The 56,713-nt window shown below is 62.5% G+C and carries 54 protein-coding genes and 2 pseudogenes (2 of these 56 running past the window's edge); 37 read left to right on the forward strand and 19 right to left on the reverse strand.

Annotated elements, in window-relative coordinates; all coding sequences use genetic code 11:
- The 5 genes in view from G4G27_RS02130 to G4G27_RS02150 are tightly spaced (at most 30 nt apart) and all read right to left on the reverse strand, a layout consistent with a single transcriptional unit that may run on beyond the window.
- Nucleotides 1-179: the 5' portion of a tetratricopeptide repeat protein gene (locus tag G4G27_RS02130; protein WP_183111677.1), read on the reverse strand. 967 nt of this gene lie to the left of the window's left edge; only the first 179 of its 1,146 coding nucleotides appear in the window; the start codon lies at nt 177-179; its stop codon lies off the left edge, out of view.
- A gap of 30 nt (nt 180-209) precedes the next feature.
- Nucleotides 210-2,240, reverse strand: coding sequence for a flagellar biosynthesis protein FlhA (locus G4G27_RS02135; RefSeq protein WP_183111679.1), 2,031 nt, complete (start codon nt 2,238-2,240; stop codon nt 210-212).
- Nucleotides 2,237-3,325 (reverse strand): EscU/YscU/HrcU family type III secretion system export apparatus switch protein, encoded by a 1,089-nt coding sequence (locus G4G27_RS02140; RefSeq protein ID WP_183111681.1) that lies wholly within the window; start codon nt 3,323-3,325, stop codon nt 2,237-2,239. The genes G4G27_RS02135 and G4G27_RS02140 overlap by 4 nt, the downstream gene beginning before the upstream one ends.
- A 2-nt stretch (nt 3,326-3,327) precedes the next feature.
- Nucleotides 3,328-4,083 carry a flagellar biosynthetic protein FliR gene (locus tag G4G27_RS02145; RefSeq protein ID WP_183111683.1) on the reverse strand — a complete coding sequence of 252 codons (756 nt, stop codon included), beginning with the start codon at nt 4,081-4,083 and terminating at the stop codon, nt 3,328-3,330.
- Nucleotides 4,084-4,091: 8 nt separating this feature from the next.
- Nucleotides 4,092-4,361, reverse strand: coding sequence for a flagellar biosynthetic protein FliQ (locus G4G27_RS02150; protein WP_183111685.1), 270 nt, complete (start codon nt 4,359-4,361; stop codon nt 4,092-4,094).
- Nucleotides 4,362-5,352: 991 nt separating this feature from the next.
- On the opposite strand from G4G27_RS02150, the gene G4G27_RS02155 reads away from it, so the two are divergent.
- The 4 genes and pseudogenes from G4G27_RS02155 (at nt 5,353) to G4G27_RS24100 (ending at nt 7,241) form a co-directional block, all read left to right on the forward strand.
- The gene (locus tag G4G27_RS02155) at nt 5,353-5,520 is read left to right on the forward strand and encodes a hypothetical protein (protein WP_183111687.1); all 168 of its coding nucleotides are present in this window, start codon (nt 5,353-5,355) and stop codon (nt 5,518-5,520) included.
- A gap of 2 nt (nt 5,521-5,522) precedes the next feature.
- Nucleotides 5,523-5,951 (forward strand): DUF2958 domain-containing protein, encoded by a 429-nt coding sequence (locus tag G4G27_RS02160; RefSeq protein ID WP_183111689.1) that lies wholly within the window; start codon nt 5,523-5,525, stop codon nt 5,949-5,951.
- 90 nt (nt 5,952-6,041) lie between these two features.
- Nucleotides 6,042-6,797: pseudogene (locus G4G27_RS24095) on the forward strand (ParB/RepB/Spo0J family partition protein); the annotation flags it as partial.
- A complete protein-coding gene (locus G4G27_RS24100; RefSeq protein WP_244624749.1) occupies nt 6,795-7,241 on the forward strand; it encodes a HEPN domain-containing protein in 447 nt (148 codons plus the stop codon). The pseudogene G4G27_RS24095 and the gene G4G27_RS24100, both read left to right, overlap by 3 nt.
- Nucleotides 7,242-7,301: 60 nt before the next feature.
- Here G4G27_RS24100 and G4G27_RS02170 read toward each other — a convergent pair whose 3' ends face one another.
- The gene (locus tag G4G27_RS02170; protein WP_183111693.1) at nt 7,302-7,775 is read right to left on the reverse strand and encodes a MucR family transcriptional regulator; all 474 of its coding nucleotides are present in this window, start codon (nt 7,773-7,775) and stop codon (nt 7,302-7,304) included.
- A 419-nt stretch (nt 7,776-8,194) separates the two neighbouring features.
- Between G4G27_RS02170 and G4G27_RS02175 the strand changes: the two genes are divergently transcribed.
- The 7 genes from G4G27_RS02175 to G4G27_RS02205 all read left to right on the forward strand — a co-directional run bounded on the left by G4G27_RS02175 (nt 8,195) and on the right by G4G27_RS02205 (nt 15,664).
- Nucleotides 8,195-8,515: a DUF736 family protein gene (locus G4G27_RS02175; protein WP_183111695.1), complete on the forward strand. Its 321-nt coding sequence runs from the start codon at nt 8,195-8,197 to the stop codon at nt 8,513-8,515.
- A gap of 474 nt (nt 8,516-8,989) precedes the next feature.
- Nucleotides 8,990-9,241 carry a hypothetical protein gene (locus tag G4G27_RS02180; RefSeq protein WP_244624516.1) on the forward strand — a complete coding sequence of 84 codons (252 nt, stop codon included), beginning with the start codon at nt 8,990-8,992 and terminating at the stop codon, nt 9,239-9,241.
- A gap of 325 nt (nt 9,242-9,566) precedes the next feature.
- The gene (gene rlxS, locus G4G27_RS02185; RefSeq protein ID WP_183111697.1) at nt 9,567-11,513 is read left to right on the forward strand and encodes a relaxase/mobilization nuclease RlxS; all 1,947 of its coding nucleotides are present in this window, start codon (nt 9,567-9,569) and stop codon (nt 11,511-11,513) included.
- Between the two features lie 109 nt (nt 11,514-11,622).
- Nucleotides 11,623-12,033, forward strand: a complete 411-nt coding sequence (locus G4G27_RS02190) for a ribbon-helix-helix domain-containing protein (protein ID WP_183111699.1) — start codon at nt 11,623-11,625, stop codon at nt 12,031-12,033.
- Complete coding sequence (locus tag G4G27_RS02195) at nt 12,030-12,221, forward strand: helix-turn-helix domain-containing protein (protein ID WP_183111701.1); 192 nt, start codon at nt 12,030-12,032, stop codon at nt 12,219-12,221. Before G4G27_RS02190 ends, G4G27_RS02195 begins: the two co-directional genes overlap by 4 nt.
- A 540-nt stretch (nt 12,222-12,761) precedes the next feature.
- Nucleotides 12,762-14,717: a hypothetical protein gene (locus G4G27_RS02200; protein ID WP_183111703.1), complete on the forward strand. Its 1,956-nt coding sequence runs from the start codon at nt 12,762-12,764 to the stop codon at nt 14,715-14,717.
- A 23-nt stretch (nt 14,718-14,740) separates the two neighbouring features.
- On the forward strand, nt 14,741-15,664 hold the full coding sequence (locus G4G27_RS02205) for a PfkB family carbohydrate kinase (RefSeq protein WP_183111705.1): 924 nt from the start codon (nt 14,741-14,743) through the stop codon (nt 15,662-15,664).
- Between the two features lie 10 nt (nt 15,665-15,674).
- Here G4G27_RS02205 and G4G27_RS02210 read toward each other — a convergent pair whose 3' ends face one another.
- Nucleotides 15,675-16,169 (reverse strand): NADAR family protein, encoded by a 495-nt coding sequence (locus tag G4G27_RS02210; RefSeq protein WP_183111707.1) that lies wholly within the window; start codon nt 16,167-16,169, stop codon nt 15,675-15,677.
- A gap of 50 nt (nt 16,170-16,219) precedes the next feature.
- Between G4G27_RS02210 and G4G27_RS02215 the strand changes: the two genes are divergently transcribed.
- The 4 genes from G4G27_RS02215 to G4G27_RS02230 all read left to right on the forward strand — a co-directional run bounded on the left by G4G27_RS02215 (nt 16,220) and on the right by G4G27_RS02230 (nt 20,993).
- Nucleotides 16,220-16,609, forward strand: a complete 390-nt coding sequence (locus tag G4G27_RS02215; protein ID WP_183111709.1) for a helix-turn-helix transcriptional regulator — start codon at nt 16,220-16,222, stop codon at nt 16,607-16,609.
- Between the two features lie 95 nt (nt 16,610-16,704).
- Entirely contained in the window at nt 16,705-17,952 is a 1,248-nt protein-coding gene (locus G4G27_RS02220; RefSeq protein WP_183111711.1) for a hypothetical protein, read from the forward strand.
- Between the two features lie 58 nt (nt 17,953-18,010).
- Nucleotides 18,011-19,864 carry a hypothetical protein gene (locus G4G27_RS02225; RefSeq protein ID WP_183111712.1) on the forward strand — a complete coding sequence of 618 codons (1,854 nt, stop codon included), beginning with the start codon at nt 18,011-18,013 and terminating at the stop codon, nt 19,862-19,864.
- The gene (locus G4G27_RS02230; protein WP_183111714.1) at nt 19,857-20,993 is read left to right on the forward strand and encodes a hypothetical protein; all 1,137 of its coding nucleotides are present in this window, start codon (nt 19,857-19,859) and stop codon (nt 20,991-20,993) included. Before G4G27_RS02225 ends, G4G27_RS02230 begins: the two co-directional genes overlap by 8 nt.
- Before the next feature lie 233 nt (nt 20,994-21,226).
- Here G4G27_RS02230 and G4G27_RS02235 read toward each other — a convergent pair.
- Nucleotides 21,227-22,072: pseudogene (locus tag G4G27_RS02235) on the reverse strand (IS3 family transposase); the annotation flags it as partial.
- Between the two features lie 158 nt (nt 22,073-22,230).
- The gene (locus G4G27_RS02240) at nt 22,231-23,400 is read right to left on the reverse strand and encodes a site-specific integrase (protein ID WP_183111716.1); all 1,170 of its coding nucleotides are present in this window, start codon (nt 23,398-23,400) and stop codon (nt 22,231-22,233) included.
- A 348-nt stretch (nt 23,401-23,748) separates the two neighbouring features.
- Here G4G27_RS02240 and G4G27_RS02245 point away from each other — a divergent pair, with 348 nt between their 5' ends.
- From G4G27_RS02245 to cobA, 9 genes are all read left to right on the forward strand, one after another.
- The gene (locus G4G27_RS02245; RefSeq protein ID WP_183111718.1) at nt 23,749-24,225 is read left to right on the forward strand and encodes a hypothetical protein; all 477 of its coding nucleotides are present in this window, start codon (nt 23,749-23,751) and stop codon (nt 24,223-24,225) included.
- Between the two features lie 51 nt (nt 24,226-24,276).
- Nucleotides 24,277-24,855 (forward strand): ANTAR domain-containing protein, encoded by a 579-nt coding sequence (locus G4G27_RS02250; protein WP_183111720.1) that lies wholly within the window; start codon nt 24,277-24,279, stop codon nt 24,853-24,855.
- Nucleotides 24,852-26,069: an ABC transporter substrate-binding protein gene (locus tag G4G27_RS02255; RefSeq protein WP_183111722.1), complete on the forward strand. Its 1,218-nt coding sequence runs from the start codon at nt 24,852-24,854 to the stop codon at nt 26,067-26,069. The genes G4G27_RS02250 and G4G27_RS02255 overlap by 4 nt, the downstream gene beginning before the upstream one ends.
- Nucleotides 26,070-26,319: 250 nt before the next feature.
- Nucleotides 26,320-27,564, forward strand: a complete 1,245-nt coding sequence (locus G4G27_RS02260; protein ID WP_183113562.1) for a nitrate/nitrite transporter — start codon at nt 26,320-26,322, stop codon at nt 27,562-27,564.
- The gene (locus tag G4G27_RS02265; protein WP_183111724.1) at nt 27,564-28,781 is read left to right on the forward strand and encodes an alginate export family protein; all 1,218 of its coding nucleotides are present in this window, start codon (nt 27,564-27,566) and stop codon (nt 28,779-28,781) included. Before G4G27_RS02260 ends, G4G27_RS02265 begins: the two co-directional genes overlap by 1 nt.
- Nucleotides 28,778-31,234, forward strand: a complete 2,457-nt coding sequence (nirB, locus tag G4G27_RS02270; protein WP_244624517.1) for a nitrite reductase large subunit NirB — start codon at nt 28,778-28,780, stop codon at nt 31,232-31,234. The genes G4G27_RS02265 and nirB overlap by 4 nt, the downstream gene beginning before the upstream one ends.
- Nucleotides 31,231-31,575: a nitrite reductase small subunit NirD gene (gene nirD / locus G4G27_RS02275; RefSeq protein WP_183111728.1), complete on the forward strand. Its 345-nt coding sequence runs from the start codon at nt 31,231-31,233 to the stop codon at nt 31,573-31,575. The genes nirB and nirD overlap by 4 nt, the downstream gene beginning before the upstream one ends.
- Nucleotides 31,572-34,181, forward strand: coding sequence for a nitrate reductase (locus G4G27_RS02280; RefSeq protein ID WP_183111729.1), 2,610 nt, complete (start codon nt 31,572-31,574; stop codon nt 34,179-34,181). Before nirD ends, G4G27_RS02280 begins: the two co-directional genes overlap by 4 nt.
- A complete protein-coding gene (gene cobA, locus G4G27_RS02285) occupies nt 34,174-34,950 on the forward strand; it encodes a uroporphyrinogen-III C-methyltransferase (protein ID WP_183111731.1) in 777 nt (258 codons plus the stop codon). The genes G4G27_RS02280 and cobA overlap by 8 nt, the downstream gene beginning before the upstream one ends.
- Before the next feature lie 386 nt (nt 34,951-35,336).
- Here cobA and G4G27_RS02290 read toward each other — a convergent pair whose 3' ends face one another.
- Both G4G27_RS02290 and G4G27_RS02295 read right to left on the reverse strand, forming a co-directional pair.
- Nucleotides 35,337-36,632 (reverse strand): glycoside hydrolase family 130 protein, encoded by a 1,296-nt coding sequence (locus G4G27_RS02290; RefSeq protein ID WP_183111733.1) that lies wholly within the window; start codon nt 36,630-36,632, stop codon nt 35,337-35,339.
- Nucleotides 36,633-36,805: 173 nt separating this feature from the next.
- Nucleotides 36,806-37,777 (reverse strand): helix-turn-helix domain-containing protein, encoded by a 972-nt coding sequence (locus G4G27_RS02295; protein ID WP_183111735.1) that lies wholly within the window; start codon nt 37,775-37,777, stop codon nt 36,806-36,808.
- Between the two features lie 445 nt (nt 37,778-38,222).
- On the opposite strand from G4G27_RS02295, the gene G4G27_RS02300 reads away from it, so the two are divergent.
- The 6 genes from G4G27_RS02300 (at nt 38,223) to G4G27_RS02325 (ending at nt 43,874) form a co-directional block, all read left to right on the forward strand.
- Nucleotides 38,223-38,687 (forward strand): hypothetical protein, encoded by a 465-nt coding sequence (locus tag G4G27_RS02300; RefSeq protein WP_183111737.1) that lies wholly within the window; start codon nt 38,223-38,225, stop codon nt 38,685-38,687.
- A 55-nt stretch (nt 38,688-38,742) separates the two neighbouring features.
- Nucleotides 38,743-39,207: a hypothetical protein gene (locus G4G27_RS02305; RefSeq protein ID WP_183111739.1), complete on the forward strand. Its 465-nt coding sequence runs from the start codon at nt 38,743-38,745 to the stop codon at nt 39,205-39,207.
- Nucleotides 39,208-39,235: 28 nt separating this feature from the next.
- Nucleotides 39,236-39,973: a fimbria/pilus periplasmic chaperone gene (locus tag G4G27_RS02310; protein ID WP_183111740.1), complete on the forward strand. Its 738-nt coding sequence runs from the start codon at nt 39,236-39,238 to the stop codon at nt 39,971-39,973.
- Nucleotides 39,974-40,009: 36 nt separating this feature from the next.
- Entirely contained in the window at nt 40,010-42,502 is a 2,493-nt protein-coding gene (locus G4G27_RS02315) for a fimbria/pilus outer membrane usher protein (RefSeq protein ID WP_183111742.1), read from the forward strand.
- Nucleotides 42,499-43,395 (forward strand): hypothetical protein, encoded by an 897-nt coding sequence (locus G4G27_RS02320; RefSeq protein WP_183111744.1) that lies wholly within the window; start codon nt 42,499-42,501, stop codon nt 43,393-43,395. The genes G4G27_RS02315 and G4G27_RS02320 overlap by 4 nt, the downstream gene beginning before the upstream one ends.
- A 77-nt stretch (nt 43,396-43,472) precedes the next feature.
- Entirely contained in the window at nt 43,473-43,874 is a 402-nt protein-coding gene (locus G4G27_RS02325; RefSeq protein WP_183111746.1) for a hypothetical protein, read from the forward strand.
- A gap of 60 nt (nt 43,875-43,934) precedes the next feature.
- Here G4G27_RS02325 and G4G27_RS02330 read toward each other — a convergent pair whose 3' ends face one another.
- Entirely contained in the window at nt 43,935-45,263 is a 1,329-nt protein-coding gene (locus G4G27_RS02330; protein WP_183111748.1) for a HAMP domain-containing sensor histidine kinase, read from the reverse strand.
- 5 nt (nt 45,264-45,268) lie between these two features.
- A complete protein-coding gene (locus tag G4G27_RS02335; protein ID WP_183111750.1) occupies nt 45,269-45,943 on the reverse strand; it encodes a response regulator transcription factor in 675 nt (224 codons plus the stop codon).
- A gap of 312 nt (nt 45,944-46,255) precedes the next feature.
- Between G4G27_RS02335 and G4G27_RS02340 the strand changes: the two genes are divergently transcribed.
- On the forward strand, nt 46,256-48,682 hold the full coding sequence (locus G4G27_RS02340) for a TonB-dependent receptor (RefSeq protein ID WP_183111752.1): 2,427 nt from the start codon (nt 46,256-46,258) through the stop codon (nt 48,680-48,682).
- Between the two features lie 134 nt (nt 48,683-48,816).
- On the opposite strand, the gene G4G27_RS02345 is transcribed toward G4G27_RS02340, so the two are convergent.
- Genes G4G27_RS02345 through G4G27_RS02355 form a run of 3 tightly spaced genes read right to left on the reverse strand, consistent with a single transcriptional unit; the run spans nt 48,817 to nt 51,223 of the window.
- Nucleotides 48,817-49,515 (reverse strand): hypothetical protein, encoded by a 699-nt coding sequence (locus tag G4G27_RS02345; protein WP_183111754.1) that lies wholly within the window; start codon nt 49,513-49,515, stop codon nt 48,817-48,819.
- A 31-nt stretch (nt 49,516-49,546) separates the two neighbouring features.
- Complete coding sequence (locus G4G27_RS02350; protein ID WP_183111756.1) at nt 49,547-49,885, reverse strand: hypothetical protein; 339 nt, start codon at nt 49,883-49,885, stop codon at nt 49,547-49,549.
- Between the two features lie 48 nt (nt 49,886-49,933).
- Nucleotides 49,934-51,223: an MFS transporter gene (locus G4G27_RS02355; RefSeq protein ID WP_183111758.1), complete on the reverse strand. Its 1,290-nt coding sequence runs from the start codon at nt 51,221-51,223 to the stop codon at nt 49,934-49,936.
- A 160-nt stretch (nt 51,224-51,383) separates the two neighbouring features.
- On the opposite strand from G4G27_RS02355, the gene pgsA reads away from it, so the two are divergent.
- From pgsA to G4G27_RS02370, 3 genes are read left to right on the forward strand one after another with little or no spacing between them, the layout of a single operon-like run.
- Nucleotides 51,384-51,935, forward strand: coding sequence for a CDP-diacylglycerol--glycerol-3-phosphate 3-phosphatidyltransferase (gene pgsA / locus G4G27_RS02360; RefSeq protein WP_183111760.1), 552 nt, complete (start codon nt 51,384-51,386; stop codon nt 51,933-51,935).
- A gap of 5 nt (nt 51,936-51,940) precedes the next feature.
- On the forward strand, nt 51,941-52,198 hold the full coding sequence (moaD, locus tag G4G27_RS02365; protein WP_183111761.1) for a molybdopterin converting factor subunit 1: 258 nt from the start codon (nt 51,941-51,943) through the stop codon (nt 52,196-52,198).
- Nucleotides 52,195-52,641 (forward strand): molybdenum cofactor biosynthesis protein MoaE, encoded by a 447-nt coding sequence (locus G4G27_RS02370; RefSeq protein WP_183111762.1) that lies wholly within the window; start codon nt 52,195-52,197, stop codon nt 52,639-52,641. Before moaD ends, G4G27_RS02370 begins: the two co-directional genes overlap by 4 nt.
- Here G4G27_RS02370 and G4G27_RS02375 read toward each other — a convergent pair.
- Both G4G27_RS02375 and G4G27_RS02380 read right to left on the reverse strand, forming a co-directional pair.
- Nucleotides 52,638-53,291 (reverse strand): fasciclin domain-containing protein, encoded by a 654-nt coding sequence (locus G4G27_RS02375; RefSeq protein WP_183111763.1) that lies wholly within the window; start codon nt 53,289-53,291, stop codon nt 52,638-52,640. The genes G4G27_RS02370 and G4G27_RS02375 overlap by 4 nt on opposite strands.
- 98 nt (nt 53,292-53,389) lie before the next feature.
- Nucleotides 53,390-54,289: a hydrogen peroxide-inducible genes activator gene (locus G4G27_RS02380; protein WP_183111764.1), complete on the reverse strand. Its 900-nt coding sequence runs from the start codon at nt 54,287-54,289 to the stop codon at nt 53,390-53,392.
- 147 nt (nt 54,290-54,436) lie between these two features.
- On the opposite strand from G4G27_RS02380, the gene G4G27_RS02385 reads away from it, so the two are divergent.
- Nucleotides 54,437-54,979 (forward strand): peroxiredoxin, encoded by a 543-nt coding sequence (locus G4G27_RS02385; protein ID WP_183111765.1) that lies wholly within the window; start codon nt 54,437-54,439, stop codon nt 54,977-54,979.
- 132 nt (nt 54,980-55,111) lie between these two features.
- The gene (locus G4G27_RS02390) at nt 55,112-55,633 is read left to right on the forward strand and encodes a carboxymuconolactone decarboxylase family protein (protein ID WP_183111766.1); all 522 of its coding nucleotides are present in this window, start codon (nt 55,112-55,114) and stop codon (nt 55,631-55,633) included.
- A 3-nt stretch (nt 55,634-55,636) separates the two neighbouring features.
- Here G4G27_RS02390 and G4G27_RS02395 read toward each other — a convergent pair whose 3' ends face one another.
- Nucleotides 55,637-56,332 carry a sulfite exporter TauE/SafE family protein gene (locus G4G27_RS02395; protein ID WP_183113563.1) on the reverse strand — a complete coding sequence of 232 codons (696 nt, stop codon included), beginning with the start codon at nt 56,330-56,332 and terminating at the stop codon, nt 55,637-55,639.
- A 237-nt stretch (nt 56,333-56,569) separates the two neighbouring features.
- On the opposite strand from G4G27_RS02395, the gene epsC reads away from it, so the two are divergent.
- Nucleotides 56,570-56,713 carry the 5' portion of a serine O-acetyltransferase EpsC gene (epsC, locus tag G4G27_RS02400; RefSeq protein WP_183111767.1) on the forward strand. Its footprint extends 549 nt past the window's final position, so only the first 144 of its 693 coding nucleotides appear in the window; its start codon is at nt 56,570-56,572; its stop codon lies off the right edge, out of view.

A 56,713-nucleotide genomic window follows, 5' to 3' on the forward strand; every position in this document is an offset into this window, starting at 1 on the left:
ATCGCCGCATAGCGGTCAAGCAAGTCGCCGGCGATCTGGGCCTCGTGCGCATCGAGCGCGGCTTCGGCGGTGTCCGCGAGCAGCGCGAGATTGCCAGGGTCGCTTTCGAGCAGCCGCAACAGCATGGCCATCCGGTCCGTGCGTGCGGTGTCGGCATCGTGGTCAGCGAACTCGGTCATGATACGTCCTTCGAGCTTTTAAGGCGGCGATCATGCTTCCATCCGCACGATGTCGAATGATCGCAGATTGATGCGCATTGGAATTTCGTTGACCGACAGCACTGACAATTTGGGGACGCTGCGCCGGGTAAAGGCTTTCAAATGGCGCCGCAGTTCAGGGCCGCACAGCAGGACCGGCGCACGCCCGTCGCGGTACATCGCCTCAGCCATGGTCGATAATTTGCGGATGAGTTGCTCGGCGAGCCGCGGTTCGACCAGCATCGCACCCGATGCCGCGCTCTGCCCCAGATTGGCCGAAATCTGGTTTTCGATTCGCGGATCGAGACTGAGTACCGCCAAATCGACATGCTTGCCGCGCAGCTGGTGGCAAATCGAATAGCTGATGCGTTGCCGAACGAGCTCGGTCAGTTCAGCCGGGTCCTTTTGGGTCCGGGACAGATCGAGCAGATGCTCGAGGATCAGGTCGAAATTGGCCACCGAGACGCCTTCGGCCAGCAGATTCTGCACGACGCGCTGGATGTCGGCGATGGCAAGCGCGTTCGGGATCAGCTCCTCGACCAGACCGGGCTGCTGTTCGCGGGCGTCCTCCAGCATCTTCACCACGACGTTGCGCGTGACCAGGGTCGCCATTTCGCTGCGTACGATCTCGGCAAAATGGGTGACCATGACGGTGACCGGATCGACCACCCGCAGTCCCAATTCGCGCGCTTCGTCCGCGAGAGACCGGTCGATCCATGTCGCCGGCAGGCCAAAGGCGGGATCGCGCGCCTCGATGCCGGGCAGGGTCGTCGGCTTGTCGTCGCTGCGCACCGCCAGCACGGAATTCGGATGGATCTCGGCCAGCGCAAAGCGCGAACCGAACAGGCGGATCTCATATTCCAGCGCGCCGAGGCCGGCCCCGTCGGCCACGCGGACGGCGGGAAATCCGATGCCATAGTCCTGCTCATGCAGGCGACGCAAACTCGCGATCCGATCCATGATGATCGGTTCTTCGTCTTTCCAGGCATCTCCCAGCTCACTGCCGAGGCGGAGTTCGAGTGCCGGCGTTGGTCCGGTGCCGACCATGGCGCCGTCATCGACGATCATGCCCTTCTCGCTCGCGGCGAGTTCGGTGGCGGCGAGGCGCGCGCGATACCAGCCGAACAGCGACAGCGCGATGATCAGGACGATCGGCCATTTCGGCATGCCCGGGAGCAGCAACAGGATCATCAGCGCGCCCGCGACGATCAGCGGAATCCGCGGGACCGATGCGAGCTGTCTGAACACCTCGGTGCTAAGCTGCCGATCGGCCGCCGAGCGCGTGACGATGATCCCCGTCGCGATCGCGATGATCAGTGCGGGAAGCTGGGTCGCGATGCCGTCGCCGATCGTCAGCAACGAGAAGTGCTGAAGCGCGTCGGACCACTCCATGCCCATCTGGACGACGCCGACGATCCAGCCGGCGATGATGTTGATCAGCAGGATGATGATGCCGGCGATCGCATCGCCCTTCACGAACTTGCTCGCGCCATCCATCGCACCGTAAAAGGATGCTTCCTTTTCCAGTTCCTCGCGCCGCCGCACCGCTTCCTTCTGGTCGATCAGACCCATGTTGAGGTCGGCATCGATGCTCATCTGCTGGCCGGGCATCGAATCGAGCGTGAAGCGCGCGGCGACCTCCGACACGCGCTGCGCCCCCGATGTCACCACGACATATTGAACGACCACCAGGATCAGGAAAACCACCAGGCCGATCACGAAATTGCCTTGTACGGCAAAGGTCCCGATCGAGGCGATGACATCGCCCGCGCTGCCGCCGGTCAGGATCAGCCGCGTGGCCGCGACGTTGAGCGACAGGCGGTATAGCGTCGCGACGAGCAGCAGCGAGGGAAAGGTTGAGAATTCGACCGGTTTGCCGACATAGAAGGTCAGCAGCAGGATGGTGAGCCCCAGCCCGAAATTGATGATGATCGCGAGATCGAGCAGCGCCGGCGGAATCGGCGAGAACAGGATCACGAGGATCAGGATCATCCCGATGACCAAGGCCAGGTCCTTGGTGTTGCTGAGTAGCCGGTTGATCATCGAGGGTCCTTGTCGGCCGATTGCATCTGCATTTCAGCCAGCTTGTAATAATATTCCGCCACGGCGTGATAATGCTCCTGGCCGATCTCGCGGCCGGGCTCGCAGGCGGCGTAGAGCGCGCGCGCAAGTGCCGGGCTTTCGAAGATCGGAATACCCAGCCGGTGCGCCAAGGTCTTCAGCGTCAGGGCATGGAGATTGCGCCCCTTGGCGCGCACGACCGGGGCACCCGGCTTGGCGCGATCATAGCCAAGCGCCACCGCGACATGCTCCGGGTTAACGATCAGCATGTCCGATCCGGGGAGCGCGCCCAGTCCGCCAGACCGTTTGACGAACTCGGCATGGAGTTGCTTGCGCTTGCTCTTGATGCGCGGATCGCCCTCGCGTTCCTTGGCTTCGCGGGTCACGTCGCGCCGGCTCATGCGCATCTGCTTGCGGAACTCGCCGCGTGTGAGGATCTGGTCCAGCGCTGCGAAAAAGAAAGCGATCGCGATGAAAGTCCACAGCATCGTTATCGCCGAACTGCGCAGCGCTGCGCTGAGCGTCCACGCGTCGTTGATCGCGCTGCCATGATCGCGGATCGCGCGACGTATCAGGAGAACAGCGACGACTGTGTAGACGCTCATCTTGAGCACGCTCTTGAGCGCTTCCTTGACCAATCGCATCGAGAACAGCCGTTTGAACCCCTTGGCCGGGTTGATGCGGCCGAAATCGGGCTTGAGCGGCTCCGCGCTGAATACGAACCCGCGGAGCTGGATGATCTCGAGCAAACCGACGATCGCGACGACCGTCCCGCCGAACAGGACGATTGCCTGGAGCGCCGGCCAATAGGATCCGGCGACGATCGCGGTCGCTTCGTGCGGATCGCCCGCGCGCTCCATCCCGACCGCGAGTGCCCGGCGCATCATTTCGGCAAGCCGGCCGACCAGTGCCTCCCCGGCGATGGTCAGAAAGCCGGCAAGGGCGAGCAGTCCGCCGAAGAAGCTCAGATCGGTACCGCGCGCGACCGATCCCTTTTCGCGTGCGCGCTGCAGCTTGAACGGCGTCGCTTCCTCGCTTTTATTCTGTTCCTGACTTGCCTCGGCCATGCTCAGATCAGCCTGGGCGCTGTTTCGAGCGCGTAACGCAGCATGCGCAAGAACAGCGATGTCGCGAGCGTGATCGCGAACGGCAGGGTGGCGAGCAGCACCATCGCTTTCACCTGAAAGCCAAGCAGCATGACATTCATCTGGGGGAGCGTGCGCGACATGAAGGCGATCACGAGATCCGACAGGAACAAGGCGAGCATGATCAGCCCGCCAAGGCCGAAGGCCATGACGAAGACGCCCGAGATATACGTGCTGAGCACGGCGATATCGCCGCCGATCGCTGCGCCGCCAAGCGGGACGCTGTCAAGCGATGCCGACCAGATCGCCAGCAGGTCGGCCGGGCCTTCGGTCGAGAAAAAGATCATGCCCGCGGCATAGGCGAAAATGGTCCCAACCAGCGGCATACTCGATCTGGTGGTCGGATCGACCAGCACAGCCAGGCCGAACCCGGCCTGGATATCGAGCGCGCGGCCGGCCGTGAGCAGTGCGGCAAAAGCGAGCTGCAGCGACAGGGACAGCGCGATGCCGAGCAATAATTCTCCGAGCGCGGTGATGAAAAGGCCTTGTGACCAGAAATCCACCTGCCAGCTCTGCGCCGGATGGGCCGACACCAGCCAGGCAGCGAGCGAAATGCTCAGCAATACCCGGACCGTGGCGGGCACGCGCAGCAGCGTGAACGGTGCGGTGAACGCGAGCGTTGGCGCGATGCGCAAGCTGATCAGCAAAATGGCGACCGCCTTGTCAGTCAATTCACCCATGACGGTCGCTAGCTGGCAAGTGTCGGAATCATGAGATAGAGCGAGGTCGCAAACTGAGTAAGCCGGCCGATCATCCACGGACCGATCGCAATCAGCAGGAATGCCGCGACAAGAATCTTCGGCACATAGCTGAGCGTCACTTCCTGCAGCTGTGTCGTGACCTGGAACACGCTGATCAGGAGGCCGACCAGCAGCGTCGCGATCAGGACCGGGCCAGCCACGATCAGGCTGTTCCAGAGCATCAGATTCAACATGCCTAAAGCACGGTCGGCGCCCATTTGATCCCCCGGGAGTACTGGCCCGCGATCCGATCGAATCGACAGCCCCATGCCAGTACGTCAAATCTAGTCAATTCGGCTGGCGAGGCAAAACAATTGCGCTTGCCGATCAACGAAAAGCGCCGAAGTGAAGCCATTTGTGGTGGAGGGGCGGAGCGGAGCCTTGTGCGGTGAAGGTCTGGTTCGGCGGCGATTGCACCGGCATTGGCGTTCCGTTGCGCGACGGACGGGGCCGTTGTGATCGAGACTCGTGGATTTCCACCGTTGGATATTGTGGATTGGTTCACGGGCGCGTTGCCATCGTAGCGGAAGATTCGTTGGGACTCGACGTCGGCGTTTTACGAACATCGACGGGCTTGACGCCTCGAACACGCATCGTGTGCGATCGCGCTCTATGCCTCGGCTGCGCTGGCGCGCAGCGTCGCCACCGAGCCCAGGCCCCTGGCCGGTCTCGGCCTGACGGTGACGATCGCCTGGCGCCGGACCGGCGGGTACGCCGGACCGAGATGGAGCGGGGCAATGACGCGCTCCGGCGGCGGTTCGCTGGCGCTCGATCTTGCCGGGGAGCGGCGCCTGATGGCGGGGCCCCGCGGGCGCTCCGGCTCGGCGGGTCGGGGCGGTGCGTCCGGGCTCGCGAGACCGGCGACGTCTGCCGCCTTTTCTCGGATCCCGACCCAGCACCGCCTGATCCGCCCGTTCGCCGGGGTTCCCGTCTTTTTGTTGGAGGCGGCTTTGCCGCGGGTTGATGGTCGCTGCGCTGGCGCGCAGCGGCGTGCTTGTGCCTCTCCCGGACAAGCGCGGATGGGCGGCGCTTCCTGCTAGGCCCGCCCGCGTCGCCGGCAAGCCGGGCCTGCGGCCCGGCTCCTCCATTGCATTGCGGCCCCTTGGGCGCCGGCGCCGCTTGTGGCGGGCCTCTCCGGTCGCATTCTGCCGCCCACCCCGCTTTTCCGGGGAGCCGTGTGGGTTTTCGGGGCGGTGACGGAGGCTAGTGATGCGTGTTCAAACTTCCCCCAACAATTGTGGCAGGTGTCTGAGCGGCGCCGCGAGCGCGGCGAGCAAGGCCGCCGACTGGATGCTCGCGCGCCATTCAGCGCACCGCGCCACCGCAACAGGCGGCACGGTCGATCGATCGTCGCTCGCTTTGACCGGGGAGCGCTGACCATGCACTTGCTCACGCCCGCTTTGCGCGCGGCACTGCGCGCCAATGCCGAGACTCACCGTGCCGCGACACGATCGGGCGCGCGCGAGCCGGGCCCCGTGCCAGTGGTCAAATTCTTCAATCCGCTTGGTGCGGCGACATGGCTCGCGACCGAACTCGATGACGATGGCGATACGCTGTTCGGCCTTGCCGACCTTGGCTTTGGCTGTCCCGAACTCGGGTCGTTCAGCCTTGGCGAGATTGCCGCAATGCGGCTTCCCTTCGGTCTGGGAATCGAGCGCGATTTGCACTTCACGAGCGATGCGCCGCTGTCGCGCTGGGCCGATACCGCGCGCCGCGCCGGGTCGATCCTGTCCGCAGCGCGGCTGCTGCGCGCCGTGGGCGCGACACCAACCCACAAACTTCCGCCGTCCGAATCGGATGGCGGCTGACGCAGCGGGCGCGTTTCGCCCGCGATCAAACCGGCCCCGCCCAAAGGCTTGAACAATCGACGGGACCGGTACTCACAAAGGAGTAGAACCATGAAACTCGATTTTATCCCGCTCGACAAGCTGTCGGTCAGCAAATCCAATATGCGTTTTGCGAAAAAGGCACCCGACGTGTCCGACCTGTTGCCGACGGTGCGCGCACGCGGCGTGCTCATGCCGATCCTCGTCCGGCCCAATTGTGCGCCGGGCGGGTTCGAGATCGTCGCCGGTCGCCGTCGGTTCACCGCCGCTGGCATCGTGGCCGACGAGCGCCGCGCGGCGCGGGAGGAGGTCGAGCCGATGCCGTGCGCGATCCTCGACGATGGCGACGATGCCGACGCGATCGAGGCATCGCTGATCGAGAATATCGCCCGGCTCGATGCCGACGAAGTGACGCAGTGGGAGACGTTCACCCGGCTGGTGAAGGAAGGTCGCACGATCGACGATATCGCCGCGACCTTCGGTCTGCCCGAACTGACCGTCAAGCGCGTGCTCGCGCTTGGCAATCTGCTACCGCGCATCCGTTCACTCTACGCCGCCGAGAAGATCGACCGCGCCACGGTGCGCCACCTGACCTTGGCGTCGAAGAGCCAGCAAAAGGCATGGCTCGCGCTGGCCGACGACGCACAAGCCTATTGCCCGACCGGCCATCAATTAAAGGCATGGCTGTTCGGCGGACAGTCGATCCCGGTCAGCCATGCGCTGTTCGATGTCGACGCGAGCGGGCTTGCGGTGATTGCCGACCTGTTCGGCGAGGACCGCTATTTCGCCGATGCCGATGCGTTCTGGACCGCGCAGAACGCGGCGATCGCGGAAGCCCTTGCTGAAACACAGGATTATTTCGAGGAGTGGTTCGCGAGCGCAAAGAACTTCGAAACCCTTGCTGTTGCCGCGCGGGATGGCGGAATGCCCAAGGAAGCAGCTTTCCTTTTCCACCAAGCGACAGAGCGGCTCTATCAGTGCCTATTCCTCGTGCGCACGCTCTACATGCCGAAAACGCATAATCTGAACCGGCTTCGCTCTCTCGCCGAAGATCTGGAACCCCGACTGAAACAGGTGTGGCCGTCGACAAACAAAGACGAGCGACAAGCCTATGCGCGACTTCGCGAAGCTTGCATTAAGGCGCGCTATTCGCGCGAATATCGCATCACTGCGGAGCAACTAGCGTGGCTCGGTGAGCGCGTCGCGGTCTTGAAATCGGTCGTCGAGAGCGCGTGTGTCGAACGCCTCAATACGCTGGCTAACGCGGCTTGAGCCCCATTAAAGCGGCTCGCGCCGCTCGATTTCTGCTCGAGCGGCGCTCGCTGTCGAAGATTAGGTGGCTTTGGTGGAGCTCTTGCGAGCGGCAGGCTTTTGCCCTGGCTTGCGACCAAGGCCAATCTTCTTGGCCATCTCGCGCCGCGCGATCGAGTAGTTCTCGGCAACCATCGGATAATCGGCCTTGAGGTTGTAGCGCTGGCGATACTGTTCCGGCGTCAAACCGTTTTGTGAAAGGTGCCGGCGGAGCATTTTGTACTGCTTGCCATCGATCAGCGAGATAAGGTGGTCCTTCGACGCGAGCGACTTGCGGACCGTCACGGCCGGCGTGAAGTCTTCGCTCGGCCCAGTTTGATCGACCCCGTCAGCAGTCTGCGATGAGCCGCCAGCCAGTTCATTTACCGTGGCGTGCATCGTCCGAAGAAATGCCGGCGCTTCATCAGCTGAGACACGGTTATTCGGATTGGACAGCCAGGCGATGGTTAGTTCGGTCGCCAGTTCGACGGCATTCAGCGAGGTTTCGTCGGTCACGTCATTCTCCAGTCGGGGCGATGTTGTTCGCGCTCGTCCTATCGGCACAATTCGCGAGATACCACCATAATGGAGTTATTCCGTCGCTCAACATTGGCGCGATACGGGTCTTGATAGGCATCCGTTCGGACCAACATCGTTGCTTCCAACCGCTAGCAGATCATGATCCCTCTTACGCTGAAGTTCAACCGTCTCCGAGCTCGAACGCCCTTGACCTATGACCGGTCGGGTCGATCGAAACCATCGTGACGCAGCTATTTTCCCCGCAGCTTCCCTGCTCCTCGCGCAGCAAAATAGCTGCTCGCTCCGGTCCTTCGCTGTCGCTTCGGCCTGTCGGTTCGAACGCCCCTTGTCCCGGTCATCTGGTCGGCGTGTCGGCACGGGAACGGTTCTCATGCCGCAGACAAGGAGTGAAGATCATGGCTGCAATCGGATATGTTACCCGCAACGACGATGGCTCGTTCAAGGGCCAGCTCAAGACCCTCAGCATCCGCGCCGATATCGAGATCGTCGCCAATCGTTCCAAGGCGGCGGATAGCCAGCCCGACTACCGCGTATTGGCGGATGGCGTCGAAATCGGGGCCGGCTGGATGCGCCGTTCGGAAACTTCGGGTCGCGATTATGTGTCGCTGAGCCTGGCGGCGCCGGAGTTCGGGCCGCGCCGGCTCTACGCCAATCTCGGCCGCGCCGCCGGCGAAGCCGATGACCGGTTCGCGGTCATCTGGAACCCCGCCGACTGAAGAAATGGCCCGGCTCCGGCACATGAAAAGTGTCGGGACCGAGTCTTTTGCTGTGCAATCGCACTTGGTTGAGCGCGCCGTCCGAAGAGCTCGGCCGATGCGGAGATCGGGGAGGGGCTCGTCTCGGATCGTCCGAGCATGGCGGCTGGCGGCACGCCTGTGCAAGGCCGGCGGCCCCGCCAATTTTGCTGCGATATGGAGCGTGCTGCGCACGCGCGTGTGTTTGTAGCGACGCAACAGAATCGGTTCCTCCGCCGCCGCTGACGCGGTGCCTTCGCTAACGCTCCGGCAGCCCTGACAGCCGCACCGCCAACCGCCGTCGAGAGCTTGTCTTCGATGATGAAGGCGCAAGGGACAGGAGGTTCTCATGACCATGTTTCAACCAATCGCAGTGGCTTCGGATCGCGTGATGGCAGCACTGATCGCTGGGCTTGAACTGCAGTTCGGGCGCGGTGCGGCGGAGGGGTTGGCGCAATGTTTTTGGCTGCGGAAGAGACGGATTTTCACTGGGATGCGCGCAGCGAAGAGCGCTGGCTGGGCGCATATGAAGCACCGCAAGATTGCGAGTTCGAGCTTGATCGGGTCGCGATTTTAGGACGCATCGATGGGCAGTATTTCGTCGCGGTGTGCATCGTGGATGGCGATGGCATGGCGCACGGTTTGATCGGAAAACGGGTGTTTGCGCGGCGTCAGGCTGCGGTTGACGCGTTCGAAATGCAGCGCTGATCGGTGGTAGATTCGTGGCCGGGATGCGGTGTCGGAGCGGCACGCATCCCGGCCTTTTTTGTCCTCGGCGCAAAGGGGCGGGTGGGCGAGAAGTAGCAGTGTGAAAGTTGGAAAGGCGATCGGGAAGGGTAGGGGCGCGTAAGGCAAGATAGAAAGCCGTGCCTCCATGCTGGTCGGCGGTCGGCGTCTGCACGTCGTTTTTGATGGAGGCATTACCGGGGCCATGCCTCCAGAAGCGCAATTAATGGCGATAATCAGACGCGCGCTGTGGAGGCCCTTGAAGCGCTCCATACTGATCCCCTCATTGATGCTTTTGAGGACGATCATGGCCGATGATGATTTCGATCTGTGGCTTGGGCGTGTCGCTGCCGACAGGCCGCTGCTTCACCGCATGCGCGCTGCCATCAACCGTGCTGGCGGTATGAACCGGCGCACGCGCAGCGGCTTTACCGGCGCGCGGATCGGCCGCGGCAGCGGGGTCGGCAGGATCCTTGCCGGGACCGGCACCAGCAACGGATCGTCAGGCCGTCGCGTGATCGTCAAAGCGCGGATCGTGAAGCTCGCCGGCAAGGGCTTTGCCGGCGCCACTGCGCACCTACGCTATCTGCAGCGCGATGGCACCACGCGCGAGGGCGAGGGCGGTACGCTTTATGGACCGGAACAGGACGCCGCCGATGGCAAGGCTTTCCTCGAAAGGGGCAACGGCGATCGCCACCAGTTCCGCTTCATCGTCGCGCCCGAAGATGGCGCCGAATATGAGAATCTGAAGCCGCTGGTGCGGCGCTGGATGAAGCAGGTCGAGCAGGATCTGGGAACGAAGCTCGACTGGGTTGCGGTCGATCACTTCAACACCGGTCACCCGCACAGTCACGTCATCGTGCGCGGCAAGGATCATCTCGGCAAGGATCTGATCCTGGCGCGCGAGTATATGACACAAGGGCTCCGCGCGCGGGCGGCGGCTTTGGTCGATCTCGACCTCGGCCCGCGAACCGCCGCCGAAATCGATCGTGCCAACCGGCGCGAGATCGACCAGGAACGGCTGACCAATATCGACCGGCGTCTGCTCGCCGCACGTGATGCGGGTGGGCTGGTATCGCCTGCCCATCCCGATGGCGTCGAGCAGAGCCTGCGCGCGGGGCGCCTGCAGACGCTGGCACGCATGGGCCTGGCGACCGAGGAGCGTCGCGGATCCTGGCGGCTCGATGCAAACCTGACCGCGACCCTTACCCGTATCGGCGAGCGGAATGACATCATCCGCACGATGCAGCGAACTCTGACCGAGCGGGCGCCCGAGTGCTCGCCGGCCGATTATGCCATCTTCGACGCGTCGAACGCGCCTGACAAAGCAATCGTGGGTAAGGTGGTCGCGCGTGGCCTGTCCGATGAGGCGAACGACCGTCATTATCTGATCGTCGACGGGATCGACGGGCAGAGCCATTATGTCGATCTCGGCGTCGATGCCGCGCCGACCATGATGCAGAGCCTGGTCCGCGTCGCACCGGTCAGCGTCGCGGCGCGTGAGGTCGATCGCACAGTCGCGGAGATCGCTGCCGCAAACAACGGGACTTACAGCGTCGATCTTCATCTGCGGCACGACCCAGTGGCGACGAACTCTTTTGCGCAGACGCACGAGCGGCGGCTGGAAGCGATCCGGCGCACCACCGGCGGGGTCGAGCGTAATCCTGACGGCAGCTGGACGATTGCGGCCGATCATGTCGCGCGCGCCGAGGCCTATGAACGCGAGCGCGCCGGTCGCAATCCGGTGACGATCGAAACGCTCTCGACCAGAGCAATCGGCGTGCTGCCGACGCATGATGGTGCGACCTGGCTTGACCGCGAACTTGTCGCCGAGCGGCCTGTCGAGCTTGGCCGGGGGTTCGGGGCGGATGTGCGCCAAGCGCTCGCGCTACGCCGGCAATGGTTGATCGAGCAGGGATTTGCCGAGACCGAAGGTGATACGATGCGTTATCGCCGTAATATGCTCGCGCTGCTGCAGCAGCGCGAGCTTGGCAGCGTTGCGGGACGGCTTTCCGCCGAGCTCGACAAGCCCTTCATCGAAGCGCGGTCAGGGCAGGCGATCGAAGGAATTTATCGCCGGTCGATCCAGGTCGGCGATGCCCGGTTCGCGCTGATCGAGAAGAGCCGGGAATTTACGCTGGTTCCGTGGCGGCCGGTGCTCGAGCGCTCGATCGGAAAACCGGTCAGCGGCATCATACGGGAAGGGGGCATCAGCTGGACCATCGGACGGTCGCGCGGGCTGGGCATCTCATAGGCCGCGCGTTGTCGTGCGTGACTGGCCGGTTTGAGCCCAACAGCGCCCTTCATACTGCCGTCGATAGCGTCGATCCTCAGGCATCGATTCCCATGTCGAGATCCTCCTCATGAAGACGTTCAAGACCCGCCACCAATTCTATCTTCCCGATGACCTGACCGAGGCGCTGGATAAGCTCGCCGGCAAGCCGGGCGCGTCCAAGACGGCCGTGTTGACCGATGCGCTCCGTGCCTGGCTCGACCGTCGCGCCGGCAACGAGCTGGATCAGCGCTTCGGGCCGCGGCTCGATCGGCAGAACCGCACCAGCGATCGGATCGAGACAAAGCTCAACAGCGTTTCCGCCATCCTCGATTTATTCGTCGCTCACCAATTGACGATCACTGCCCATCAACCACCGTTCGATGACGTGACGGGTCAGCTGGGCATGAAACGCTATCGGCAGTTCATGGACCAGGTCAGCCGCCAGTTACAGGCCAAGCGTGGTGATGAGACGCTAGCACCCGTGGAATTGAAGCGATGAGCACCGCGCTCGATAGCCTGATCACCGTCCGGATACGCGATGCGTGCCGGATCACCGGTATCGGCCGATCAAAGCTTTACGAGCTCATTGCAAGTGGCGATGTCGAAACGATCAAGGTCGGCGCCATCACCCTTATTCCGGTGGACAGCTTGCGGGAATTCCTCGCCGGTCTTCGTCAAGGTCGATAATGCGCCGATTACCGTCGTACGGCCGCTCCAGAGCCAATCCCGAAAGCCGCATCGGTTCATACCGCAACAAGTGAGCTTCGTGCATCTTTGGTGGATTGCGGCACGGTCGCTTACGGCGCCAGCCGCAGGTAATCGGACGTTCGTTCACAGGGCGCGGCAGACCGCTCGAATGCAGCCGACTGGGTGAAAAAACGGCCTGTCCGATTTGGGCAGCGCAGATGGACCTGCCTCCGCTAACAGCTTGGTAGTCAAGATGAACGGCAGGAAGCGGCCGCGCCAGATCGTGCCGACGTTGCTGTCAGACGGGATAGTCCTCTTTGCTCACCTCAAGCTACTCGTCGGGCAGGGGATGGAGGGCGCGCGGATTGCGGATGTTGAGATCGCCGCCCCACCAGTGCTCAGGTCGTAGCGGCCGCAGCCAACGACCTGCGGGCGAAGGCTCGTTATGAAGACGGCAGTCTGAGAGCCACAGGACGGGACGGAAACGGACCTTGATTGGAATCGGTCGCGGTTCGGTCCGTCGCGAGCTACGGTCCGCAGATGACCATTTTCTCGGATAAGTTATCGCGTCTCCACGAGACGATCACGCTAGTCAGTGGCTGCGGCAATGGTGAAATGGCGCATGCCCTGCAGGAAGGCCGGGATCGCACCGTGATAGGAGTCGGCTCAGGCGGCTCCGCGGTTGCTGCTGAATTTCTCGCGAGATGTCGTGCCACGCTTGGTTTCCGACGCACCGTCGTGATGACGCCGATGGAACTCGTTTTGTCTGGAGAGAGCTGTCGCGGCTGTGAGATTTGGCTGTTCAGCGCAGGCGCTGACAATCCCGATGTCGCCGCCGCCTACCGCACTGCGACGCAGTCAGGTGCTGTGGCGGTTCGGCTTGTCACCGTATCGCAGTCGGGCGCCACCGCCGTCGCGGCGGCGGCGAGCACCAAAAGCTGTCTTTACGTACTTCCCGTGGCCGATCCGAAGGACGGTTTCCTCGCCACTCATTCGATGACGGCGATGATCACGGCATTGTTGCTGGCTTGCGATGCGCTCTGCGAGCGGCCGTCCGGCAATTCACTCGCGGACGCCTTTGCGCAGACGGCGCGGGAGCTACTCGCACCCGATTCGATCGCGGCCAACGCCATGCTCGGTTTTCGAACCGGGGATACGTTGCTGCTTTTATGCGATCCGCGCGTCAGAACCATAGCCGTACTGGTCGAGACGTCGCTTTGGGAAACCGGGATCGCGCCTGTTCAACGAACCGACTTCCGCAACTTCGCGCATGGTCGCCACGTCTGGGCAGCCAAATATCCGAACCAAATGTTCATCCTGGCACTGACAGCCGCGGAAAGCCGTGCGGTGTGGCGTCCTATTGCCGAGGCGCTGCCGACCGGCTTGCGTGTCGGGGAGCTCGACTTTGGCGCCGCCGGGAGATTCCGGTGCGCGGTGGGCGTGTTGCAAGGCCTTCATATCGTCCGCTCGCTGGGCAGTGCGGCTGGTATCGATCCAGGGAAACCGGGGCGCGGCGAGTTCGCAAAAGCAATCTACGACGACGCGAGCCTTGATCGGTTGTCGATGGAACTGTCGGGAGCTGCGCGGCACAAGCTAACGGCACGAGAGGCGCACGATCCCCTCGATGATGAGGGCGCCTGTGTGTGCATGACCGCGCGAGAGCGCATTGAGAGGCTGAGAGAGGCCCGCTTCCGCGGGGTCGTGCTCGACTATGATGGCACGATCGTCACCACCCAGGCCCGGCTTGAAAGGCCCGATCCCCTGCTGATCGAGGAGCTTGTAAGGCTTGTCGATGGTGGCATGATCCTCGGCATTGCAACGGGGCGCGGGGGATCGGTCGGTGACATGCTGCGCGAAGCACTGCCGGAACGCGTTCACGCCTTGGTCACCGTCGGCTATTATAACGGCGGGCACCTCAGGATGCTTGATGTGAACATCGATGAGGACCAACCGCGACAGGATGCAGATATTCTGGGAGTGGCTGACTGGATCGAAGCCGAGGGCCTTTTGTCCGCCGGCAGGTCTGTGAAACGAGGCCGGGTGCAACTTGCCCTCAACCAGGCGCATCTCGCGGAACCGGCTCGATTTGCGGAAAGGATACGAGCCTGTCCAGAGGTAGCCGATGGGCGCGTTAAGGTGCTGCGCTCCCATCACAGTTTCGACTTGGTGCCGCAGCGCAGCTCCAAGCTTGCGGTCGTGAACGCGGTGGTGGCGCAGGCTGGCGATCCTTCTGCAAAAGTGATCGGAATCGGCGACAGCGGTTCACCGCTCGGCAACGACCATGAGCTTCTTTCTGGGGCTTATGGAATCAGCGTGGACAGGGTTTGCGGGAGCCTTAACTGCTGCTGGACGTTCTTCGGAGACACGCTCACAGGACCGGCCGCAGTGTCAACGATACTGCAGGCGATGCGAGTCGAAGATTCGCATGGCACCTTCGACACCGACCGCATAAGCTCGACGGATAAGAACATAATTGGTACAATAATGGGAATATGAATGATTCGCGGAACCCTTTGACGATGGCAACGGAAACGGTCGACGTTGTCGGAACCGGCTTCACGGTGCTGGACCGCATTTATGCGGACCTGCGCGCCGTCGCGTCGGAGGAACTGGGCGGATCCTGCGGTAACGTTCTGCTGTCTCTTGCCATGCTGAGCCGCTGCGTTGCGCCGGTCCTCAATCTTGGTCTGGATGACGTCGGCAACCGGCTCGTGGGCGAGTTCAAGGGCGCCGGCGCGGAAACAAGATACATACGGCGTCGCAGCGACCGCCGGTCACCGGTCTTGGCCCAGCACCTCGATACCGTGTCAGGGAGTCATTTCTTCGCTTTCACCTGCCCCGAGACGAACGAGGAACTGCCTGGTTACGAGCCGATCGAATGGCAGGATGTCGAGCACGCCCGGCCGATGCTAATGAACTGCGCGATCTTTTATACCGACCGTTTGTCGGACGCGATCGTGGAGGCGATGGAAACCGCCGCCGGAGCAGGGGCCATCGTTTATTTCGAACCTTCCGAGGTGAAGCGCGCGGACCTGTTTCGGCGCGCCGTCGCGGTGACTACCGTCCTGAAGTTTTCCGCTGACCGCCTCGACGGGTTCATGAATGAAGGCGTTCCGAGTACGGCGATTTCGATCGTCACTTATGGTGAGGTCGGACTGGAGCTTCGTATGGGAAGCAATCGGCATTGGTGCCATTCCTATCCGGCACCCGAAGTGCGCGATACCTGCGGGTCAGGCGACATGGTGAGTGTAGGCTTGATCGATTGGCTGCTGGCCCATCGCGCTTCGCGCCAGAGCGGCTTTGATCTCGATATGTTGGTGCCCGGCATCGAGGCCGGGCAACGGCTCGCGGCGGAGAATTGCGCCTATGTCGGCGCACGAGGCCTCTTCCGCCAACGTGGTGCGGCTTATGCTCGGTCAGTGCTCAGCGGCGAGGTCGAATAAGCACCCCCGCTCAGGCCGCCTTGCGGGTTGGGCCGATCTCGCGGGCTTCACCGCGCAGCTGATCGCGAAGCTCCATTAGCAATTCGCCCAGCATATTCCGACCTTGGCCGTTGACCTCGCCCCACAGGCGGTTGACCTCGTTGTCCACCGTAGCTGCCTCAACGAGACGTGCCGATTGCGTGGATAGCAGCAATTCACGCAAGTCGGGGTGCTGCGTAAATTTCGCGCGCAGCACGCCTCGCATGCGATCGAACTTGCTCTGAGACCAGCCCGGCACGACGTCCCAATAATAGAGGCCGTGTGCCGCCATGGCGAGCAACGCTGGTGAGGGCGCCGCCATCAGCCAGGCCTTCACCTCGGGCTTGCGCGCCTTGCCAGCCTGATAAGCGTGCTCGCTCGTCGAATAGACATCGCCCTCGAACTCGATCTCACGCCGATACAGGTTGCTGAACGCGCCATACGGCTTCTCGCTTGCCCGATAGAACCGGATCTCGCCGTCGCTCATTTTTCAGCCTCCTGTTGCAAATACGCACGTTCAGTACCATGCAAATTAGCATGAAGCCGACTCGCAAGGAAAGGACTGATTTAGAACGGCGGATCCGGCAGGCTCGGAAGCGTTCGAGCCTGACCAACGCGGCCTTGGCGGACCTGGCGAAAGTGGATCCAAGCCAAGTGTCCCGGATTTGCCGCGGCGATTTTCGCACTATCAGCGACAGTGTCGTGCGAATCTGCACAACGCTGAAAGTTCCGATCGCGGCACGCCCCGCATCGTCTGGCGTGCGCGGCGCGTCTCGGCCGGATGCAGCGTCGGCAGCCGAAATCCGCACCGATGCGGCGTGGGCCCGCCTGGAAAAGTCCGTCCGCAAGATCTGGGACCGGACGCCGCAGGGCGCTGATCGACTTGCCCGCGTGCTGGAAGCGGTCGCCGAGGTGCGGCGCGGATAGGGCAACAGACCACAGAGCCCGGCGGGATGCCGCCAAAACGGATCAATTGAAACGGCGGCGTCGGCGCCTGCAACGCGTCGACGGTCGATTACGGGATGCAATCGTCTGTCCAACGTGCCAACGTGCCGCTGGTACTTGCGGGGGCGCAAGCATTACGGAGGATAGAGCGGGTCCGAACCGCCGGTAGGTGGCACCGGCAGACAAGTGCGTGGGGAGGCTGGTGCGTGAAGAAGGATCTGGCCGAGAATCTTCTCGCGAAGATTATGGGCTGGACGGATGCGGAAAAGGCGATGCACCGTGCGCGCCTCGAGAGCTTCGCCAGCTATAAATATGACGAGTATCAGCAATTCTCCCCCGGCCGCCGCTTCATTGAGAGCCTTGCGCTGTGGCTGGCGCAATTCGCGGCGGGCAGCGAACGCCGGACAGCCTATGATTTCGTGTGCAACCGGCTGATCTTTATCTCAATGGACGAGATGAACCATCTCGTCGAACTCAGTTTTCCGACGATCATCAGGCCGCTGCTCATCGCCGCCACGGCAGCCGAACTCGGCGTGGATCCGGATCATATCAAAGCGATTTTAGCGACACGAGAGTATCGAATGCGCTTGCGCCGAACGCTAGTGCTGGGGATGAGCGACGGCGCGAGGACGGACTGGTTCAGGCGCGCCAATCCGCAGGATATGTCCAACGAGCAGGTCTTCCACGCCTATGACGTTTCCGAAGGCAAGACCGGCGACATGGTCAAGAAACTGAAGTCGGCGCTCCGTCAGATTCTCGATAGGGACTCGACTGACGAGGAATCGCGCTTCGAACATGTCGTGCTGCTCGACGATTTTTCCGCCAGCGGGACAAGCGCTATCCGCCGGGATGACGACGGCGTGTGGGATGGCAAGATCCCGAAGATCGTCGCCATGCTCGACGCCGCCGACGGGCTGGGATCCGCGATCGCGGATGCCGGCGTAACTCTTGTGATCGTCGTATATGTCGCGTCGGAACAGGCCATCGTGCACACCAGGGAGCTGCTGGAGAGCCTGACATTCTCGAAGGGCTCGATCCTCTTCGACGTGGTGCATCGGCTTGGCGCCGAGATACGCCTCGACGATGTTCGCGATGCGCCGATGCTGGCGCTCGCCAATCAGGATCGCTATTTCGATCCCGACGTCGACGATCGGCATGGCGCCGTTGGCAAAAAATCAAAGCGGCTGGGGTATGCCGAAGGCCGTCTTCCCGTCGTGCTTGGCCACAACACCCCGAACAACTCGATCTTCCTGATCTGGGCGCCCGACGAGACGACCGTGCGGGGGCTCTTCCCCCGGGTCGATCGCCACCGGAAGCTGCAATAGGATGAGAAACCCGTTTCGCATCCGCGCTTCCCAGCGGTCCGTCAGCGATGAGGAGTTCGTGCAACTCTTCGGGGCGGGAGCGCTCGACCTCATGGAGAAAGTCGCCGATCCGTGGGGGGGGCTTGTCTTCCTCCGCAGCGCGCCTGGTGGCGGCAAGACCAGTTTTCTCCGCCTCCTGACCCCTCGGCCCCTCAGGCTGACCGATCAGCTTGCCGATACCGACCAGCAGGTAAAGGAGACGCGCGACGCGCTGCGGGACGTCGGTGCTTTGACGTCGTCGGGTCCCGACCTTCTAGGAACCATGGTAGTGTTCACCAGCGAATATAGAGAAATGGCCGGATTCGACCGTGCCAACGCGCTCTTTCGCGAACTGGTCAACTCGCGCATCGTCATCGCGACGCTGCGCGCCGTCCTCGATCGCGCGGGCCGTGCCTATCCCGAAGACCTCGACAAGATCCATTTCGATTGGGCGCCGGAATCGGGGGCGACCATCCCCGCCAGCGCCAATGGCCGCGACCTGTTCAATTGGGCGTCAGAGATTGAACGGGGCTTCTACGAGCGGATGGACGATCTTGGCGTTACGCCGCCGGTCAAAGGCGGGCACGCGCGGCTCGACGGTCTTAAATGGTTCGCCCATGTCCGCATTCGGGATCCGAAAGGGCCGGTGGAGGTGAAACGGGTTCTGCTGCTCGACGAGTTGCAGACACTTGCCCCTGGCCAGCGCACCAGCCTGATCGAATTTGTAACGGCCGCTCGTGAACAATGTGGGGTCTGGATCGCCGAACGCCTTGAAGCGCTCACCCACCGCGACCTGCTTTCGGAAGGAGCGCTGAAGGACCGCGACTATGAGGGCATCATCCAGCTCGAGCGCCGCTGGAGCGGATCCAAGGCGAAAGTGTTCGGGCGCTTCGTCGAATCCATTGCCAATCTGCGCGCCGCCAAGGCAGATGGGTTCGAGAACCGGAATTTCTTTACGCTCATTGAAGAGCATGACGGCCTGACAGCCTGGTCTGAGCGTTTCGATGAGGCGAGCGCGAAGATCGAACGCCTGATCGGCGACGCGAATGGCAACGGCAACAGGTACGATAATTGGCTGGATGAGGGGCGTGGCCGCTCCGGCTCGGCGCTCGATCGTGCCCTGCATTGGCGCACGACCCAGATATTGGTGGCGCGCGATCAGCGGCGCGCGCAATCGTCTTTCGATTTCGACGCACTGGCCTCCCAGGAGCTCGAAAAACGCGGAAGCAGCGCGACGGAGCGCGCCGCCGAACACTTTCTCCGCACTGAAGTGGAAGCGCCGATCTATTTCGGCAAGGAGGTGCTCAGCGCCGTCTCGTCGTCGAACGTGGACCAATATCTCGAGGTGGCGGGCGAACTGTTCGAGGAAATTCTGGCAAAGATCCGGTTCCGCCGCGAGCAACCGATGCCGCTATCGCCGGAGCGTCAGGACTCCCTGATCCGCAAGGTGGCCGCGTCGCGCTGGGAGGGTTTGGTGCGTCGCTTGCCGCGGGGTTACGAGGCCAGGCGCCTGCTCGAAGCGATCGGGGAATATTGTCGCCAGCAGACCTTCAGGGAAAATGCGCCCTATGCCCCAGGTGTCACCGGCATTGCGATCACCATGCAGGATCGTGCCTTGCTGATCGATAGCCCGGATGACGATGTCCGCCATTTGATTCCGCTACGCGACGTCTTGACGTCGCTGGTCGCCCACAATTTGCTCGTCCCAAAGCTCGATCATCAGAACAATGGGAAATCGCTCGTCGTCTTCTATCTCAATCGCCTGCTGTGCGTTCAGTTCGGACTTCCGTTGGGCTATGGCGGCTGGCGCGCCAAGTCGCTCAAGGAGTTGATGCACTGGCAGGAGAAGGGCGCCAAAGCCGAGACGTTGGTCAAGGAGGCGACCCTTGTCTGACGATAAGGCGGTCATGCGCTGGGATCCTTACTCGCTCACGCGCGATGCCGAGTTCGACGGGTTTTGGCGTGCCCACCTCGCGAAGCGGGACCGGCTCATACTGTTGGTCCTGGGGCGCGGGTTCGATGTGCGCGCTCTCGAAACCGCGACGCGGCTGAAGGGTGTCGGGGCGAATGTGGCGGTGTGGCTACTCGCCTATGACAATGGCCTCAACGACAGCGTCAAACGATCGGCTTTGACCCAAGCGAACTATGACGGACTGGTCGCGCTGTTCGGTGCGGCCGCGATAACACCCATCGACATCGCGATTGGGGGTACCGCGGGTGAAACCGCGACATCACGCAACACCAAGGCTGCGCTCGAGGCGGCGGGCGATTGCCTACTCTTCGACGATCTCATCGTCGATATCAGCGCGATGCCCCGCCTGGTGGCGATGACAACCGTCGCCGTTCTGCTGGCCAAGCTCGATGGCGTTGCGCGCGCTGGCGGAAAAAGCGTGAACCTCCACGTGACTACAGCGGAGAGCGTATCGGCCGACAATGACGCTGCCCAAGGTACCCTGCAGGATCAAGTGACTTTGGTCGTGGGTTTTTCGGGGCAACTCACGTCGCAGACGACCGAAAACTGGCCTCGCGTGTGGTTTCCGGTTTTGGGAGAACGTCAGCAGGCGCGGCTCGACCTGATCCGCGATTTCATCGATCCCGACGAGATATGCCCGGTAATTCCGTTTCCGTCGCGCGCGCCGCGGCGCGGTGACGAGATCATCGATGAACACCGCGCCATCTTGTTTGACGAGTTTCAGATCGAGCCGGCCAATATTCTGCTCGCGTGCGAATATAACCCTTTCGAAGCCTACAAGCAAATCTTCGTGGCGATGGACAGGTACCGGCGGGCACTCAGAGAGATGGGCGGATGCAAGGCGTTCGTGTCGCCGATTTCCTCCAAACTCCTCTCGATCGGTGTGCTGCTCGCATGCTACGATCACCGCTTCGGTGATGTCTCCGGCGAGCGCCTCGACGTTGGCATCCCATATGTCGAGACCGCTGTTTACGGCGATCCGATTCAAGACGAGCAGTCGGCGTACGAGCTCTATTCGATGTGGATTCGCGGCGAGTGGGAAGAAGTTTGACGTGCCCGCTGACCATGGCGTGCATCGTACTTTGGAGCAGTTAGCGACGAAGCTAAGTTACCAGCGGCCCGAAAACCGGGAGCTCGTCATCCCAAAGCTGACATAGGACTTCGCGCGACGGATTGGTCATGAAGTCTGGCACGTTTATGACCAAGCAGCGTCGCCAGACCATCGCGCGCGAACGCCGCGTCGAAGTGGCTGTCTGAGCTGCACCCGGTTCCGCGGACACCAGGTTAGGCTACATTAGCCTGCTTCTCGAAGTTCATGGGGCTGAGATAGCCCAAGGTCGAGTGCCTACGTGTGGGGTTGTAGAAGCGCTCGATATAATCGAACACATCTGCGCGTGCCTGATTGAGAGAACGGTATGTTTTGCGCGCGATCCGTTCGGTCTTGAGCGAGGAGAAGAAGCTCTCCATCGCGGCATTGCCCCAAACGTTGCCTGAACGGCTCATCGAGCAAGTGACGCCGTTGTCGGCCATCAGGCGCTGGAACTGCTCGCTGGTATATTGGCTGCCCTGGTCCGAGTGATGCAGCAGGCGTCGGGCCTGCCACGTCGCCAGATCGCCATGACCAAGGCATCGGTGACGAGTTGCGCCGTCATCGCATCGCTCATCGACCAGCCGACGACACGGCGTGAGAACAGGTCGATGACGGCTGCAACCTATAGCCACCCTTCGGCCGTCCAGATGTAGGTGAAGTCTGCCACCCACTTCTGGTTCGGCGCATCGGCGGTAAACTGACGATCGAGCACGTTGCCGGCGATCATCGATCGCTGGCCTTCGTCCCTGGGCAGGCCGCGACGCCGGGGCGAGCCTTGAGACCATTGCGCGCATCAGTCATTCGACGCGGTGCAACCCGCATGAAAGGCCTTCGGCCAGAAGATCATGCCAGACAAGCCGTGCGCCATAGGTGCGATAGCTGGAGATGAAGCTTGCGCGGACCTTGGCACCGAACTCCTCGTCGCTACGGGCGCGGGCACTGGGCGCACGCACCAGCCAGGCGTGAAAGCCACTGCGGGAGACCCCGAGCGCCTCGCATATCCACGATTCAGGCCAGATCCCCCGGTGCTTCGCGATGAACGTGACGGATCGACTTAGCTGGAAGCCAGCTTCCTTGCGGCTTTCCGACCCAGACTGGTGGAAGCCCTGACAGCCAAAATCAGAGTTAATTTAGATTCTCAGATGGCGGGCTGTCGGTGACCAGGCCAACTTGATGAAGAGCTATCAGCTCACGAATTTTACGCGCTTTTAGCTTGCCTATGGAGATATTGGGCCCAGAGTTTCATAAGCCGGCGACGTTTGTCGAGGAAATCTGTTCGTCGATAAGCGGCCTCGACTCGATCCGGAATTCTGTGAGCCAACGCTTTGTCGGCAATCTCCTTTGGATATGTCGTTTTCTCAGCCGCCCAGTCCGTAAAGGTGCTGCGGAAGCCATGTACCGTGACGTCGGGCAACCCTGCAGTCCTAAGCACTTTGGCTAGGCCCATATCTGAGATGGGCTTTTCACCATTTATGCTGAATATCAGTCCGACATCGCTCAAGCGTGCTTTCCAACGCCTTTGCAAAATTTCAATCGCTTGGGGCGATAGCGGGACAGTGTGCGCCTCACGGGCCTTCATGCGATCAGCAGGAATCGACCAGAGCCCTGTAACCATATCTATTTCGGCCCAAGTCGCGCCACGTGCCTCTCCTGAACGGCATGCAGTATAAATCAGGAATCGAAGTGTATCTCGGCCGACTGTGGCTACATCCGCCTCAAGCTTTTGAACAAGGCTTGGCGCGGCATCGAAAGGCAGCGCTTTGTAGTGGTTTGCGCGATCTGACTGCCGCGGAAGACCCTTGCGGACAGTCCGCAGAGAAGTCTCAGTCGATCGCCAGCGCTTCACATGCGCAAAATCTAGCACGGCCGCTATCCGCTGAAGTAGCCGACGTGCCGTGTCAGGAATTTTGAGCCAGATGGGCGCTAGAACATCACGAACTGCTGCGCTATCGATCTCATTTACCGGCTCGGAACCTATCATCGGGAACACATGCTGCTCGAAGCTCGCGAGCCAGTTTCTACGGCGGCGATCCTGCCAGCCGTCCTTTAGAGCATCGTAACATTCGCGCGCTGCAGCCTCGAATGTTGGGACTTGCCTCTCTTTTTTGGGTGCCGCTGAGGCAGTCTCGCTCGCTTCTCTGAAGTGCCGACCCTTTTTTATCTTCTGACGAAGTTCATGGGCCGCAAGACGGGCTTCATCAAGGCTGACCTCTCGCACTGTCCCGAGGCCAAAATCCTGGCGCTTGCCGTGGTGCTGAACACGCAAAATCCAAAAACGCGCGCCTGTAGGCCTCACCAAAAGACAGAGGCCGAGTCTGTCCGTGTGAAGGCCGGGCTTAGCGTGTTTAACTTTCAAAGCGGTCAGCATGGTTATGTCCCGCAGCCAAAATCGTCCCAACAATCGTCCCAACATAATGTCGCGAATTCGCGCGAGGCGGAACGAGTAGCTAAAATCTATATTTTCCTAAACTGCTTGTAAACAAGGAGAAAATGGACGCCCGCGAACCGCTGCGGACGCAAGTTCGATCCCCCACGGCTCCACCATTCCTACAGATTTGCTGAAATCTCGCACTTTGCTCGGATGGAGGTTGGCCCCACGGGCCCATCGGTTCTTGTGAGACCGGCCGGAGCTTGAATTCGGCTGACGTTCCGCGCGCCATTGCGCTTGTCGTGAGCCGGCCGACAATGATCCGGCTCGCCGCCAAGAGGATCACTCATGCTAAGCCAGCCTGAACAGGCGATCCTGAATCTCGAGCAAGCACGCGAGTTGCGCGCTTCGGGCACTCCCTATCGGCAGATCGGCCGTCAGCTCGGTCTCACCTCCGGGCAACTCAGCCATATTCGTCGGACGCTGAAGCGGGAAAAGGGCGCGCGAACCCGACTGCGCTCGACCAACCGCCAGGCGACGGATCGCGATTTGCCGGTCAGTCAGTCCGTCCTGCCATATGGTCTACGGCACCGTCTCGCCGCATCGGGATATCGAACGCTCGGCGATCTGTCTGACCGACTTGCCGACCCGGACTTTCCAGGACTCGAAACCATGCCCGGCATAGGCCCTCATAGGGCGCGGCTGGTGAAGCGCATGCTGGATCATTTTGGGCTGCTCCCCGGCCCAAGCGACTTGCAGGCCGAGATCGAGCGCATCTTTCCGGAATTCGGCGATGCGCGTCCGGGCGCGCCGGTAGCCCGCTAGTTGTAACCGCACCGCGCCACTGTATGTTGCGCCGCAGCGAAAGGAGGCCGTGTGCGGATTGCGATCATCGACGAAAGCCCCGCGCGCGCGGCGGTGATCGAGGAAGGCCTGCTTGATGCGGGCCTGAGCGACGTCGCGTTGTTCACCGATCGCCATGGCATTGTCGCCAGGCTCGAAGCGTTCGCACCGGACGTCGTGCTGATCAATCTGGCCAATCCGCACCGTGACGAACTGGAGGAGTTGTTCGCCCTTTCGCGCGCGATGGCGCGCCCCGTGGCGATGTTCGTCGATCAAAGCGATGTCGCGGGGATCGAAGCGGCAATCGATGCGGGGGTCTCGGCCTATGTGGTCGATGGTCTCAAGAAAGAGCGGATCCGGCCGATCCTCGAACTCGCGATTCGCCGCTTTCGCGCTTATTCGAGATTACGCACTGAACTCGACGAAGCGCGCAGTGCGCTGGCCGATCGTCGTGCGATCGATCAGGCCAAGGCGTTGTTGATGAAGAAGCGCGGGATCGACGAACCTGCCGCCTATGCGGCACTGCGCAAGGCGGCGATGGATAGCGGGCGGCGTATTGGCGATGTCGCCGATGCGATCGTCACCGCCGACCGGTTGATGGGGGATTTATGAGCAACACGCCCCTCCGCATCGGTTTCCTGCCGCTGGTCGATGCCGCGCTGCCGATCCTCGCGCACGAACTGGGCTTTGCCGAAGCCGAGAACATCGACCTGACGCTGGTGCGCGACATGAGCTGGGCGACGGTGTGCGACCGGCTGCTCTATGGCCATAGCGATGCGGCGCATCTGCTGGCGCCGCTTGCCATCTCCACCACATTGGGCCTGGGCCGACCCGCGACGCCGCTGTCGGTGCCGTTCGTGCTTGGGCTGAACGGCAACGCGATTACGCTACGTCCCGATCTCGCGACGCAGGTCACGACGATCGGCGGGCCCGGCGACGTCGTGGCGATCGGCGCGAAGCTCGCCGCCATCGTCCGCGCGGCAAGGGCGGCGGGTAAACCGCTGCGCTTCGGCGTGGTGCATCGCTATTCGAGCCATAATTACATGCTGCGCTACTGGCTCGTCGGTTGCGGGATCGACCCGGACAGCGATGTCGAGATCGTGACCGTCGCGCCGCCGTTTGCCGCCGACGCGCTGGCCGGCGGCGACGTCGATGGAATCTGCGTGGGCGAGCCGTGGAACAGCGTCGCGGTCGACCGCGGCGTCGGGGTGATCGTCGCGGTCACGTCGCAAATCTGGCTGCGCGGTGTGGAGAAGGTGCTGGCGATGCGCACCGCGCGGATGGAGGAGGACCCCGATCTCACGCAAAGGCTGATCCGCGCGCTGTATCGCGCCGGCATCGCGTTCGTCGATCCGGCGCGGCTCGACGAAATCGCGGCGATCCTCGCCCGCCCCGAATATCTCGATGGGTCGGCGACGCTGATCGGACGCGCCATATCCGACCAGATATTGTTCGCGCGGGGTCATGCATCGATTCATGTGCCCGACTTCATGTTCCAGCACCGCGAGGCGGCGAACTTTCCCTGGGTCAGCCAGGCGGCGTGGCTCTATGCGCAAATGTGCATTGCCGGCCATGTGACGCCCAACGACGATGATTACCATGCGGCGCAGCATGTTTTCAGGCCGGATATCTATCGCGCGGCCTTGCGACCGCTAGGCGTGCCGCTGCCGGGGGCGAGTTCAAAACTGGAAGGCGGTATCGCCGAATCACTAGGCGTGGGTACGACACAGGGGCGGCTGATCCTCGGTGCCGACCGCTTTTTCGATGCGCGCAGTTTCGATCCGGACGCGCTGGATCAGTATCTTAGGGAGGTCAGGCAGCGCTAATTGCGCTGCACTGCAAAAAAACTCTTGCATCGTGCCGCCATAGCCGTCAGCTTTGTATCCGACCGCTGGATCGCTGCAACGAGGTAGCACCCGGCATCACCGAAAATTTGGCAAAGTCGCCGTCCGGCACCGTTTCGCAAAACGGTCGTCGCGGCGGCTTTTTTGCGTTTGCTCGAAGGGGATCGGGACGATGACGCAGTTGCAGGCGACGCTGGAGCGGGGGCTCGATGGAAGTCCGCTCGACCCAGTGATGGCACCGATACAGACGAAAAATGGGACAAAGGCGAAAGACGGCGGCTTCTGGCAGGCCGGCCATCGCCCGACCCTGATCGCGGCTTTTCTCTATTTCGATCTCGCCTTCATGGTGTGGGTGTTGCTCGGCCCGCTCGCGCCGATCATCGCGAGCGACCTCGGCCTGACGCCCGCGCAGAAAGGATTGATGGTCGCCGTCCCCACATTGGCCGGGGCGATCCTGCGGCTGGTCAACGGCGTGCTGGTCGATCGCATCGGCCCCAAAAGAACCGGTACGATCGGGCAGGTGATCGTGATCGGCGGCCTGACGACGGCCTGGGCGCTGGGCATCAACAGCTATGGCGGCACGCTTGCGGTCGGTGTCGTGCTGGGCTTTGCCGGGGCGAGTTTTGCGGTCGCGCTGCCGCTCGCCAGCCGCTGGTATCCGCCCGAACATCAGGGCAAGGCGATGGGCATTGCCGGGATGGGCAATTCCGGCACCGTGCTCGCCGCATTGTTCGCGCCGGTGCTGGCCAAGCTGTTCGGCTGGAACGCGGTGTTCGGCCTGGCGGTGATCCCGCTGACGGCGGTACTGGTCTATTATCAGATCGCGGCGAAGGATTCGCCGAGCCAGCCCGCGCCCAAGCCGGTCACGGCATATCTCGCGGTACTCAAGGAACGCGACGCCTGGTGGTTCATGCTGTTCTATGGCGTGACGTTCGGCGGATTTGTCGGCCTGTCGGCCAGCCTCTCGATCTATTTCACCGACCGTTTCGCTTTGACCCCGGTGGCTGCCGGATACTGCACCGCCGCCGCGGTATTTGCCGGATCGCTGGTACGCCCCTTTGGCGGTGCCTTGGCTGACAAGATCGGCGGGATCAGGACGCTGACCGGGGTTTATGCGCTGGCCGGTGTAACCCTCGTGGCGATCAGCACTGCACCGGCGTCGATCGTACTGACTCTGGCATTGTTCCTGTTGGTCATGGCGACGTTGGGCGCCGGCAATGGTGCCGTGTTCCAGCTCGTGCCGCAGCGCTTTCGCAGCGAGATCGGCGTGATGACCGGGCTGGTCGGTTTCGGCGGCGGCGTCGGTGGTTTCTACCTCGCCTCGTCGCTCGGTTTCGCCAAACAATTGACCGGCAGCACCTCGACCGGCTTCCTGATCTTCGCCGGGCTGGCGTTCGTCGCGCTGGTCGGATTGTCGATCGTCAAGCAGCGCTGGCGCTCGACCTGGGGCGCGGCACTCGACGGGGTGCGGATCTGATGCGCACCGCGATCCTGCCAATGCTGGTAGCCGGGCTGGTCTCGACGCCAGCCCTTGCCGACCCACTTGTCCTGAAACCGATCGTCGACGCGCGGCTGCGCTACGAGCATGTCGATCAGGCGCCGCTGCCCAGCGACGCCGACGCGGTCACGGCACGGATCCGCGCCGGGTTTGAGGCGATATCGGGCGACTTCACGCTGCTCGCCGAAAGCGAAGCGGTGCTGGCAATCAACCCGGCCTATAATAGCGGGCTGAACGGCAAGACCCGCTACCCGATCGTTCCCGATCCGCAGAATGTCGAACTCAATCGGCTACAGCTCCAGTATCGCGGCCTGCCCGCCACGATCGTTACCGTGGGGCGTCAGCGCATCAACCTTGATGACCAGCGCTTCGTTGGATCGGTCGGCTGGCGCGACAATGAACAGACGTTCGATGCCGCGCGAGTCGAATGGTCGGGGATCAAAAACCTCAAGGCCGATGTTACCTATGCCTGGGATACCCGCACCATTTGGGGGATCGATGGCGGCAACCGGTTCGGGCTGGCGCGCTATCAGGGGATCGGCGGCGACAATATCTTCGCGACGCTCGCTTACAAGGCCCGGTTGGGCACGCTGACTGGCTTTGCCTATCTGATTGACCAGGACAGGCCGCTGGTGCTGGGCAACAGCAGCCAGACCTATGGCGCGCGTTTTGCCGGCGCGCTGCCGCTGTCTAAAACCATCAAGCTAAACTACGTCGCCAGCTATGCGCGGCAAAGCGACTATGCCCGCAACCCCAACCGTTATGCCGCAAGCTATTATGCGGCGGATGTCGCACTCGACGTGAAGGCGTTCAAGGTTGGCGGCGGGTATGAGGTGCTCGGCGCGGACAATGGCCTCACCCTGACCAGCTTCCAGACGCCGCTCGCCACGCTGCACAAATTCAATGGCTGGGCCGACAAGTTCCTCGTCACTCCGCCGAATGGTCTGCGCGATGCCTATGGATCGGTCGGTTATGGCTGGAAGAAGCAGGGGCCGTTCGATGCGATCGCTCTCACCGCTGCCTATCATCGTTTCGACAGCGACCGGCTCGGCCAGCATTATGGCGATGAGATCGACGTTCAGGCATCGCTGAAACGCGGCCGCTACACCGCATTGGTCAAATATGCCGATTACGATGCGGACCGTTTCGCGACCGATACCAGCAAATTATGGCTCTCCCTGGAGTGGGCAATATGACGGTGAAGCCGCACCTCGTTGTCGTCGGCAATGGCATGGCCGGCTGCCGCGCGGTTGAGGAAATCCTCGCGCGCGACGCCGGGAAATACCGCATCACGATCTTCGGTGCCGAACCGCGCGTGAACTATAACCGCATCATGCTCTCGCCATTGCTGGCGGGCGACAAGTCGTTCGACGACATCGTGATCAACGATCATGGCTGGTATGCGGACAATGCGATCAATCTCATCGCGGGTGATCCGGTGGTGGCGATCGACCGCAAGATCCAGACCGTCACCGCCCGCTCGGGCAGGGTCGAAAGCTACGACAAGCTCTTGCTCGCCACCGGCTCCGATCCGTTCATCATCCCATGTCCGGGACATGACCTGCAGGGCGTCGTCACCTTCCGTGACATGGACGATGTCGGCGCGATGCTGCGCGCCGCGGATCATGGCGGCGACGCAGTGGTCATCGGCGGCGGCCTGCTCGGGCTGGAGGCGGCGCACGGCCTGTCGCTGCGCGGCATGAAGGTGACGGTGCTGCACCTGATGCCGACCTTGATGGAACGGCAGCTTGATGAGGCGGCGGGCTGGTTGCTGAAAGAAGCGCTGGAGGCGCGGGGCCAGGTGATCCTGACCGGCGCCGACACCGCCGAAATCTACGGCATGGGCAAGGTCGAGGGCGTGCGGTTGAAGGACGGGCGCGACATTCCGTGCACGCTGGTGGTCATGGCGGTCGGCATCCGCCCCAATGTGAAGCTGGCGCGCGATGCCGGACTGGCGATCGGGCGCGGCATTCATGTCGACGATCACCTCGTCACCTCCGACGCCAATATCATCGCGGTCGGCGAATGCGTCGAACATAACGGCCTGGTTTACGGCCTGGTCGCGCCGTTATGGGAGATGTGCCGCAGCCTCGCCGACGGGCTGGTCGCGACGCCCAGCGGTTATACCGGCTCGGTCACCTCTACCAAGCTCAAGGTCTCCGGCATCGACGTCTTCTCGGCCGGTGATTTCTCCGGCGGCGACGGATGCGAGGACATCGTCATGCGCGATGCGTCGCGCGGCATCTACAAACGCGTCGTGGTCAAGGACGACCGCGTGGTCGGCGCGGTGCTCTATGGCGATACGCAGGACGGCAATTGGTATTTCGACCTGCTCAAGCGGCAGGAGGATGTCGCCGAGATCCGCGACGCGCTGATCTTCGGTCAGGCCTTTGCTTCGGGAGGAGGGGCATCGGCAAACCCTAATGCGGCAGTCGCGGCAATGGCGGACGACGCCGAAATCTGCGGCTGCAATGGGGTCAACAAGGGCAGGGTGGTCGCCGCGATCGCCGGCGGTGCGGAAACGCTCGACGCGGTGCGCGCCTGTACCAAGGCATCGGCCTCATGCGGATCATGCACCGGGCTGGTGGAAGGACTGCTGAGCCTCACACTGGGCGATAGTTTTGCCGGCGAGCGCACCGCGCCAACCGTGTGCAAATGCACCAGCTTCACCCATGAGGATGTCCGTCGCCTGATCATCGAAAAGTCGCTGAAAGCGATCCCGCAGGTGATGCAGGAATTGCACTGGACAACGCCCGACGGCTGTTCCTCCTGCCGCCCAGCGCTCAATTACTATCTGCTCTGCGCCTGGCCGGGCGAGTTCGTCGACGACAATCAGTCGCGCTTCGTCAACGAACGCATGCACGCCAATATCCAGAAGGACGGTACCTATTCGGTCGTGCCACGCATGTGGGGCGGGGTCACCAACCCCAGGGAGCTGCGCGCGATCGCCGATGTCGCGGAGAAATATCAGGCGCGGATGGTCAAGGTGACCGGTGGCCAGCGGCTCGACATCTTCGGGATCAGGAAAGAGGATCTGCCCGCAGTGTGGGCTGACCTCAACGCCGCCGGGATGGTCAGCGGCCATGCCTATGCCAAGGCGCTGCGCACGGTGAAGACCTGTGTCGGGTCGGAATGGTGCCGCTTCGGCACGCAGGATTCGACCGGCCTCGGCATCCTGACCGAAAAAATGACCTGGGGCAGTTTCATGCCGCACAAGTTCAAGATCGCGGTCAGTGGCTGCCCGCGCAATTGCGCCGAGGCGACGATCAAGGATTTCGGCGTGATCTGCGTCGACAGCGGCTACGAGCTGTCGATCGGGGGCAATGGCGGCATCAAGCTGCGCGGCACCGATTTCCTGTGCAAGGTCGCGACCGAACAGGAAGCGCTCGATTACTGCGCCGCCTTCATCCAGCTCTACCGCGAGGAAGCGCGCTATCTCGATCGTACCGCGCCGTGGGTCGAGCGTGTCGGCGTCGATTATATCAAGCAACGGATCGTCGAGGACGCCACCGGGCGCGAGGCGTTGCGCGCGCGCTTCCTCTATTCGCAGAGCTTCATGCAGGACGATCCATGGGCCAAACGCGCGGCCGGTGAGGATTACAAGCTCCACCAGCATCTCGCGGAAATCCGCCCGATGGTGCCGGCATGACGATCCATGGCGAATGGCTCGATATCGGGCCGGTCGATCAGCTTCCCGCGCTCGGTGCGCGGACCTTGCCGGTCAAGGGCGGGCGGGAGATCGCGATTTTCCATACAGCCAATGGCGATGTCTATGCGTTGGTCAATGCCTGCCCGCACAAGGCAGGGCCGCTGAGCCAGGGGATCGTCCATGATACGACGGTGACTTGCCCGCTGCACAATTGGCGCATCTCGCTGGTCACCGGCGAGGCGCTGGGTGAGGACAAGGGCTGCGTGCCGACGATCCCGGTCAAGATCGATGGCGGCCGCATCCTGATCGGGCGGGCAGCGGCGCTGGCGGGGGTCGTTTGACCTCGGTCAGGACCACCTGTCCTTATTGCGGCGTCGGCTGCGGCGTTCTCGCCACGCCGGTTGCCGGGCGCGTCGCCACGCCCGGCGCGGGACGCGCCATCACGATCGCCGGGGATGCCGATCACCCGGCCAATCGCGGCAAATTGTGTTCGAAGGGCACGCATCTTGGCGAGACGATCGGGCTCGATGGGCGGCTGCTGCACCCGATGATCGGTTCGGAGAGGGCCGGCTGGCACGAGGCGTTAGATCTCGTTGCCAGCCGCTTCGCCAGCACGATCGCCGAATATGGCCCCGACAGTGTTGCCTTTTATGCATCGGGCCAGATGCTGACCGAGGATTACTACGTCGCCAACAAGCTGATGAAAGGCTTTATCGGCACCGCCAATATCGACACCAATTCGCGGCTGTGCATGGCCAGCGCGGTTGCCGCGCATGTTCGCGCGTTCGGCGAGGACGTCGTGCCGTGCAGTTATGATGACCTCGACACCGCCGACCTGATCATCCTGGTCGGATCGAACACCGCTTGGTGCCATCCGGTGGTCTGGCAGCGTATCGAGGCGGCGAGAGCGGCGCGCGGCACGAAGCTGGTCGTGATCGATCCGCGGCGAACCGAAACCGCACAGGCCGCCGACCTTCACCTCGCCATCGCGCCCGACACGGATATCGCGCTGTTCAACGGCCTGCTCGCCGAATTGAAAGCGAGCTGGCGGCTCGATGGGCGATACCTCTCCGATCATGTCAACGTGCCCGATGGTTTCTGGGACATGGTTGTCAGGTCCGATACCGCTGGCATCTGCGATATTTCGCCTGTCGATCTGCAGGCGTTTTACGACCTGTTCATCGATCATCCGCGCACCGTCACGCTGTTCAGCCAAGGGGTCAATCAATCTACCAGCGGCACCGACAAGGCCAATGCGATCATTAACGTCCACCTCGCGACTGGCCGTATCGGCAAACCCGGCGCCGGGCCATTCAGCATCACCGGTCAGCCCAATGCGATGGGTGGGCGCGAAGTCGGCGGGCTCGCCTCGATGCTCGCCGCGCATATGGGGTTCAGCGACGCGGAGCGCGATCGCGCCCAGCGCTTCTGGCAATCACCGACCATGTGCCCCGGGCCCGGCCTGAAGGCGATCGACATGTTCGACGCGATGGCCAAGGGCAAGATCAAGGCAGTGTGGATCATGGCGACCAACCCCGCCGTATCGATGCCGGATGCGCGCATGGCGCGGGTCGCGCTGGCCAATTGCCCGTTCGTCGTGGTGTCCGATTGCATCGCGACGACCGACACGGGTTTCTATGCCAGTGTGAAACTGCCCGCGCTCGCCTGGGGTGAAAAAGACGGCACCGTGACCAATTCGGAACGTCGCGTCTCGCGCCAGCGCGGTTTTATCGCCCCACCGGGTGAAGCGCGCGCCGATTGGTGGGCGATCGCCGAAGTGGCGCAGCGCATGGGTTTCGTCGGTTTCGACTACCCCGATGCGGTCAGCATCTTCCGCGAATTCGCCGCGCAAACGGGCTTCGAGAATGACGGGAGCCGCGTCCTCGATATCTCCGACCGGGCGACGATCGACGACGCGGACTATGCCGTGATGGCGCCGTTCCAATGGGGCGGCGCTTCGCCTTTCGCCGCGGGTGTCTATCCGACCGCCGATGGCAAGGCGCGGATGGTGCCGGTGCGCTACGTGCCGCGCGCCGGCCACAGCCGCGCCTTCCCGTTGCGGCTCAATACCGGGCGCTACCGCGATCAGTGGCACACCATGACCCGCACCGGATTGTCGGCCAAATTGTCGCAGCACCGTCGCGAGCCGCTGATCGAAATCCACCCCGATACCGTGCAGCGCTTCGGGCTGGTCGATGGCGGGCTGGCGCGAGTCGAGACGGCGCAGGGCACGAGTATTTTCCGGGTCGCCAGCACACCCGACCAGCGCCGCCGCGAGCTGTTCGCGCCGATCCATTGGACCGACCAGACCAGCGCGGGTGGCCGCACTGGCCTGTTGCCCGGACGGGACCGCGATCCGGTGTCCGGTCAGCCCGGTTTCAAGAATACGCCGGTGACGGTCAGCGCCTATAAACCCGACTGGACCGGCTTTCTGATCACGCGCGATCGGCCGGCCCGGCCCGATTGCGCTTATTGGACACACATCCGCACCGCGCATGGCTGGTTGACCGAACTGGCCGGGCAAGGCGACCCGGCGGAGCTTACCGCATTGTTGCCGCCCGGCGAACGCGCCGAGATGATCGACGCGCGGCGCGGCGTCGTGCGCTCTGCGGTGTTGGTGCGCGGGGTGTTGCACGCGGCCTTGTTCGTCTCGCGCAGCGCAATGCTGCCGTCGCGCGAATGGCTGGTCGATCAACTGGGCGCACCCGATCCGTCGCCGATGGAGTTGCTCGCCGGCCGCCCCGCCACCCCTGCGCCGGATCGCGGCCCGATCGTCTGTGTCTGTTTCGATATCGGCATGAACACGATTGTGCGGGCGATCACCGAAAAGTCGCTGGTCAATGTCGAAGCGGTTGGCGCGGCGCTGAACGCGGGCACCAATTGCGGGTCGTGCCGGCCGGCCATCGCCGCCTTGTTGGAAACGCAAAGGGATCACGCTCATGGATGACCTGATCGCCCCGCGTGACGTCTGGCTGGTCGGTGCCGGCCCCGGTGATCCCGACCTGCTGACACGCAAGGCCGAACGACTGATCGCGGCGGCGACCATCGTCTTTTACGACGCACTGGTCGGCCCGGGCATACTCGACCTGATCCCGGATCATGTCGTGCGCGTTTCGGTGGGCAAGCGGGCAGGGCGGCATTCGCGGACCCAGGCGGTGATCGATGCGATGCTGGTCGAGGCCGCTGTATCGGGCGAACGGGTCGTGCGGCTGAAAGGGGGCGACCCGTCGATCTTCGGCCGCTCGACGGAGGAGATCACCGCGCTTGTCCGGCACGGCATCCGCGTCCGCGTCTGCCCGGGCATCACTGCGGCCAGCGCGGCGGCGGCAAGTGCCGGCCTTTCGCTGACATTGCGCGGCTCCGCGCGGCAGCTACGCTTCGTCACCGCTCACGCCCGCGCCGGCGAAACGCTGGATCTCGATTGGGCAGCATTGGCCGATCCAACGGCAACGCTCGCATTCTATATGGGCCGCGCCGCAGCCCCCGAAATCTGCCAGCATCTGATCGCGCATGGGCTCGCTTCAACAACGCCGGTGCTGGTTGCGAGTGATGTCAGCCTGCCCGGCGAATGCCTGCTCCACACCCGGCTCGACTTGCTCGCGCTGGCGATCGACCGGACACCAGATGCCGGCCCCGCGCTGATCCTGATCGGCGAAGCGGTGCGGGCACAGCCGGTGGCGGATTTGGCCAGGATGGCGGCGGCACGACTTGGCTGATCTGCCTTTGTCGCGCGCCCGAAGGCATCGACTTGCGTCGCATGACGGAGACTCTGGCGCCGCTCGGCGCGGAACGCGTTGTTCTGGCGCAAGCCGCGAGCCGTGTCCTCAAAGCTCGCTTATTTCTGATTAAACTATTGATTTATAAGAACTAATATATCAGCTCTCTCGTCGAGAGCCGGCGGAAGATTAGGAACAACCGGTGTCCCATATCTCCCGCCGCCGCTCTCCACAGTCACATCGCCGACGGCGATTCAGTCATGACACGGGATCGGGCATGTCATCCCTTGCCGGACTTGAACCGGCTCGCTCTTTCCTATTGTCGAAAACAGGATTGCCACAGCGCTACGAACGCAAAGGTTGCGCATGCCCTGAGCCCCGCGACCTCAAACCATTACCGCCAGCAGATCGTCCAGCGCGACGCTGGCAAAGGTCGTGAAGCTGTCTGCTACGCCATAAGGCAGCAACAGCCGCCGGTCATGGACCAGCGCGCCGCAGCTATAAACGACGTTGGGCACATAGCCGTCGCGCTCTTTGGGACTCGGATGGACCAGCGGCAGCTTCATGCGCTTGATCACTTTGGACGGGTCGTCTTTGTCGAGCAGGCAAGCGCCGATGCAGTAATTGCGTACCGTGCCGACGCCGTGCGTCAGCAACAGCCAGCCCTCCTCGATCTCGATCGGCGACCCGCAATTGCCCATCTGGACAAACTCCCAGAACCATGTCGGGGAAACGATCTTCTCGCCGCTGTCCCAAGTGTAGAGATCGTCGGAATACATCAGCCAGATATTCTCATTGTCCTGGCGGCTGAGCATCGCATAGCGGCCATCGATCCGGCGCGGGAACAGCGCCATGCCCTTGGCCGCGGCGGCTGCGCCGCGCAGCGGCCGCATCTCGAACGTCCGGAAATCATGCGCGCGGAGCAGTTCCGATCGTGCCGCCGATCCGCTGAACGCGGTATAGGTGCCGAGATACTGGATGCTGCCGTCGTCCTCGACGAAGCGCACCATGCGCAGATCCTCGATCCCTTGGTGCTGGCTCGGCGTGACCGGAAACAGCACGGTCTCCGACGGATCCTCGCTGCCCGGAAAGTCGATCTGGGTGATCGCGTCGTCGCCATTGCCCTGGACCGACTTGATCCGTGGCGAGACCACGGTGGCGCTCGGCGGGTCGATCGTCACATAGCCGTCCGCCGCCCAGGTACCGCAGCGAAAGGTCACCGACGACACATGACCCTCGCCGATCCCGCGTAGCGACATGGCGAAACGGATCGTGCCCTCGGCCAGACCCGACTGGTCGGGATGTAGAATAATGCTCGGGTTGAACAAAGCGGCGGATTCGAACGAATATTCCTCGCTGAAATAGGCGCCGATCAACAAGGAGCGATCGCGATCCAACTTTTCTTCCTCGGCCGTCAGCGCGTCGATTTCGGCGAAGCGGCGGAGCAAGGTCTCCTCGACATCGCGGTGCCGCTCGGACAGCGAAGTGACGACCCGGTCGAGTTCAGTGCGCAACTCGTCATCGTCGAGCGACATGACCCGCGCGATGATCCGCTCCGCACGCGGATGGTCCTTGACGATGAAAGGGGCGGGGTCTTCGAGCGAGAATGGCCTGATCACGGTACGCGACGGGTCCGGCCGCAGGATCAGCGCCGAATGCGTCATGATATCGGTTCCGGCCATGTGCGATCCTTTTGCTGCGCTGCGGTGCAGGCTCTACCCTTCGGAACGATTTTGGTTGCTCATAAATGGCGCGTGGCGTTGTTATTTGGCGGTCGGTCGGCGCGTGAGCGGCACGGCCCGCCGATCGGTTGGTCAAGCGGGAGGTGAGTGGCGGTGCCTGCCCAAAGGGACCATTATTCCGCCCGTCGGGATGTTTCGACCAGCTCGCGGGCAAGATTGAAGTCGTGCAGCGCCTGAGTGGCGGATCCCAGGACCGCGGCACGCACATGGATGCTTGCGTCCAGGAACGGCCGCTGAAGCGAGAGGAATCGGCGCGGCGTCATACCCAGGAAAGTGTTCGAATCGCGCAGGAAGTGCGATGCGTCGTGATAGCTGGAATCGATGACCGAATAGTCGCGACGATCCTTGCTCGTCATGAACTTGATCAGTGAGCGAAGGAACCGCGCGCGCATCAGCAGGACCTTTGGCACCAGTCCGAAATAGCGCGTGGCGATCCGGCGCAGGCTGTGAGTCGAAATGCCCAACCGGCGGGCGGCGATGGCAACGTCGATCACACCCTCGACCATCAGCAAGGCGGCGAATTCCCGGATCATCGGTTCGTCGGGATGGGCAAGGTTCAGCATCGGCCGCAACAATTCATCGAGCTGCGGCTTGACCGTCGGGCTGACCGCGGATTCGCTCAATATAGTCACCAGGCGATCGGCAAACTCCTGCCCCATGGCTTCCGATAAAGGCACGATGCGATTGTGGAAATCTTCCGCGGACCGTCGGCTCAATCGCGCCCACCCCAATGCGCTGATACCGATGCCGATCATCACGCCGCCATTGGTCTCGGCTCGAATCGCGCGGCTGGTGGGACCGAACAGACTCGCCTCGGGCAGGGGGGAGAATGTCCGTCGCCCGATGCTGATCTCGATCGGTCCGGCATTTTGCGTGACGCGGATATTGGCTGTTCCGGGCAGGAACCAGTCGACCTGACTCATCGCGGCCGGGCCTTCCGCTCCATAAACATGATAGCCAGTGATGTGGTCGATCAGGCCGGCACCCGGCTGTTCATATTGTACAGTCATGCCAGGCGGCAGGATCAGCGATCCCGCCAAATCCGGGTTATCGGCGCTCTGCCGGTCAACCGTCGTAATAATCATTTGCGCGCCTCCCCCCGTCACCGGCAAATGTCCGCCAATACAATCATAATGGCAGGTTAACCCTTTTATCGCCGCCAGGGTGCAGAAATCTACAAAAGAATTGAAAGGCTTCTGGTTCGCTCCAGCGTCGTTCAGTTATGGCACAAGTGGTGCCAATTTTTGTAAGGAAATGTATAGGGATGGATAAAGAATCAAGATTGCCGGGTCGGGGAGTCAAGCCTTAAGAAGGCGTTAACGAGTCGTAGGGCTCGTGACAGGGGAGTGGCGGGGGAAATGGTTCGGGAACGAACTAAAAAAGCTATCAACAGCTTGGCATAAACCAACACCACATCGTGAAGTGGTTTGACGAAGAATGGTCGCTTCTTCGAACGACTAGTCATGCCCAAATCCGATGACTCCGCATGTTCGGGGTCATAATTTCTGATGTTCTATCTGGAGAATACACATGAAGAAAATCCTTATCGCTGCTGCAGTTTCCGTTATCGCTTCGGCTTCGCCAGCTTTCGCAAATACTGCGAATACGACCGTCTATGCTCAGATTAGCGCGCAGTGCGACATCACCTCGCCCGGTACGACATTGGTCGCACTTTCCGGCGCGACTGAACTCGGCAACATCGGCATTATCTGCAACAGCGCACAGGGCTTCACCGCAACAGCTCAGTCGCTGCATGCCGGCAAGCTCGTCGATGAGACGAACCATAGCGGCACTGCCTATGATTATGTTCTGAACGTCGATGGCGTTGGCGATGTCGCGCTCGACGGCACCTACAACCAGGTGTTCGGCGGCAACAACGGCCAGTTTATCAATGGCATCACGCTCGGTTCGCGCATCAATGTGACCGGCGCGACCGGTCCTGCCTATGCTGGCGTCTATCAGGACACGATCAGCTTCTCGATCACCGCAAACTGAGTTGGTTTGAGGGCGGCCTCGGGGTCGCCCTCATCCTTTTTCCAGGACACCGCCGGTGCCGCTATTCTTCCTGCCTATTGCCGCCGTCGTGGCGGCCCAGGCTCAGCCGGGAACGGCCAGCACGACCGTGATCTACGGCGTGCTGGCACCCGTCTGCACGGTGGAGATCGCGACACCGGCGGCTGTTGTCAGCCTCGACATACGCGGCGCGCAATCGATCACGCCGGTAACCTATCACTGCAACGACGTTAACGGGTTTACCCGGCAGGTGTCGTCGCAGAATGGTGGCGCACTGGTGCGCGGCACGCAGCGAATCGGCTATCGCATATCCCAGGATGGCGACGCCGAGATCGCCATCGCCGATGCGTCGCTGGCGGCGCCGATCGTTTCGACCGTCGGTGGATCCGCGTCGGTCACCGGAACCTCAGGGATGCTGAGCATCACGGTCCCGGTTGTGCCGGAACGTCTGCTCGCGGGCGACTATACCGATGTCATCACCATAGAAATCACCCCGAATTGAATTCCATTCCCGGGGGGGAGAGCCGACCGTGAAGAGTTCGTTGAAGTGCCTGATCATGGCGCTCGCCATGATGTCGTTGACCGTAAACCCGGCCCTGGCCGTGCGTGTCCAACCGATGGCTTACGATCTCACCACCACGGGCGCAGGCGCGTCGAAGGATTTGCGGGTCGAGAATACCGGCGACAAGCCGATGCCGGTCGAATTGAAGGTGGAACGCCGGCAGATCCTGCCCGACGGCAGCGAAAAGCGCACGCCGGCCGAGGATGATTTCCTCGTCTTCCCGCCCCAGGGTATCGTCCCGCCCAACGGATTCCAGACCTTCCGCGTGCAATATATCGGCGACCCTGCGATCAAGAAGACGGTGCTCTACGTCGTCACGGTGGTCCAACTTCCGATCGACACCAGCGGCGAGAAATCGACCGGCGTGCAGTTCCTGTTCAATATGGGAACGCTGGCGGCGGTCTCACCCGACGGTGCCAAGCCGCGGCTCGACGTTACCGATGTGAAGCCATCCGCGACCGCCGGCAAGCTGCGGATCGAGGTGCGGAATTCGGGCAATGGCTATGCGCGGTTGCGCAACGGCATCTGGACGCTCACCGGCGGCGACGGCAAGGTCGAGACGCTGGAAGGCGAGGCGCTGTCCAACGCGCTGGCCCAGCCGCTGATCGAACCGGAAACCAACCGTATCATCGACTTGCCGGTCAGCGCCGGCTTCGTTCGCGAGGGAGCCAAGGCGAGCTTCTCGCTGCAAACCGCCGCCAAATAGCAGCGAATGAACGGCGTGCGTCACTTCCGATACCTGATGCTGTCGACCAGCGCCGCCACCATCGTCTGGTGCGCGGGGCCTGCTGGCGCGCAAGCCGTGGCAGTGTCGGCGCTGGTTCAGTCACCGCCACTGACGACTTCTCCGCCGCAGGCCGGTCCGGCCCCGGCCCGAGCCGCGCGGCGTGTGAAGCTGTCGATCGGGCTGACCGTCAATGGCGCACCGGCGGGTGAAGTGACGGTCGATACGGATGCCGCCGGCGACGCATCGATCGATACGATGCAACTTCTCGCGCGGCTTGAAAAAATCATTTCCCCTTCAATCCTCGATCAGCTGAAACTGCGCATCGCCAACCGGCCGTTCGCGCCGGTATCGGAGCTGCGCAGCGAAGATGTCCCCCTGATATTCGATCTGGCCGGGCTGCAATTGCGGCTCGACCTGCCGATGAACGCACGGGCCACCAACGTCATTTCGGTCCAGGACCGCAGTGCGTTCGGCTCGGCCACGCCGATCGATCCGAGCAGCTTCGCGGCGGGCGCGACGCTGACTCTGTCACAGCGGCTGCAGCACAGTCGCGGCTTTGGCGGAATCGATCGTGATCCGGCCTTGCTGGCGGTGCGCGGGTTCGCCAATTATGGCGGCAAGGACGGGGTCTATCTGACCTTTCTGGGCGGCATTCGTGAGGACAACCGCTTCTTTCGTCGCGGTACCACCTTGTTTCACGACGATGTCGAGAATGCGGTGCGTTTTTCGATCGGCGACCTCGATCCGCAGACGACCGGCTCGTACCAGACTTCCTCAAACCTGCTCGGCATCGGCGTCGAGCGGTCGTATCAGGACATCCAGCCGTACCGCAATCTTCGGCCAGCCGGGCGCGGCGCGCTGACGCTCGAACGGCCGTCGCGGGTCGATGTCATGGTCAACGGGGCGTTGTACCGCACCCTGACACTGCCCGCCGGTCAGTATGATCTGCGCGATTTCCCGTTTCTCAACGGCCTTAACGACGTGCAGCTGAACGTCACCGACGATAGCGGGCGCAACGAACGCCTGAACCTGTCCTTCTTTTCCGACACCTTGCTGCTCGATCAGGGCGTGTCGCTGTTTTCGGCCAATATCGGCCAGCAACAGGACAGCTTTTCGCAATTCTCCAGCACGCGTTATCGCCATTCGCCGATGTTTTCCGGCTATTATGTGCGCGGCGTGACCGACCGACTGACGCTCGGCGGCAGCGCGCAGGCGGATCGCGACAATATCCTGCTCACCGCGCAGTTCGTGCTCGGCACCCCGATCGGTATCATCGGCATCGAAGGTGCGCTCGACAATAGCGACTTCGAGAAGAAGCAATATTCCGGACTGGTCAGCTACCGCCTGAACAGCGTGTCGGGAACGGGGCGGCAGAACATCCTCGCGATCGACTTCGCCATACGCTCCGCGAAATTCTCGCCGATGGTGTTTTCGGACGATCGCGCAAACCCCTATCGCTACGATATCAATGCCCGGTATCAGCGCACGATCACCGAGACGCTCTATGCGACGGCCAGTTTCAGCTACGGCAAGGGTCGTGACCCGATCGGGGATCTGGTTAGCGGCAGCATGGGATTGTCGCGCAGTTTCGGACGTGTGTCGGTCGGCGGCACCTATACCTATCGCAGCGACGATCGCGGCAAGGATCACCGCTTCAACCTGACGCTGAGCATTCCGCTTGGCACCAATCAGTCGCTGCGCACCAATTACAATTCACACCGCAACCGGATCGCGGCGGATTATTCGCTGATCGGCTATGAGGGCTTGGATCAGACCAGCGCCGAGGCGACGGTCTATCGCGAGGACGGGGGGAAGGGCGTCAATGTCGCGGTCGATCATTATTTCAACCGTTTCCGGGCGTCGGTGACTCATGATTATCAGAGTCTCGATGGCGTGACGACGCAGACCTCCGATCTCGCGGTCAGCATGGGCGTGGGGTATGCCGACGGGCGCCTGGCACTCGGGCGCGACGCGGATCGCGGCTTCACCATCGTCGCGGGACATCCGACGCTCCACGGCGCACCGATCGAAGTCAGCAGCCGTTACAGCCTCGGGCCCGCCGCGCGAACCGGCGTCCTTGGCCCCGCACTGGTTCCGGTGCAGCGCGGTTATCAGCCCGACGTCCTGGAGGTGAAGATCGCCAATGCGCCCGCCGGATATGATATCGGCGCCGGCCGGATCGATATCCTGCCCGGTGCGGCCAGCGGTTATAGCTGGGTCATCGGCTCGGCCGCTTCGCACACGCTGATCGCCTCGCTGGTCGATGGCAAAGGCGTGGGCATTCCCTACCTTGCCGGGTTACTGACGCCGCTTTCCGGCAAGGATGCCGTGCCCACCCAATTCTTTACCAACAAGACGGGCCGGTTGGTCGCACAGAAGCTCGCGCCCGGTGACTATGCACTGCGGCCTGCGGGCTATGCGGCACCGATCGCCACGGTGACCGTCACCGAAGATGCGGCATCGATCGTCAATGCCGGTACCATCGTCGTGAAGGATTATCAGCCGTGATCAAGATCTGCTCGCTGCTCGCGGCGCTTGTCGCAATCACCGCCGCCACGCAGGCCGAAGCCGCCTGCGCGGTGACCGGGCGTACCATCAGCCCGGTTGTATCGCTGACCTATAATCCGTTCGCGCCATCGAGTGAGATTGCCGACATCAATGTGGAAATCACCAATACGGGCAATGCGGCCTGCACCGTCCGCTTGTTCGCCCGCCCCTCGACCGGCGGCAGTTCGCTCATCTCAGGTAGCGACCGGCTGCTCTACCGGTTCGATAATGGCGGCGGTGCCGGCGGCGGGGGCGAGGCGGGCGAGATCGGCCCGTTCTCCCTGACCGTCGGGGCCGGTCAGCAGCGCATGATCGGCATCCACGTCGTCATCCCGGCGCAGCAGATCGTACCGCGCGGTCTGTACAAGACCGACCTTGCCCTGCGCCTGGTTGGCCATGCCGAAGGCCCGCTGACGCTGACCGGCGGTATCGCCAGCTTGAACGTCGCGGTCCCGGCGCGGATCGAAATGAACATTTCCGGAGCAGCCGCTGGAGGGAATACCGGTCCCTTATCGATGGCGCCGGCTTCGATCAATTTCGGCGAAGCGCATGGCGGCCAGACCGAGCGCGTGTTCGTCAACATCTGGTCGAACGGCAGCGTGAACGTGGCCATGTCGTCCGAAAATGGCGGTGTTCTTCGCCACATGGAAAACGCCGCCTTGCCGCCGATCAGCTATAGCGCGCGTTTTGACGGTCAGCAGGTCGATATGCGCGCGCCGGTGCTCCTCACGCGCAGCCCGCCGGCAACATTGTCAGGTGGCGCCTATGAACTTGCGCTCACCCTTGGCGACATCAAACATAATTACGCCGGGCAATATAAAGACGTGATCACGGTCTCCATTTCGGAGAATTGACCTAATCGGCGATTAACCCTGTCTCTCAGGCTAATCGCTATAGTCTCGGCCCTATGGTTCTCTTCGGAGGCCATTTCATGCGCAAGATCATCAAAGCATTTTTCCTGGTGTCGGCGCTTGCGCAGACACCCGCTGCTTACGCCTCGACGGCAACACTCAGGCTGGTCGCTCGCGTGCCGGTAATGTGCGCAGTCGATTTCAATGGTGCCCGGATGGAAGCCAACCGGATCGTCATCTCGGTACACCGAATGTGCAACACCAGCCACATCGTTGCGGTCAGCGTGCCGGCCAACGATGCCGGCGATGTGCGGGTGAGCTATGCCAACACGCCGGTTCTTGCCGGTGGCACGATCGACCTGGTGCAGCCCGAGCGGTATTTCGACGACTTCGACGAAATCACCGTCGAGAGCCAGAGCGGCGATTCCGATCAGCTCCTGGCCATCGCGCAGAACATCAACGTCGCGGTCTACCCATCCTGATGAGGCCTGGCGCCTGATCCGGATCGCGGATCAGGCATCATTGCCGTCCGTCGCCCTTGCTCAGGGTAGATGGATCGTCACCTTCAGGCCGGGATTCGCGTTGCCCAGCGTCACGTCGCCGCGATGAAGACGCGCGATCGCGGCGACCAGCGGCAGGCCCAGTCCGTGGCCGCCCCGCATATCGTCGGTCGTCAGCCGTTCGAATCGCCGCATCGCGACGATACGGTCACCATCCGCGATACCGGCGCCATTGTCCGCGATGACGATCGTCACACCAGACTCCCGTTCGGCGACCGATAGTGAAATCGTGGTTCCGGCGGGTGTATGGTACAGGCAATTCTCGATCAGGTTCGCGAGCATCTGGTTGAGCAACTGCCTGTCGCCCGCGATGACGACATTGCCGGTCACATCGACGTTGAGCGATCGACCCTGTTCTTCGATCGACGGTCGATAGGCCGAGGCCAGATCTTCGACCAGCAGCGTCAGGTCGATGGTTTCGAATCCGGCACGCCGATCGCCGCCCTCGATCTCGGCGATGCGCAGAAATGCCGAGAACAGGCTCAGCGTGTCCTCGGTCTGCGTCAGCGCGTCTGTGATGTCCTGCCGCAATGGATTGCCCTCGGCGCGTCGCGCCAGCGATGCCAGGCTGCCCCGCAACCGCGCGAGCGGCGTGCGCAGATCATGTGCCGCATCGTGCGCGACATGGCGAATGCCGACCATAAGCTGCTGGATACGATCGAGCATGCGGTTGAGAAGTTGCGCCTGATTGTCGAATTCGCTGCCCGACGCATCGACACGGACACGGCGATCCATATCGCCGTCCATGATCGCCTCGACCGCCTCGCGCATATCGGCAATGCGGTGGCCGATCGCGGCAGTGAGCGCGATCACGCCAAGGATGACCATCGCGGTAATCGACGCCAACCCGAGCAGAAGCACCCGGATGAATGCCGAATCGAAATTGTCGATCGGCTCGCTTTCGGCAATCATCGCCAGCGTATGATCATGGCCGACCGGGACCACCAGCGCGCGGCCGCGCACCAGGCCGGGAATATGATCGTCGCGGTCGATCGAGGAGAAACCGGGCGGCGGAAGCTTGATTGTCAGCGTCCCGGCAACGCGCTTGCCCAAGTGATCGACGAGCATGAAGCCGAGATCGCGTGATTCTCTGCGGCTCTCGAGCTTCCTGATCTGCTGAATGACCGCGCTCAGGTCGGGAGGGCCGGTCTCGGGGACGATATTGGAGGCTTCGACGGCGAGCCGCCGGTCGACTTCCTGATCCAATGCCTGGTGCGTCGCCGCATAGATCGACAGTCCCACCACCAGCACGGTCGCGACGAACACGATCAGGAAGGCGACTCCGAGACCGCGCAGCGTTCGGGGACGCATCAGCGCTAACTGCGGATCATATAGCCGACACCGCGCACCGTCTCGATCGGGTCGGCCAGCCCGTCGGCGCACAAGGCGTCGCGCAATCGCTTGATATAGCTGTCGACGATCTTGGCCTTGGGGTCGAAATCATAGCCCCAGATCGTCTCGATCAGCATGGCGCGGGTCATTACGCCATCCGCGTTGCGCACCAGTTCGGCGAGCAGCTTGAACTCCTGCTTTTGCAGTTCGATCGCCTGGCCCGATCGCCACACACGATGCTTCGGCACATTGATCTCGATATCGCCGGCGCGCAGGATACCGGTCTGCAGCGAATTCGTCGGGCGTCGCATGATCGCGCGGAAACGCGCCTCGAGCTCGGCGGCATCGACCGGCTTGACCAGATAGTCGTCCGCCCCTGCGTTCAACCCTTCGATCTTCTCGTCGCGCGTACCATAAGCGGTGAGCATGACGATCGGGGTTTCGATCTTGGCGTCGCGCAACCAGCGGATGACCGCCACGCCATCCATATTGCCGATCAACATACGATCGACCACGATGCCGTCGAACGCGTCCTGAGCGACCAGCGAGAACGCCTCGCGCCCATTATCGATGATCGCCGACTCATGCCCCAGCGCGGCCAGGTCCTGCGCCAGCAGCGTTGCCAGTGGTTGGTCGTCCTCGACAATGAGCAGGCGCATCGACCCTGGGCTCCAGACCGACACCTGCCGCCACAAGGCAGGGCTCGCGTCAATGCGGCGCGCTATAAACACCCAGGCACATCGCGGCTAGGGTCATGCGGATCGATGGATTGCCATCGCACCGAATGCGCGGTCGGTCATATCCGGTACGTCGTGATGAAACGAAATTGTCGCAATATTGACTTGTCGCGGTAACGCAGCGCGCGCCTGCCAGTGACCGGTTCGCAACCGCGCCGTCACAAGCCCTGCCTAGAGCGACTGCCAATCGGAACGAGCGGCGCAACCACGCCGCCTCCTAAAGGGAAATAGCATATGCGTTACACAACGGGCACCCGCCTGCGACTGCTTCTGGGCGTCTCCATCCTCGCATCGACGGCTGCACCGGCCTGGGCGGATACGACGCCGGCAGGGTTGGGGGCAGCGGCGGCAGAAACCCCGGCCGCCGCGGCCCCGGATGCGCCGACAGCCGAACCGGTCGCCGCTGACGGTGCCCAACTCGAAGACATTGTGGTCACTGCCACCAAGCGCGAGACCAACCTGCAAAAGACCCCCATCGCGATCGCGGTGATGAGCAGCCAGAATCTGTCCGATCGTCACGTCCAGAGCCTGCTCGACCTCGCTGACGGCGCTGTGCCGAGCCTGCGCGTCGCGACTTTCGAAGCGCGGCAGACCGCACTCACCATCGGCATCCGCGGCATCGTGCCGCTCGACGCCAATCAACCGGCGCGCGAGCAGGGCGTCGGTATTTATATCGACGGCGTCTATCTCGGCCGTCAGCACGGCCTCAACGCGGCCTTGTTCGACCTTGAGCGGGTCGAGGTGCTGAAGGGTCCGCAGGGCACGCTGTTCGGCCGCAATACCGAAGGCGGCGCGCTCAGCCTGGTCAGCAAGGCGCCGAGCGGCGAATTCGGCCTGCGCGCCACTGCCGGCATCTCCAATTATGGCGGCTATAATGGCGACTTCCATCTCGATCTGCCGCGCCTCGGCGATTTCGCATTCAAGATCGATGGGGTGATCCAGTATCAGGGTGCCACGACCAAGGATCCGCTGCCCGGTTCGACCGGCTTCAACTATTACGACCGCCGCGGTGGCCGGGCGGCAGTGCGCTGGACGCCGTCGAGCAATTTCACCGCCGACCTGTCGGTCGATCGCGGTTATGACGCGAACACCGCGTTCTACAGCCAGCTGCTGAACTATAATCCGCGCAACCTTCCGGTGACGTCGATCGCCCAGCAAAACGCGAATATCGCCGCTGGCCGCCCGGCGGTTCCGGCCGGCTCGATCTCGGCGCTGCCGCCGCTCGTGCAAGTCAATGGCGACACGCGGATGAGCGTCGCCGATATCGGCGTGCCGCAACAGCCAAGCATCGACAAGACGTTCGGCACGACGCTGCGCCTCGCCTGGAAAGTCGCGCCCGATCTCGAGCTGCGTTCGATCAGCGCCTATCGCGAAGTGAGTTCGATCCAGTGGGACAATAGCGGTGGCGCGCATCGCCCGCCGGTATTCACGCCCAATGGCGGGTTCAGCCGCTACAGCCTGGCCGATCTCTACCAGCACCAGTGGAGCCAGGAATTCCAGGCGGTCGGCAGCACCAGCAATATCGATTACGTCGCCGGCCTTTATTATTTCTACGAAAAGGCGCGTGACGACGCGGCCACGCCGAGCTCGAACCGCTGGAACGCTGACGGCACCGCTTACACCATCCTCGATCCCACGCCGACCGAGCCCGGCCATCGGTCGCTCGACCGCGCCAGTGTTGCCTCATCCAACAGTTACGCGGCCTATGGCCAGGCGACCTATACGCCGTCGTTCATGGACGAGGCACTGCATCTGACCGTCGGCGGTCGCTACACGCATGACGATAAGAGCGGTAAGCTGTTCATCGTGAACAATATTCCTCGCCCATACGCCTACAAGGAAAAGGAAGACCGTTTCAATCCGATGGTCACGCTGGCGTATGATCCGACGCCGGGGCTGAACTTCTATGCCAAATACGCGACCGGATATCGCTCGGGCGGCGCAAGCTCGCGCTCGATCACCTATCGGTCGTTCGGACCTGAGGACATCAAGTCGTACGAAATCGGCGCGAAGACCGAATTCCTCGACAATCACGTCCGCCTCAATGTCGCCGGCTACATCGCCGACCGCAAGAACAGCCAGATCGATTTCAGTTCGATCCAGTTCGATAGGGATACCAATTCGAGCCGCAATACGATCGAAACCGTCAATGCCCCCGGCACGACCAAGATCCGCGGCATCGAAGCGGATTTGACGGTCAATCCGTTCCGCGGCCTGACGCTGACCGGCAGCTATGCCTATACCTACACCAAGGTTCCGCCAGCGCTGAACACAACCTTGGCAGTGCCGGTGTTGCAACAGGTCTATATCGTGTTCACCCCGCGCAACGCGGCGAGCGGCGCGATCGATTACACCATCCCGATCGGCAACGGCCCGGACCTGCGCTTCCACCTCGATGCGAACTACAGCCAGTCGACCCAGACGTTCGATCAGTTCGCGATGAAGAACGACGCATCGTTCATCGTCAACGGCCGCATCTCGCTTGCCAATATCGATCTCGGCCGCAACGACACGAAGCTGACCATTTCGGCCTGGTCGCGCAATCTGTTCAACGAGGCGCATGTCTATCGTCGCGATCCGAGCAACGAATCGACATTGGGCGATTACGGCAATTTCAACGCACCGCGCACCTTCGGCCTTGAGGGCAGCATCAAGCTGTAACGCTTGCGGCCTGCTCAATTCGATCCGGTAATCCCGCGATGCAACGCGGCGGGGTTACCGGATGGCCGGCACGTCGATCGAATTGCCGCCATCACGGCGCCGCCGCAACCTTCGTCGGGCGCCTGACACCCGGCTCAGAAAGACTCGTCGTCCGGGTCGCGATCCATCACACGCACCCAGCGCCCGCCAAGTGACTCCCCGGAGCAAGGGCCGTGCTGCGTCAGTACCACCGCATCGGCGGCGAAGGCGGCGTCGAGGCGACAGGTGTTGGCCCCGTCGGCCACAAACGGAAAGGTCAGGGCTGCTTGACCGGGTGTCACCCGCACCGGATTTCCTTCGTTCGTAAAGCCCTGCGCCACGTCCGGGCCCGCCAGCGCATAACCCGCCTCCAGGCCGCCCGGCACCGGCCTGATACGCAGCATGTCCTGGTCGCGCATATAGATGCCGCCAAGCCGGAAGTCGGGGCTTTTGAGTATCGCAATACGATTGGTGTAGAGGCTGCGCAGGCACGTCACGCGCTGCGCGTCATCGTCGCACATGATGCCGCCGCCGCTTATTCCCGGAGGGGTCAGTGCCCGGCCGCCCATCCAGCCACGCTGAGTCATTTTGACATAGTCGGCGATCCGCCCGCCCCATACCGTCAGCGCCGCGCGATAGGCGGTGGCGAGTTCCTCATCCAGCTTCGAAAGCTGCGGATCAGCGCAGATCACTTTCTCCGCGCGGGTTTTGGCCTTTGCGCAATCGAAACTGGCGGCATGGGCGAACGGCACCATGGCCGACGTGGCCCATGCCAGGAAAGCGATACCGCCGATCCGACGCAAGATGATTTTCATGGCATGCCCCCGCACAGGTCCACCGCCAATTCTATGCCAGCCGAATATCGTCCGCAATCGCCGTTGCAGCGGCGACGCTGCGGCGGCGCCCTATCGATTTCAAGACAGACGCACCGTCCCGAATTAAGACTTTGGTAACCATAAGTCGCGCTGGCCCAAATCGTAAACGAAGCGTTAACTGTTGGTCATGCGAAGCCAATTCACTCTCGGCGCTCAAGCGCCCCGCCACCCTTTCCGGCAGACCCTTGCGCCGGCCAGGGCCGTCAAACCGCTGCGCAACGAAGACGGCGACCTGAAGCTCTTCGTGCTGAGCTTCACCGCCTTCTTCATCTGTATCTACAGCTTTATTTTCTAAAGGATCACCCTCCACCGGGATGATTCCGCTTACACCGATGCTGCTTTGATGTTTCGCTGCGACCTAATCGCAGGCGAGATGCAGCTTCTGCGCGATCCATGCCGAGACCAGGCACATGCCCGCAACCAGCAGCATCATGTCCTCGGGCGACACCCCTAGCCAGATCAGGAACAACACGGTGAACGCGCCGACGGTCATCGCGCCGGAATTGACCACGTTGTTCGCGGCCACGGTGCGCGCGGTCTGATCCTTGGTCACGGTCGTGGTCAGGAACGCATAGAGCGGTACCACGAACATGCCGCCGGTAATCGCGATCGCCAGCAGCGAGAGGGTCACCGGGATCGCGCGTGGTTGAGTGAAGAACTCCACCACGCCGTAAAGGTGGCCGTCCGTGGCCGGTATCCAGGTCCGCGCGAGCAGCGAGAAGATCACGACGAAACCGCCCATCGCGATCACCGAAACCGGCGAATATTTGGCGGAAATCTTGCCCTTGAGCATCGAGTTGATCACCACCGAGCCGATCGCCACCCCGACCGAGAAGATCGCGATGACCAGGCTCGCGACGCGCTCATCGGCGGTCAGCACATTCTTGACCAGTGGTGGGAAGACGATGATCAGCACCGATCCGATCGTCCAGAAAAAGGAAATCGCGCAGATCGCCAGGAACAGGCGCGGGATGTGCATCGTCGCCCTGATCAACCGCCAGGAGGCGGTGAAGGGGTTGTAATTGAGCTTGAGCACTGCGCCTTCGCGCGGTGCCGGCGGCACCTGCCGCCCCGCGAACCAGCCGATTCCCGCGACCACCAGTACGGTCACCGCCGCACCCTCGGCCGAGATCCAGCCGGCAACCACGGTGCCCAGCAGGATGGCGAGATAAGTACCTGCCTCGACCAGGCCGGTACCGCCGAGTACTTCGTCCGGTTGCAGATGCTGTGGCAGGATGGCGTATTTGATCGGCCCGAAAAAGGTCGAATGAATACCCAGCGCAAACACCGCCAGCAGCATCATGAACATGCCGATACCGGTGTGGCCGGCTTTGGCGATCAACAGTCCGGCGGCGCCGAGCAGCATGATCAGGATCTCCGCGGTCTTCACGATGCGGATGATCTTGGCCTTGTCCGTTGTGTCGGCGAGTTGCCCCGACAATGCAGAGAGCAGGAAGAAGGAGATGATGCTGAGGCCGGTCGCCAGCGCGTTGAAATTGGATTCGGCCGCCGGATCGTTGAAAATCTGGTAGGTCGCGAACAGCACCATCGACGTCTTGAACAGATTATCGTTGAAGGCGCCGAGGAATTGGGTCGTGAACAACGGCAGGAAACGGCGCTCTTTCAGCAACCCGAGCGCGTTGAGCATGATCTAAAGCGGCCCTGTTTGTGATTGGTTTGTGGCGAAACGGTGTCGGCGGCATAGACGAGGCGGTAGCGGGGCAGCAACCGCTTATCCGGTGTCCCCTTGGGCGACGCTGTCCTGTCATGGGCTTTCGCACGGCCGAATGCCGGTCTAGAGCGATGGAATGTTGACCTTGCCCAACCTGTTAACCCTGTCGCGAATCGTTGCGGTGCCGCTGCTGGTCGGGTTCCTGTGGTGGCCCGGCTGGGCGGCGGGTTATGCCGTCGCTTTTGCACTCTACTGCCTGATGGGCATTACCGATTATTTCGACGGCTACCTCGCTCGCGCTCAGGGCACCGTGTCGAAGCTCGGCATCTTCCTCGATCCGATCGCCGACAAGATCATGGTCGCTTCGGTCGTGCTGATGCTCGTCGCGACGCGCGATATCGCCGGCTGGTCGCTGATCGCCGGCATCATCATCCTGCTGCGTGAGCTGGCCGTGTCGGGCCTGCGCGAGTTCCTTGCCCAGTTGCAGGTGTCGGTGCCGGTGTCGAAGCTCGCCAAGTGGAAAACGACCCTTCAACTGGTGTCGCTCGGCGGGCTGATTCTCGCCGGTGCACTGCCTGGCTGGGCCTGGGTCCAGCAAGTCAGCCTTGCCGCCTTGTGGGGCGCGGCGGCGCTGACGCTGGTGACCGGCTGGGATTATCTCCGCGTCGGCCTGAAGCATATGGATTGAGGCGAGTGGCGATCGAGATGCTGTATTTCGCCTGGGTGCGCGAAGCGGTCGGCACCGGCCAGGAACGCGTCGATCCGCCCGCCGCGGTGAAGACCGTCACACAGTTGATCGACTGGCTGTCCGATCGCAGCGCAGGCCACGCCGCAGCCTTTGCCGATCATGACCGGCTGCGCGCCGCGGTCGATCAGGTTTTCGTATCGCTCGACGCGCCGCTCGGCTTTCCTCGCGAAGTGGCGATTTTCCCGCCGGTGACCGGCGGATGATCCGCGCTGCCGTCCAGAGCGATCCGATCGACCTCGCGACCGAGCTCGCCGCGATCGAAGTATCCGGAGCAGGGGGCATCGCGACCTTCACCGGGCTGGTCCGTTCGGATGACGGTGTCGATGCGTTGGAGCTGGAACATTATCCCGGCGCGACCGAAGCCGCGCTGTGGTCGCTCGCCAAAGAGGCGGCGGAGCGTTGGTCGTTGCTGGCCGTCAGCGTCATTCACCGCGTCGGCGTCATGCGACCGGGCGAGCGGATCGTGTTCGTTGGCGTCGCCGCAGCACACCGCAAAGCCGCGCTGGAGGCTTGCACCTTTCTGATCGACCGCCTCAAGACCGAGGCACCCTTTTGGAAACGCGAGACCCGCGGGCAGGACGCGCGCTGGGTCGAACCGCGCGGCAGCGACGATGCCGCCGCCGCGCGATGGGATGAGTCCGCCTAGTTCAGCTTGGGCAGCACCACGCCGTTGACGACATGGACCACGCCGTTCGACTGGCGCACGTCCGGTATCTCGAGATAGCTCTTGTTGCCGTTCACGTCGGTCAGCGAGACGGCCTGGCCTTCCTTGGCGACTGTCAGCGGATCGCCTTCGACCGTGGTCAGCACGGCCTTGCCGCCGCCGGCATCGATCTGCGCGAGCAATTGAGCACCGGTGATCGTACCCGAGATGACATGATAGTTCAGTACCTTGACCAAGGTCGCCTTGTTCTCCGGCTTGAGCAGGTTTGCGAGGGTTTCCGGAGGAAGCCGGCTGAACGCATCATTGGTCGGCGCGAACACGGTGAAAGGGCCCGGGCCGGATAGCGTTTCAGTCAGGCCGGCCGCCTGCACCGCCTTAACCAGCGTGCTCAAATTGGGCGCGGCCGCGGCATTGGCGGCGATCGGCTTGGTCGCATCCATGGCCGCGCCACCGACGGCGGGATTGGGCGGCAATTGCGCGGCGGCGGCTGCCGGTGGGGTCTGTGCCGCGGGGGCGGCTGGCGTCGCTTGCGCTGCCGGAGCGGCAGTATCCTGGGCGATCGCGGTTGAGCTTGCGGCCATTGCGAGTGCGCCGGCCAGTGCCGCCAGAGGAAGTTTGGCAAAGGAATTCATGTGTGTCTCCGCTCGTAAAAAAATTCGTGTGCATCATTGGCGCACGTCAAAGATACGATTCAGCGACGAAATGGTTTCTCCCGTCGGTCGCGTGACGCTCACTGCGCCTCGGCAAGAACGCGGGCGAGCAGGTGGAAGTCCTTCTCTCGCGGGCTCGCGCGGCGCCATACCAGGGCGATCTGGCGCGACGGGCTTTCCGCGTCGAGCACCCGGGCGGTGAGGCCTGTATGGTCGAGAATCCCCGCCTTCAGCGCCATTTCGGGAAGCATCGTCACGCCAAGGCCATTGTCGACCATCTGCACGATCGTGTGCAGCGACGTGCCGAGCATCGTCGCCTCGGCGCGCAATTCGGGACGATTGCACGCGGCGAGCGCGTGATCCTTCAGACAATGCCCGTCCTCGAGCAGCAACAGTCGCGTCTCGTCGATATCGGCGGCGCGAATCGCCAGCGCCGAATTGCCCAACTCGGCTTCCGGGCCGGCGACGAACAGCCGGTCCTCGAACAGGAACTCGCTCGATACCTCCCCGCACGCATAGGGCAGGGCAAGCAGCACACAATCGGTGCGGCCATGGTGCAGCCCCTCGCACGCTGCGCCACTTGGTTCCTCGCGCAGGAACAGCTTCAGTTCAGGGTAATCGCGCCGTAGCCGGGGCAGGATGCGCGGCAGCATGAACGGCGCGATGGTCGGGATCACGCTCATCCGCATCTCACCCGACAAGGGCCGGCCGGCGGCACGCGCGAGGTCACCCAGTTCCTCCGCCTCGCGCAGTACGCGGCGCGCCTTGTCGGCGATGCGGTCGCCGAGGGGCGTGAAGCGGACGACACGCCGGGTGCGCTCGACCAGGACCACGCCGATCAGCGTCTCGAGCTCGCGGATGCCGGCCGACAGCGTCGATTGCGTGACAAAACACGAATCTGCAGCGCGGCCGAAATGGCCGTGATCCTGCAACGCGACGAGGTATTGCAGCTGTTTCAGCGTGGGGAGATATGTGGCCATTGATTGCCTCAATCGATCAAGGCGAGCAGAATAACCTGCTTGATCGATCAAAAGCCAGTGCTTATGTGCGGCGCAGCAAAGAGGGCGGTCCACGCTCCATCTGCGAGGATGTTCGAAGGGCTGACCCATTTCAGGAGGCCCAATTCCATGTTGACCATCGGCGACACGCTCCCCGACTTCACCGTTCCCGTCCAGCAGGGCACCGACGCGCTTCCCGCCGGCGAGACGCTGAGCCATGACAGCTTCCCCGGTAAGTGGAAGGTCCTGTTCTACTGGCCGAAGGACTTCACCTTCGTCTGCCCGACCGAAATCGTCGGTTATGCCAATCTCAAGGACGATTTCGCGGATCGCGACGCCGTGCTGATCGGCGCATCGACCGACACCGCGCATGTCCATCTCGCCTGGCGCAAGTCGGATCCAGATCTGGCCGCCGCCGATTTCCCGTGGATCGCCGACAATGGCGCGATCCTCGCATCGGCGCTGGGCATCCTCGACAAGAACGAGCATGTCGCATTCCGCGCGACCTTCATCATCGATCCGGACAACGTCATCCAGGCGGTACAAGTTAATGGCCTGAACGTCGGCCGCAACCCCGCCGAAACGCTGCGGGTGCTCGACGCACTGCAGACCGATGAGCTGTGCCCATGCAACTGGAACAAGGGCGACGACGTCCTGAAGCTGGCTGCCTGATTGACTTAACCCCCTCCCGCTTGCGGGAGGGGCAGGGGTGGGCCCGCGCGCTCCTCGAAAACACACCAATCGCGGTGAGCGCGAGCCCACCCCTCAATCCCCTCCCGCAAGCGAGAGGGGAGGAAGAAGATCATGTCGCTTAAGGATTTCGCGGGCACCTTGCCCGACTTCGCCAAGGACATCCGCCTCAATGTCGGATCGCTGCTCAACGAACAGCATCTGCCAGACCAGCAGAAGTTCGGCCTGTTGCTCGCCTGCGCGCACGCCACCGGTTACAAACCGCTGGTCGATGTCACAGAGGTTGAAGTGACCGGCAAACTGTCGCCCGAGGCGGCCAATGCGGCACGTGCGGCGGCGGCAGTGATGGCGATGAACAATGTCTATTACCGCTTCACCCATCTTGCCGGGAATGACGAATATCAGCGCATGCCGGCCAAGCTGCGCATGAACGTGATTGGTCAGCCGGGCATCGACAAGGTCGATTTTGAACTATTCAGCCTTGCCGTGTCGGCCATGAACGGCTGCGGCATGTGCATCGACAGCCATGAGCAAATACTCAAAAAGGCCGGCGCCACGGCCGAGGCGATCCAGACCGCCGTGCGCATCGGTGCGGTGCTGAAGGCGGTCGCGACGGTCCACGCCGCAGTCAACTAAGCGTCAGACAAGCGCCCGGTAGAGGTTGAACAGACTGGTCAGCGTCAGGATGATGCCAACCAGGAACATCAACGTCTTTGCCGGCACTCGCTTGGCCAGCAGCGCACCGAAAGGCGCCGCGATCACGCCGCCGATTAGCAAGCCCACCGTGGCCAGGGTGAACGCCTCCAACCCCAACTGAGTGATGAAGGTCGCCGAAATCGTCGCGGTCAGGAAGAATTCCGCGGTGTTGACGGTGCCGACCGTCATGCGCGGGCTCGCGCCTTGCACGAGCAGGTTTGAGGTCACGACCGGTCCCCAGCCGCCGCCGCCCGCCGCATCGAGGAAGCCGCCGATCAAGCCGAGCGGTTCGACGATCTTCGGTTCCTTTTCGCGCGGTGGATAATGCATCGCCCGGAACAGCAGGTACAGGCCGATCCCCGCAAGATAGATCAGAATGAACGGCTTGGCGGTACTCGCGTCGATATTCGACAGGACATAAGCGCCGAGAACGCCGCCGATCACGCCCGGAATCATCAGCCGGAAGAACAGCTTCCAGTTCACGTTGCGATGGAGCGCATGACTGATGCCCGAGACGGCGGTGGTAAAGGTCTCGACGGTGTGGACCCCGGCCGACGCGGCGGCGGGCGGCACGCCAAGGAACAGCAGCAGCGAATTCGAGATCACGCCAAACGCCATGCCGAGCGCGCCATCGACCATCTGCGCGGCAAAGCCGATCGCGATGAACGGCAAAATTACCTCGATGGTTTCGATCGAAAGATACGAACTCAATGCAGTCCCCTAAGGCAATCCGGCGTAGAGCCCGAAGGTCGGAGATCGCTCACCGCCGGATATCCTACAAGCAAGATAGGGTTTGTGGGCGGAAAGTTACGATGGTGCGGTCCTTTAATTTGCCGGATTGAAGGACTAGATAGCCGTTGCGACTAAGGGGACGCAATGATGGGACGACTGATCGCCTATCTCGACTCGATCAAGGCGCGCGACCCCGCGCCTCGATCACGGTTGGAGATTCTCACTTATCCTGGCGTCTGGGCGCTCGGTTATCACCGTATCGCGCATCGCCTGTTCAAGGCGCGGTTG

Origin of the sequence: Sphingomonas sp. So64.6b (assembly GCF_014171475.1) — a bacterium.
In the GTDB taxonomy this organism is placed as follows: domain Bacteria; phylum Pseudomonadota; class Alphaproteobacteria; order Sphingomonadales; family Sphingomonadaceae; genus Sphingomonas; species Sphingomonas alpina_A.

Excerpts from the sequence above, each read along its gene's own strand:
- G4G27_RS02135 (WP_183111679.1), bottom strand. The coding sequence starts at position 2,240 with ATGATCAACCGGCTACTCAGCAACACCAAGGACCTGGCCTTGGTCATC.
- G4G27_RS02140 (WP_183111681.1), bottom strand. The coding sequence starts at position 3,325 with ATGGCCGAGGCAAGTCAGGAACAGAATAAAAGCGAGGAAGCGACGCCG.
- G4G27_RS02145 (WP_183111683.1), bottom strand. The coding sequence starts at position 4,083 with ATGGGTGAATTGACTGACAAGGCGGTCGCCATTTTGCTGATCAGCTTG.
- G4G27_RS02150 (WP_183111685.1), bottom strand. The coding sequence starts at position 4,361 with ATGGGCGCCGACCGTGCTTTAGGCATGTTGAATCTGATGCTCTGGAAC.
- G4G27_RS02155 (WP_183111687.1), top strand. The coding sequence starts at position 5,353 with ATGCGTGTTCAAACTTCCCCCAACAATTGTGGCAGGTGTCTGAGCGGC.
- G4G27_RS02160 (WP_183111689.1), top strand. The coding sequence starts at position 5,523 with ATGCACTTGCTCACGCCCGCTTTGCGCGCGGCACTGCGCGCCAATGCC.
- G4G27_RS02175 (WP_183111695.1), top strand. The coding sequence starts at position 8,195 with ATGGCTGCAATCGGATATGTTACCCGCAACGACGATGGCTCGTTCAAG.
- G4G27_RS02180 (WP_244624516.1), top strand. The coding sequence starts at position 8,990 with ATGTTTTTGGCTGCGGAAGAGACGGATTTTCACTGGGATGCGCGCAGC.
- rlxS (WP_183111697.1), top strand. The coding sequence starts at position 9,567 with ATGGCCGATGATGATTTCGATCTGTGGCTTGGGCGTGTCGCTGCCGAC.
- G4G27_RS02190 (WP_183111699.1), top strand. The coding sequence starts at position 11,623 with ATGAAGACGTTCAAGACCCGCCACCAATTCTATCTTCCCGATGACCTG.
- G4G27_RS02195 (WP_183111701.1), top strand. The coding sequence starts at position 12,030 with ATGAGCACCGCGCTCGATAGCCTGATCACCGTCCGGATACGCGATGCG.
- G4G27_RS02200 (WP_183111703.1), top strand. The coding sequence starts at position 12,762 with ATGACCATTTTCTCGGATAAGTTATCGCGTCTCCACGAGACGATCACG.
- G4G27_RS02205 (WP_183111705.1), top strand. The coding sequence starts at position 14,741 with ATGGCAACGGAAACGGTCGACGTTGTCGGAACCGGCTTCACGGTGCTG.
- G4G27_RS02210 (WP_183111707.1), bottom strand. The coding sequence starts at position 16,169 with ATGAGCGACGGCGAGATCCGGTTCTATCGGGCAAGCGAGAAGCCGTAT.
- G4G27_RS02215 (WP_183111709.1), top strand. The coding sequence starts at position 16,220 with ATGAAGCCGACTCGCAAGGAAAGGACTGATTTAGAACGGCGGATCCGG.
- G4G27_RS02220 (WP_183111711.1), top strand. The coding sequence starts at position 16,705 with ATGCAATCGTCTGTCCAACGTGCCAACGTGCCGCTGGTACTTGCGGGG.
- G4G27_RS02240 (WP_183111716.1), bottom strand. The coding sequence starts at position 23,400 with ATGCTGACCGCTTTGAAAGTTAAACACGCTAAGCCCGGCCTTCACACG.
- G4G27_RS02245 (WP_183111718.1), top strand. The coding sequence starts at position 23,749 with ATGCTAAGCCAGCCTGAACAGGCGATCCTGAATCTCGAGCAAGCACGC.
- G4G27_RS02255 (WP_183111722.1), top strand. The coding sequence starts at position 24,852 with ATGAGCAACACGCCCCTCCGCATCGGTTTCCTGCCGCTGGTCGATGCC.
- G4G27_RS02260 (WP_183113562.1), top strand. The coding sequence starts at position 26,320 with ATGGCACCGATACAGACGAAAAATGGGACAAAGGCGAAAGACGGCGGC.
- G4G27_RS02265 (WP_183111724.1), top strand. The coding sequence starts at position 27,564 with ATGCGCACCGCGATCCTGCCAATGCTGGTAGCCGGGCTGGTCTCGACG.
- nirB (WP_244624517.1), top strand. The coding sequence starts at position 28,778 with ATGACGGTGAAGCCGCACCTCGTTGTCGTCGGCAATGGCATGGCCGGC.
- nirD (WP_183111728.1), top strand. The coding sequence starts at position 31,231 with ATGACGATCCATGGCGAATGGCTCGATATCGGGCCGGTCGATCAGCTT.
- cobA (WP_183111731.1), top strand. The coding sequence starts at position 34,174 with ATGGATGACCTGATCGCCCCGCGTGACGTCTGGCTGGTCGGTGCCGGC.
- G4G27_RS02290 (WP_183111733.1), bottom strand. The coding sequence starts at position 36,632 with ATGGCCGGAACCGATATCATGACGCATTCGGCGCTGATCCTGCGGCCG.
- G4G27_RS02295 (WP_183111735.1), bottom strand. The coding sequence starts at position 37,777 with ATGATTATTACGACGGTTGACCGGCAGAGCGCCGATAACCCGGATTTG.
- G4G27_RS02300 (WP_183111737.1), top strand. The coding sequence starts at position 38,223 with ATGAAGAAAATCCTTATCGCTGCTGCAGTTTCCGTTATCGCTTCGGCT.
- G4G27_RS02315 (WP_183111742.1), top strand. The coding sequence starts at position 40,010 with ATGCTGTCGACCAGCGCCGCCACCATCGTCTGGTGCGCGGGGCCTGCT.
- G4G27_RS02325 (WP_183111746.1), top strand. The coding sequence starts at position 43,473 with ATGCGCAAGATCATCAAAGCATTTTTCCTGGTGTCGGCGCTTGCGCAG.
- G4G27_RS02330 (WP_183111748.1), bottom strand. The coding sequence starts at position 45,263 with ATGCGTCCCCGAACGCTGCGCGGTCTCGGAGTCGCCTTCCTGATCGTG.
- G4G27_RS02335 (WP_183111750.1), bottom strand. The coding sequence starts at position 45,943 with ATGCGCCTGCTCATTGTCGAGGACGACCAACCACTGGCAACGCTGCTG.
- G4G27_RS02340 (WP_183111752.1), top strand. The coding sequence starts at position 46,256 with ATGCGTTACACAACGGGCACCCGCCTGCGACTGCTTCTGGGCGTCTCC.
- G4G27_RS02345 (WP_183111754.1), bottom strand. The coding sequence starts at position 49,515 with ATGAAAATCATCTTGCGTCGGATCGGCGGTATCGCTTTCCTGGCATGG.
- G4G27_RS02355 (WP_183111758.1), bottom strand. The coding sequence starts at position 51,223 with ATGCTCAACGCGCTCGGGTTGCTGAAAGAGCGCCGTTTCCTGCCGTTG.
- pgsA (WP_183111760.1), top strand. The coding sequence starts at position 51,384 with ATGTTGACCTTGCCCAACCTGTTAACCCTGTCGCGAATCGTTGCGGTG.
- G4G27_RS02370 (WP_183111762.1), top strand. The coding sequence starts at position 52,195 with ATGATCCGCGCTGCCGTCCAGAGCGATCCGATCGACCTCGCGACCGAG.
- G4G27_RS02375 (WP_183111763.1), bottom strand. The coding sequence starts at position 53,291 with ATGAATTCCTTTGCCAAACTTCCTCTGGCGGCACTGGCCGGCGCACTC.
- G4G27_RS02380 (WP_183111764.1), bottom strand. The coding sequence starts at position 54,289 with ATGGCCACATATCTCCCCACGCTGAAACAGCTGCAATACCTCGTCGCG.
- G4G27_RS02385 (WP_183111765.1), top strand. The coding sequence starts at position 54,437 with ATGTTGACCATCGGCGACACGCTCCCCGACTTCACCGTTCCCGTCCAG.
- G4G27_RS02390 (WP_183111766.1), top strand. The coding sequence starts at position 55,112 with ATGTCGCTTAAGGATTTCGCGGGCACCTTGCCCGACTTCGCCAAGGAC.
- G4G27_RS02395 (WP_183113563.1), bottom strand. The coding sequence starts at position 56,332 with ATGGTCGATGGCGCGCTCGGCATGGCGTTTGGCGTGATCTCGAATTCG.